The organism is Serratia liquefaciens (genome assembly GCF_027594825.1).
Classification (GTDB): domain Bacteria; phylum Pseudomonadota; class Gammaproteobacteria; order Enterobacterales; family Enterobacteriaceae; genus Serratia; species Serratia liquefaciens_A.
Window position 1 is genome coordinate 2,889,087 of sequence record NZ_CP088930.1, and the last position, 57,671, is coordinate 2,946,757.

A 57,671-nucleotide genomic window follows, 5' to 3' on the forward strand; every position below is an offset into this window, starting at 1 on the left:
GACTGGGGCGGCTAAATATTCAGCCAAATCCGATTACGTGAAGTAAAAGGTCTGAAAGATAGAACATCTTACCTCTGTACCCTACGCCAGTAACTCTACATGATTTTTTCGCAGTGCAAAAGAATTTTTTGTAGTTTACTTACACAGTTTGGCGCGTAATAACGGCGAGGTTGGGGAAACAATCGCCGTATCCTGTAGCTTAATTACAAAAACTGCTTAGGTTATCGCCAGTTAGCCCATCCTTTAAGAACGAGGCCGGTGAACGACCGCACAATCAGTGAGCTTCGTCCCAGTTGGCCCCCACGCCAACATCCACTTTCAGTGGGACAGCCAGAGTCATGCTGTTTTCCATCAGCTCGCGAATGCGTTGGTTAGAGGCTTCCAGCACCGACTCATGTACCTCGAACACCAATTCATCGTGCACCTGCATGATCATACGCACCAAGGGTTCTTCCTGAGCTTGCAGCCAGGCGTCCACTTCGATCATCGCACGCTTGATGATATCGGCAGCCGTTCCTTGCATAGGGGCGTTAATCGCCGCGCGTTCGGCAGCCTTACGTCGCATACCGTTACTGGAGCTGACATCCGGCAGATAGAGACGGCGGCCGTCCAACGTGCTGACGTAGCCCTGGCTGGCAGCCTGCTGGCGGGTGCGCTCCATATATTCCAATACGCCCGGATAACGCTCGAAGTAGAGATCCATGTAGCGCTGTGCTTCACCACGCGGAATACCCAATTGCCGCGCCAGACCAAACGCGCTCATGCCATAAATCAGGCCAAAGTTAATCGCCTTGGCGCTGCGGCGCTGTTCGTGGGTCACTTTATCGAGCGGCAGGCCAAACACTTCGGCCGCGGTGGCGCGGTGGATATCTTCACCGGCGGCAAAGGCCTTCAGTAACCCTTCATCCTGTGACAGATGGGCCATGATGCGCAGTTCGATTTGCGAATAGTCGGCCGCAACGATGCGGTAACCCTCAGGAGCAATAAAGGCCTGGCGGATCCGGCGCCCTTCGTCGTTGCGCACCGGGATATTCTGCAGGTTAGGATCGCTGGAAGAGAGACGCCCGGTAGCCGTCACCGCCTGATGATAAGAGGTATGCACCCGACCGCTGACCGGATTGATCATCAGCGGCAGCTTGTCGGTGTAGGTGGTCTTCAGCTTCGCCAAGCCACGGTATTCCAGGATCACCTTAGGCAACGGGTAATCCAACGCCAGTTCGGCCAACACTTCTTCGTTAGTCGATGGAGCACCACCCGGCGTTTTCTTCAGTATCGGCAGCTTTTGCTTTTCGTACAGGATCGCCTGCAGCTGTTTGGTCGACGCCAGATTAAAAGGCTCTTCCGCCAGTTCATGGGCCTGAATTTCCAGCTCGGCCAGGCGTTTGGTCAATTCGATGGAGTGCGTGGCCAGAATGCTTTGATCAATCAGCACCCCGGTGCGTTCGATGTGCGACAACACCGGCAACAGTGGCATTTCAATCTCATTGAATACTTTCAGCAGCTCGGCGCTTTCCTTCAATTGCGGCCACATCGCCAAATGCAATTGCAAGGTAACGTCGGCATCTTCGGCAGCGTAAGGGGCCGCCTGCTCCAGCGCAATCTGGTTGAAAGTGAGCTGCTTTTTCCCCTTGCCGGCTATCTCTTCGAAGGTCACTGTTTTATGGCCAAGGTAACGATCGGACAAGCTGTCCATATCGTGACGACCACCGACGCTATCCAGCACATAAGATTCCAGCATAGTGTCGAAGGCAATGCCGCGCAGGGTGATGTCGTAACGCGCCAGCAGGCCCATATCGAACTTCAGATTTTGCCCGACCTTGAGCGCTTTCTCGTCTTCCAGCAGCGGCTTCAACGTGGCCAGCACATAATCGCGGTCCAGCTGCGCTGGGGCATCGAGATAGTCATGCGCTACCGGTAAATAGGCGGCTTCGCCCGGTGCAATGGCAAACGACAGGCCGATCAGATTGGCGGTCAGGGTGTCCAAGCCGTCAGTTTCGGTATCAAACGCAAATACTTCGGCTTTTTTCAGCTTTTCCAGCCACTGTGCGAAAGTCTCTTCATCCAGGATGGTGACGTAACCTTCTTGCGACAGCGTCGCTTCGGCAGGCGCTTTGTCAGCTACTGCCATAGCCTTTGGCGCACTGGCGGCTTTCACGCCGGCACCCTTTTTGCCTTCCAGCCAAATGCCGGCTTCAACATCCGCCAGCCAGCGTTTAAATTCGTATTGTTTAAACAACTGCTGCAGCACATCGACATCCAGCGCTGATACTTCGAGATCGGCGCAGGTAAGATCCAGTTCGACGTCGGTTTTGATGGTTGCCAGCTTGTAGGAGAGGTAAGCCACCTCTTTGTTCTGTTCCAGCTTGGCCGCCATGGTCTTGGCGCCGCGGAAGCTGAGCGTGGCGATACTGTCGAGGTTGGCATAGAGCGCATCCAGCCCGCCAAGCCCCTGTAACAGCGCCTGCGCGGTTTTCTCGCCCACACCAGGTACGCCTGGGATGTTATCCGAGGAATCGCCCATCAGCGCCAGGAAGTCGATAATCAGCTCTGGCGGAATGCCGTACTTGTCGCACACTTCCTGTGGACCAAGGATGGTGTTGTTCATGGTGTTGATCAGGGTGACGTTTGGTGTGACCAACTGCGCCATGTCTTTATCACCGGTGCTGATCAGCACCGCATGGCCGGCTTTCTCTGCCTCCAGTGCCAAAGTACCTATCACATCGTCGGCTTCTACGCCGGGCGTGACCAGCAGCGGCAATCCCATCGCCTTGACCATTTTGTGCAACGGTTCGATTTGCGCGCGCAGGTCGTCCGGCATCGGCGGCCGGTGCGATTTGTATTCTGCGAACAGCTCATCGCGGAAGGTTTTTCCTTTGGCATCAAACACCACCGCAACATGGCTTGGCTGGTACTGCAGCAACAGGCTGCGCAGCATATTCAGCACGCCATACATTGCCCCGGTAGGTTCGCCCGCAGAGTTGGTCAGCGGAGGGAAGGCGTGATAAGCGCGGTAGAGGTACGAGGAACCGTCAACCAGGATTAATGGGTTTTCTGCAATCTGGGCCATAGCGTTTCTTTATCGTGATCGGACATGACGGTAAGCATGCCATAGCTGGCCGCCTGAGACGAACCTTAGCGTGCATTAAGGGCGAAAATCACGTGATTCTGCAAAGCGATCCGCAAGATCCTGCCTGTGGATAACTTTGTGCATAGAAAAGACAACAAATTATAACGATGCGTTTATCGTTATAATGAGAAATAAAAATCCTATTTAAATCACTGCGTTAAACAGTGCTATTTTAACTGAAGGTTATTATCGACTTTTACACAATTTGTGGATATAACTTGCGCCGGATTTTAATCGCACTATTAATCAAAATTGGCGCCTCAATTACCATAGCACAAGATGAGCAAGTTGCACGAAAACGCAGCAAATGCCCATTTTTTCCGCTTTAAAACAGCTACTGCTGGCGGGCATTTTCCCCCTATAATGTCGCTAAAATATTTTTTGTTCATGCATACTGGCATGTAACGCTGTTCTCACCAACCGTCAGCCTATAACCATGCCAAGATTGCTATCCCCCGTTATTTTTATCATTTCCAGCCTGCTCGCCATTTTGGTCACCGTACTGTGTTCAATCCCCATTACGATCGCCGGCGTCATTAAGTTACTGGTACCCTTTCCTGCCGTATGGCGACGTATCTCCGCCTTCGCCGACTTTATGATGTGGTGCTGGTGCCTGGGGTTATCGCTGCTATTACGTATTAACGGCCAACTGCGCTGGGATATAGAAGGGTTGGAAGGTCTGGATCGAAAAAACTGGTATCTGCTGATCAGTAATCACGAAAGCTGGTCGGATATTGTGGTGCTGTGCGTATTGTTCCGTAACCATATTCCAATGAATAAGTACTTTCTTAAACAGCAATTGGCCTGGGTCCCCTTTGTCGGCCTGGCCTGCTGGGCGCTGGATATGCCCTTCATGAAACGCTATTCGCGTGCCTATTTGCTCAAACACCCGGACAAGCGCGGTAACGATATCGAGACCACACGCCGATCCTGCGAGAAGTTTCGTAAACGCCCGACCACCATCGTTAATTTTGTAGAGGGTTCGCGTTTTACCGAAGCCAAGAAAATTAAAACTCGCTCGCCCTATCGCAATTTATTAGCGCCTAAAGCCGCCGGTATTGCTTTTACACTCAGTGCATTAGGTAAGCAGTTCGATAAGGTGTTAAACGTCACCCTGCTTTACCCAGATAATACTGAACGGCCTTTTATGGATATGCTGTGCGGCCGGTTAAAACGCATTGTAGTAAGGGTTGAATTGCTGCCAATCGACGAAAGCATGCATGGCGATTACTTTAACGACAAGCAGTTTAAGCGACGTTTCCAGCTTTGGCTGAACACACTGTGGCAGGATAAAGACAGATTGCTGGATGGATTGAAACGGCAATAAAAGTTAAAAAAAAGCCGGCTGAGCCGGCTTTTTTACTTTAAATATCGGTTACTTCTGCTCGCTGAGGAATTTAACCACGTCGGCGAATTGCTTCACGTAAGCATCCATCGAACTGGTGTCCAGACCGTCGTTTTTAACCATGTATTTGCCGTTAACAAATACCGCCGGCACGCCGCGCAGTTGCAGATCTTCTGCGGCTTTCTCCTGTTGTACCACCAGGGATTTCACCACGAAGCTGTTCAGAGCCCCATCATAATCCGCCGCGCTTACGCCAGCTTTCACAAACACGTTGCGAATATCATCAGGCGTTTGCACAGTCTGAGTTTTCTGCACCGCTTCAAACATCAACGGGCTGACTTTATCTTCCACACCCAGCGCCATTGCAACAGCCCATGCCTGAGTCAGTTGTTTACCCAACGGCCCCAGGAACTCAACGTGGTACTTGGTCATTTTAGTGCCCGCAGGCAGCGCTTTTTTCACATTTTCGGAAACGTGATAAACCTGCTCGAACTGGTAGCAGTGTGGGCAATAGAAGGAGAAGAACTCCAGTACCTGAGGTTCACCCGTCACTGGCTTGTCCAGGGTGACGTACTGAGTCCCATCGCTAAACTGCGCAGCCGAGGCACTGAATGCCATTACCATGCCAACGAGCGCCAACCAAATTTTCTTCATAAGACTAAACTCTCCATTGTGTTAAAGCTTCAATACATTGGCATCAGCTGCAGAGGGGGCTCCTGCAACAGCTTAACCTGTTCGGTGAATGCCGCCGTCTGAGATAACCAAAAATCAGACTCCGCCATCCACGGAAAACTTTTAGGGAACGCAGGATCTTGCCAACGGCGAGCGACCCATGCCAGGTAGTAAACCATACGCATAGCACGCAGCGGCTCGATCAGCGCCAACTCACTTTGATCAAACTCGGCAAACTCTGAGTACGCTTCCAACAAAATATCTAACTGCATCAAACGATCGCGACGCTCGCCGTGCAACAACATCCACAGATCCTGTATCGCCGGCCCGTTACGCGCGTCATCAAGATCAACAAACAGTGGGCCATCACGCCACAGGATATTGCCCGGATGGCAGTCACCGTGCAAACGCCGCGGTTGCCAATCCTGATGCCAATGCTGTTTGATCGCCTCAATCAGCTTGTCAGTCGCTGCAAGAAAGCTGTCTCGCTGCGCTTTGGGCAACAGCTCACTGCCCGCCAAAACCTGACGCGGTATAGTGAGGTACTCCTCGATGCCCATCGTCGGACGTTCAACAAACAGGCTTTCGCTACCCACCTGATGAATGCGCCCCAGGAAACGGCCAACCCACTCCAGTTGATCGAGATTGTCGATCTCATACTGCCGCCCGCCAACGCTGGGAAAAACCGTAAAAAAGAAACCGTTGTGCGTATGCAGCGTATTGCCCTGCAGGACTAATGGCGCAACTGCAGGGATCTCCGCCAGAGCAAGATCGTGGGAGAACTGATGTTCTTCACCAATTTGTTTCGCGCTCCAACGTTCGGGCCGATAAAACTTCACCACATAACGCTTACGATCCTCGTCCATAAACTGATAAACGCGGTTTTCGTAACTGTTAAGCGCCGTTAGCCCGGAGTCTACACGCAGGCCAACCCCTTCCAACGCATCCATAATCAGGTCGGGCGACAGGGTCTGAAAATTAAAAGCTGAGTTGTTCATAACAACATTCGGTTTCGTTTGGGTGACATCACAATGCCGGGATTGAGAAATAGTAGCATTAATGACGGGCTGCACGAGCAACGGCTTCACCCTGGCGCACGAATGCTAATCCTTGATCACGCCACGGGCGCGTAGCAATGCCGTTTTGAAGTCTTCCTCATAATCCTTTTTCAGACCAGGGATCTGTTCGCTGCCGGCGCTGCCGCGCATTTTCAAATGGTAGATCAGGATATCATCGCTCAGTTCAGCCAGATTGCCCTGAAAGCCAGCTTCTTGCGCCAACTTCTGCAAAAACTGGATCAGATTAAGATCCGGATCTTCCTGCCAGGCCGGGTGCAGAAGCTCAATCAGCTCGTTTACGCGGTGCGTTTTCATCGCAATATTGTCCAATAGAATCAATAAACACACAAAGTAACAGGCTTGCCAACGCAGTGAAAGAAGCAGCTTGTCAATAAAGGTAAATCCTGATGCCATACCGGCTTTAGCGCTACAATCATGGCGTTAGTCACAATGCGGAATTTGAAATATGCATGAAGAGATTACCGGCATTATTCTGGCCGGAGGGCGTGCCACTCGCATGGGCGGGGAAGATAAAGGTCTGGTTTCGGTTGCCGGCATCCCCCTGTATCAGTACGTGCTTGCCCGACTACGGCCGCAGGTCGGGCCGATAGCCATCAACGCCAATCGCAATCAAGCACGGTATAGGGAAAGTGGCCTGCCGATAATCAGCGATCTGACCCCTGACTTTTCAGGCCCGCTCGCCGGTATGCTGGCCGGCCTGAAACACGCGACGACCGAATGGGTGGCCTTTGTGCCCTGTGATGTTCCTGACTTTCCTGCAACGCTCATCGAGAAACTCTGGCAACACAAAGGAAGTGCGATAGCCGCCTATGCCAGTGATGGGGAACGGGCGCACCCAACGCTGGCGCTATTGCACACCAGTCTGGCGACTCCGTTGGAGGATTATCTGGCCCGCGGTGAACGCAAGCTGATGCTGTTCCTGGAGGCAGCAGGTGCTCAACAGGTAGCGTTTGAAGGGCAACAGATGGCATTCCATAATCTTAATACACAAGAAGACTGCCAAAATTGGCTGCTGGAGAAAGAAACTCCCCATGGATAGTACTCTGCAACCTCCTCTGCTCGCCATTGCTGCCTATAGCGGTACGGGCAAAACCACCCTGCTTAAACAATTGATTCCTTTATTAAAGCAGCGGCAAATCCGCGTAGGGCTGATCAAACATACCCATCATGATATGGATGTCGATACCCCCGGCAAAGACAGTTATGAACTGCGCAAAGCCGGTGCCGACCAAACGTTGGTCGCCAGCGATCGTCGCTGGGCACTAATGACAGAAACGCCGGAACAACCCCCGCTGGATCTTCAGTATTTGGCGAGTCGTTTTGATACTGGCAAGGTGGATATCATTTTAGTCGAAGGGTTCAAGCATGAGCCCATCAGTAAAATCATTCTCTATCGTGAAGAGATAGGCAGACCGCTTGAGGATATGCTGGACGAGTGCGTTATCGCCGTTGCCAGCGATCGGCTAATCCCTGGAAAGGCCAGACTGTTGGACCTTAATGACCCAGAGTGCATCGCTGACTTTATCGCGGACTGGTTAAAAAGCGCAGCCTAGCTGCGCCATTTTTTCTTTTCCGCATAGCAAAAAGGCCATCCTTGCGGATGGCCTCTTGGCTTGATTGATGCCTGGCAGTGTCCTACTCTCGCATGGGGAGACCCCACACTACCATCGGCGCTACGGCGTTTCACTTCTGAGTTCGGCATGGGGTCAGGTGGGACCACCGCGCTATTGCCGCCAGGCAAATTCTGTTTCATTCTAACCGCTACTCACGTAGCCATCAGAACCAATCTCGGAACTTCGCTGAAAATCTGTCTCTCTAAAACACCTTTGGTGTTGTAAGGTTAAGCCTCACGGATCATTAGTACTGGTTAGCTCAATGCATCGCTGCACTTACACACCCAGCCTATCAACGTCTTAGTCTTAAACGTTCCTTCAGGGGCCTTAAAGGCCCAGGGAAGACTCATCTCGAGGCAAGTTTCGCGCTTAGATGCTTTCAGCGCTTATCTTTTCCGCACTTAGCTACCGGGCAGTGCCATTGGCATGACAACCCGAACACCAGTGGTGCGTTCACTCCGGTCCTCTCGTACTAGGAGCAACCCCTCTCAATCTTCCAACGCCCACGGCAGATAGGGACCGAACTGTCTCACGACGTTCTAAACCCAGCTCGCGTACCACTTTAAATGGCGAACAGCCATACCCTTGGGACCTACTTCAGCCCCAGGATGTGATGAGCCGACATCGAGGTGCCAAACACCGCCGTCGATATGAACTCTTGGGCGGTATCAGCCTGTTATCCCCGGAGTACCTTTTATCCGTTGAGCGATGGCCCTTCCATTCAGAACCACCGGATCACTAAGACCTACTTTCGTACCTGCTCGAGCCGTCACTCTCGCAGTCAAGCTAGCTTATGCCTTTGCACTAACCTCACGATGTCCGACCGTGATTAGCTAACCTTCGTGCTCCTCCGTTACTCTTTGGGAGGAGACCGCCCCAGTCAAACTACCCACCAGACACTGTCCTCACCCCGGATTACGGGGCCGAGTTAGAACATCAAACATTAAAGGGTGGTATTTCAAGGTTGGCTCCACGCAGACTGGCGTCCACGCTTCAAAGCCTCCCACCTATCCTACACATCAAGGCTCAATGTTCAGTGTCAAGCTATAGTAAAGGTTCACGGGGTCTTTCCGTCTTGCCGCGGGTACACTGCATCTTCACAGCGAGTTCAATTTCACTGAGTCTCGGGTGGAGACAGCCTGGCCATCATTACGCCATTCGTGCAGGTCGGAACTTACCCGACAAGGAATTTCGCTACCTTAGGACCGTTATAGTTACGGCCGCCGTTTACTGGGGCTTCGATCAAGAGCTTCGCCTTGCGGCTGACCCCATCAATTAACCTTCCAGCACCGGGCAGGCGTCACACCGTATACGTCCACTTTCGTGTTTGCACAGTGCTGTGTTTTTATTAAACAGTTGCAGCCAGCTGGTATCTGCGACTGGCTTCAGCTCCGAGAGCAAGTCTCTTCACCTACGCGCCAGCGTGCCTTCTCCCGAAGTTACGGCACCATTTTGCCTAGTTCCTTCACCCGAGTTCTCTCAAGCGCCTTGGTATTCTCTACCTGACCACCTGTGTCGGTTTGGGGTACGATTCTGTGTTACCTGATGCTTAGAGGCTTTTCCTGGAAGCTTGGCATCAACTACTTCTGCACCGTAGTGCATCGTCATCACGCCTCAGGGTTGAATAAGCGACCGGATTTACCAGGTCACTCCCCCTACACGCTTAAACCGGGACAACCGTCGCCCGGCTAGCCTAGCCTTCTCCGTCCCCCCTTCGCAGTAACACCGAGTACAGGAATATTAACCTGTTTCCCATCGACTACGCCTTTCGGCCTCGCCTTAGGGGTCGACTCACCCTGCCCCGATTAACGTTGGACAGGAACCCTTGGTCTTCCGGCGAGCGGGTTTTTCACCCGCTTTATCGTTACTTATGTCAGCATTCGCACTTCTGATACCTCCAGCAACCCTCACAGGTCACCTTCAACGGCTTACAGAACGCTCCCCTACCCAACAACGCCTAAGCGTCGCTGCCGCAGCTTCGGTGCATGGTTTAGCCCCGTTACATCTTCCGCGCAGGCCGACTCGACCAGTGAGCTATTACGCTTTCTTTAAATGATGGCTGCTTCTAAGCCAACATCCTGGCTGTCTATGCCTTCCCACATCGTTTCCCACTTAACCATGACTTTGGGACCTTAGCTGGCGGTCTGGGTTGTTTCCCTCTTCACGACGGACGTTAGCACCCGCCGTGTGTCTCCCGTGATAACATTCTTCGGTATTCGGAGTTTGCATCGGTTTGGTAAGCCGGGATGGCCCCCTAGCCGAAACAGTGCTCTACCCCCGAAGATGAGTTCACGAGGCGCTACCTAAATAGCTTTCGGGGAGAACCAGCTATCTCCCGGTTTGATTGGCCTTTCACCCCCAGCCACAAGTCATCCGCTAATTTTTCAACATTAGTCGGTTCGGTCCTCCAGTTAGTGTTACCCAACCTTCAACCTGCCCATGGCTAGATCACCGGGTTTCGGGTCTATACCTTGCAACTATTCGCCCAGTTAAGACTCGGTTTCCCTACGGCTCCCCTATACGGTTAACCTTGCTACAAAATATAAGTCGCTGACCCATTATACAAAAGGTACGCAGTCACCCAACAAAGTAGGCTCCCACTGCTTGTACGTACACGGTTTCAGGTTCTATTTCACTCCCCTCGCCGGGGTTCTTTTCGCCTTTCCCTCACGGTACTGGTTCACTATCGGTCAGTCAGGAGTATTTAGCCTTGGAGGATGGTCCCCCCATATTCAGACAGGATGTCACGTGTCCCGCCCTACTCATCGAACTCACAATTAATGCATTTTAGTGTACGGGACTATCACCCTTTACTGTGCGACTTTCCAGACGCTTCCACTAACACAAGAACTGATTCAGGTTCTGGGCTCCTCCCCGTTCGCTCGCCGCTACTGGGGGAATCTCGGTTGATTTCTTTTCCTCGGGGTACTTAGATGTTTCAGTTCCCCCGGTTCGCCTCATACGACTATGTATTCATCGTATGATAGTGCAACGAATTGCACTGGGTTTCCCCATTCGGGTATCGCCGGTTATAACGGTTCATATCACCTTACCGACGCTTATCGCAGATTAGCACGCCCTTCATCGCCTCTGACTGCCTAGGCATCCACCGTGTACGCTTAGTCACTTAACCTCACAACCCGAAGGTGTTTCTGTAAACAGAGAACACTGTCGTGCTGTTTATTTGAGAGACTCTATGACAGGTTAATCCTTACCCCAATAGTTCTACGGAGGGATAAGTTTCAGCTGTCATGTTTCAATTTTCAGCTTGTTCCAGATTGTTAAAGAGCAATATCTTAAACACGACTCGCAAGAGTCATCTTTAAGATGTTTTCGGTTATTGCTAACCGGTGATAATGTCTTTCACTCATTATCGGATGGCGTCCCCAAGGGGATTCGAACCCCTGTTACAGCCGTGAAAGGGCAGTGTCCTAGGCCTCTAGACGATGGGGACACAAAATCCGATTAAACCAGGGTTTAACCGTTTCTCGTATCAGCATGAGTCAGTGACTCATTACATCAACAGGTAGCGCTTTGCTCGTTACTTTTCATCAGACAATCTGTGTGAGCACTACACGCAATCAATATCATTAGGTAAGGAGGTGATCCAACCGCAGGTTCCCCTACGGTTACCTTGTTACGACTTCACCCCAGTCATGAATCACAAAGTGGTAAGCGCCCTCCCGAAGGTTAAGCTACCTACTTCTTTTGCAACCCACTCCCATGGTGTGACGGGCGGTGTGTACAAGGCCCGGGAACGTATTCACCGTAGCATTCTGATCTACGATTACTAGCGATTCCGACTTCACGGAGTCGAGTTGCAGACTCCGATCCGGACTACGACGTACTTTATGAGGTCCGCTTGCTCTCGCGAGTTCGCTTCTCTTTGTATACGCCATTGTAGCACGTGTGTAGCCCTACTCGTAAGGGCCATGATGACTTGACGTCATCCCCACCTTCCTCCGGTTTATCACCGGCAGTCTCCTTTGAGTTCCCGCCATGACGCGCTGGCAACAAAGGATAAGGGTTGCGCTCGTTGCGGGACTTAACCCAACATTTCACAACACGAGCTGACGACAGCCATGCAGCACCTGTCTCAGAGTTCCCGAAGGCACTAAGCTATCTCTAGCGAATTCTCTGGATGTCAAGAGTAGGTAAGGTTCTTCGCGTTGCATCGAATTAAACCACATGCTCCACCGCTTGTGCGGGCCCCCGTCAATTCATTTGAGTTTTAACCTTGCGGCCGTACTCCCCAGGCGGTCGACTTAACGCGTTAGCTCCGGAAGCCACGCCTCAAGGGCACAACCTCCAAGTCGACATCGTTTACAGCGTGGACTACCAGGGTATCTAATCCTGTTTGCTCCCCACGCTTTCGCACCTGAGCGTCAGTCTTTGTCCAGGGGGCCGCCTTCGCCACCGGTATTCCTCCAGATCTCTACGCATTTCACCGCTACACCTGGAATTCTACCCCCCTCTACAAGACTCTAGCTTGCCAGTTTCAAATGCAGTTCCCACGTTAAGCGCGGGGATTTCACATCTGACTTAACAAACCGCCTGCGTGCGCTTTACGCCCAGTAATTCCGATTAACGCTTGCACCCTCCGTATTACCGCGGCTGCTGGCACGGAGTTAGCCGGTGCTTCTTCTGCGAGTAACGTCAATGCACAGTGCTATTAACACTGAACCCTTCCTCCTCGCTGAAAGTGCTTTACAACCCGAAGGCCTTCTTCACACACGCGGCATGGCTGCATCAGGCTTGCGCCCATTGTGCAATATTCCCCACTGCTGCCTCCCGTAGGAGTCTGGACCGTGTCTCAGTTCCAGTGTGGCTGGTCATCCTCTCAGACCAGCTAGGGATCGTCGCCTAGGTGAGCCATTACCCCACCTACTAGCTAATCCCATCTGGGCACATCTGATGGCATGAGGCCCGAAGGTCCCCCACTTTGGTCCGAAGACGTTATGCGGTATTAGCTACCGTTTCCAGTAGTTATCCCCCTCCATCAGGCAGTTTCCCAGACATTACTCACCCGTCCGCCGCTCGTCACCCGGAGAGCAAGCTCTCCTGTGCTACCGCTCGACTTGCATGTGTTAGGCCTGCCGCCAGCGTTCAATCTGAGCCATGATCAAACTCTTCAATTAAAAGCTTGATTTGCTTCAACTCGTGAAGCGATGCTCGAAAATTAACTTTCGTAATAATCAGACCGTTGACGAATCAACCGACTGACTTATTGCTTGGTCACTCTTCAAGACTTGATATTTTTTCGAACCCGAAGGTTCTGGATATCGTCTTGTGGAGTGCCCACACAGATTGTCTGATAAATTGTTAAAGAGCAGTGAGTTAGGTTGCTAACTCGAGGTGGCGTATATTACGCTTTTCACCTGAAGAGTCAAGCTTTTTTCTTATTAAGAAACGGTGTTTTCACCGGCTTGAATCTTTCTGGCTGGGCGACTGGTTCTCGTTAGAGGAGTCGTTGTTCCCGGTCAGTGGAGGCGCATTATAGGGAGTTCTCAGAAGGCCGCAACCCCTAAATGCAAAAAACTTTTCAAGCGCGGTATTTTTCGACAAAACGCTGCACAAGCCAGCGTTTTCGTCACTTTTTCCGGAAATCAGCGACAAAAGCTGGCGATCCGTAGAGTAAAATAAGAGTAACAATGTCAGTAAGGACTCGCAGCCATGCAATTTAATGCTCAACAACAGGCCGCCCAACGCAATCTTTCTTATCTACTTGCAGAAAAACTCGGCCAACAAATTCTGGCAGGCGATTATCAGGCCGGCAGTATCCTGCCCGGGGAGATGGAACTAGGGGAACAATTTGGCGTGAGCCGCACCGCGGTACGTGAAGCGGTGAAGATGCTGGCCGCCAAAGGCATGCTGCTCCCCCGTCCGCGCATCGGCACCCGGGTCATGCCGCAAAGCCAGTGGAACTTTCTCGATCAGGATTTACTGACCTGGTGGATGACCAAAGAGAACTTCGATCAGGTGATGCAGCATTTCCTTATCCTGCGAACCTCGCTGGAACCTCAGGCCTGCTCATTGGCGGCTGCCAACGCCAGCACGCAGCAAACTGCGCGGTTGGCTGAACTGATGGCTGAAATGCGGGCACTGCATGTTCAGTTTGACCGCGAGCACTGGATCCAGGTCGATACCCAGTTCCACCAGCTTATCTATGAGGCCAGCGGTAATCCGTTTCTAACCTCATTCGCCAACCTGTTTAGTTCGGTGTATCAAAGTTACTTCCGCGCCATCACCGGTAACGAAGTGATTAAGCTCCAGAACCATCAGGCCATTGTCGATGCGATACTCGCCGGCGACGGTGCAGGGGCACTAGCTGCCTGCCAGGTGTTGCTCAGAGAGAAAGACTAACTCATGCCCTACTTATATATAGAAGAACAATGAAGGGACGAATACGACAGTTAACCGGGAATCAAAATGACTAAATCCGCGCGCAGTATGGCAGGGCTCCCCTGGATCGCCGCAATGGCGTTCTTTATGCAGGCGTTGGACGCCACTATCCTCAACACTGCGTTGCCTGCAATAGCGCAAAGTCTGGAGCGTTCGCCACTGGCGATGCAATCAGCCGTGATCAGCTATACCTTGACGGTTGCCATGCTGATCCCGGTCAGTGGCTGGCTGGCAGACCGTTTCGGTACCCGGCGGGTGTTTATCTTTGCGGTTTCGCTATTTACTCTCGGTTCGCTGCTGTGCGCGCTCTCCCCAACGCTAAGCGTGCTGGTAACCTCACGTGTCATTCAGGGCGTCGGGGGTGCGATGATGATGCCGGTGGCACGTTTGGCCCTGCTGCGCGCCTACCCGCGCAGCGAGCTGTTGCCGGTACTGAACTTCGTGACCATGCCAGGATTGGTTGGGCCGATCATGGGGCCGATGCTGGGGGGATGGCTGGTCACCTACGCCACCTGGCACTGGATTTTTCTGATCAACATCCCGATTGGCCTGCTCGGCATCTTTTATGCACGTAAATACATGCCAGACTTCACCACCCCCAAGCGTCGCTTCGATTTCCTCGGCTTTATGCTGTTTGGCCTGAGCCTGGTGCTGGTTTCTACCGGGCTTGAGCTGTTCGGGGAACAGGTGCTGGCCAGCTATATCTCACTGGGTATTCTGCTCAGCGGCGTGGTGATGCTGTTCGGCTATATCGCTCACGCCCGCAGACACCCTCAGCCGCTGATTGGTTTGGATTTATTCCAGACCCGAACCTTCTCTGTGGGCATTGCCGGCAATGTAGCCTCGCGTCTGGGCACCGGCTGCGTGCCGTTTCTGATGCCGCTGATGCTGCAGGTCGGTTTCGGTTATTCGGCGATTATTGCGGGCTGCATGATGGCACCGACGGCCATCGGCTCACTGATGGCGAAATCCACCGTGACTCAAGTGCTGCGCTGGTTCGGCTATCGCAAAACGCTGGTTGGCATCACGTTGATTATCGGCGTGCTGATCGCCCAGTTTGCATTACAAAGCCCGGGAATGCCGCTATGGTTGATGATCCTGCCGCTGTTCGTGCTGGGGATGGCGATGTCTACGCAATTCACCGCCATGAATACCATCAGCCTGGCGGACTTAAACGATGCCAATGCCAGCTCCGGCAACAGCGTGCTGGCGGTCACTCAGCAGCTTTCCATCAGCTTCGGCGTGGCGATCAGCGCGGCGGTGCTGCGTTTCTATGAGTCTATGTCGCTCGGCACCATGGTCGATCACTTCCACTACACCTTTATTACCATGGGGATTGTCACCCTGGCGTCGGCGTTTGTGTTCATGCTGTTAAAAAGGAAGGATGGTCGCAACCTGATCAGCGGCCGTGACAGCAAGAAAGAAGCCAAGGCCAGCAGCTAGCGGCGACCGACCGAGGCACGTTCCACCAGCTCAGGGGTCAGTACCAGAACCTGAGCTTCACGCTCCGGGTTCTGCAGGCGATTGATCAGCGCATCGATCGCCAACTCGCCCAGCGAATCTTTCGGTTGATGGATAGTGCTTAGCGGTGGAGCAAGGTATTTGGCCAGTTCGATATCGTCGTAACCCATCACCGCCATGTCCTGCGGTACCGATAGCCCTGCCTGATACAACGCCTGGTAAGCCCCCACCGCGACCGCGTCGTTGCCGGCGAACACCGCGTGGGGTGGCTCAGCCAAGGCCAACAGCTGTTTCATGGCGATGACACCGCCTTCAAATTCAAAATCGCAGTGCACCTCATACCCCGGCAGGATCGCCAGCCCAGCACGCTGCATGGCGCTGCGGTAGCCTTCCAGTCGATGGCGTGCAGTGGTTTTATCCTGTGGGCCAGCGATGCAGGCGATTTTGCGATACCCGCGAGCGATCAGATGATCGGTCGCCATCTCACCACCCAACAAAGAGTTGTCCTGGATGATGTCGTTAGCCCCTTCGAACGGCGCCCAGTCCATCATCACTATTGGTAGAGACGGATAGCGGCTCAGCGCATCCTGCGATGGCCGATGGTTTTCGGTACACATTAACAGCAGGCCATCGACACGCTTTTGCAGCAGCGTTTCCATGTTGCGATTCATGCGCGCGGCATCTTCTTCGGTATTGCACAGGATCAAGCTGTAGCCGCGCTCATAGCAACTGCGCTCGACGCCGCGCACCACCTCGGCATAGAAGGGGTTGTTGCTGGAGGTAACCAGCATGCCGATGGTTCTGGTCTGATTCAGTTTGAGGCTGCGCGCTAGGGCGGAGGGCGCATAGTTCAGTTGTTCTACGGCCGCCATGATTTTGGCTCGCACGCTGTCGCTGACAAAGCGATTGTTATTAATGACGTGCGAAACCGTCGAGGTTGAAACGCCCGCCAGGCGGGCGACATCTTTCATGGTGGCCAAGGGGGTTACTCCTGCTGCTGCAAGAAGGCGTCAATCTCTTCGCGCCAGGGCACAGAAGGTTGGGCGCCAGGACGGGTCACCGCAATTGCCGCCGCCGCATGAGCAAAGCGCACCGCATCCGCCATGATTTTACCTTCCAGCAACGCCGTGACCAGCGCCCCGTTGAAGGTATCACCGGCGGCGATGGTATCGACCGCTTTAACCTTGAACCCCGGCACCAACTTTCCGTTGCCGTTCTCACTCAGCCACACGCCACGGCTGCCAAGGGTGATGATCACCGTTGCGATACCTTTATCGTGCAACGCCTGAGAGGCGCGCGCGGCGTCATTATCGTCATTGACCGCAATACCGGTCAGGCGCTGAGCTTCGGTTTCGTTTGGCGTAATCATATCGACAGTCGCCAGTAGCTCGTCCGGCAGCTCGCGGGCCGGCGCCGGGTTGAGGATCACCTGAGTCTGGTGCTGTTTCGCCAGTTGGGCTGCGGCAATAACGGTATCCAACGGAGATTCGAGCTGCATCAGCAGCGCCTCGGCGTCGATAATCTTTTGTTGATAACGGGCCAGATAGTCGGGGGTTACGGCAGCATTGGCACCGGCATCGATGCCGATTACGTTCTCGCCTTCCGCATTAACGAAAATCAGCGCAACGCCCGTGGTGCTGTCGGCAATGGCTTCTATCGGTTGAGTATCAATGCGATCGCTCGCCAGTTGCTGACGCACACGTTCGCCGATGTCATCGGCACCCACGCAGGCGATAAAAGCGATATCTGCACCGCTGCGCCCGGCCGCCACCGCCTGGTTTGCGCCTTTGCCGCCAAACGCCACTTTATACTGCTTCCCGATCACCGTTTCGCCCGGACGGGGAAACTGCTCGATATTAAGGATATGGTCGGCATTGATGCTGCCCAGAACCACCAGCTTACCTGTTGCCATCGCATTGATTCCTGAATTGCGCGCCATCATAAACGCCCCGTTTTGATGGCGCTGATATGACTTATTGGGTGACCAGTTTCAAATCCACCGGAATGGTAGCCGACACTTTCTCGCCTTTCAGCACTTTATCGGCCGTTTCTACGCCGATCACGCCGATCTGATCCGGACGCTGCGCGACGGTTGCCGCCAGCTTGCCGCCTTCGACCGCTTTCACGCCGTCGGCGGTGCCGTCGAAGCCTACCACGACCACGTCGGTTTTACCGGCGGTTTGCAGCGCACGCAGGGCACCCAGCGCCATTTCATCGTTCTGGGCAAACACCGCCTGCACATCCGGGTGAGCGGTCAGCAGGTTCTGCATCACGTTCAGGCCTTTGGTACGATCGAAATCCGCCGGCTGGCTGGCCAACAGTTTGAATTTATTCTGATCCAGCGACTGTTTAAACCCTTCGCCACGCTCGCGGGCCGCGGAGGTGCCGGCAATCCCTTCCAACTGGATCACTTTAGCGTCTGAACCCACTTTTTTGGCAATGAAATCGCCGGCCATTTTGCCGCCAACGCGGTTATCCGAAGCGATATGGCTGACCACTTCGCCCTTGCTTGCCACGCGGTCCAACGTGATGACCGGGATCTTGGCCTGATTGGCCATCTTGATGGCGTTGCCGACCGCATCAGAATCGGTTGGGTTAATCAGCAGCAGTTTAGGCGCCTGCACCATCAGATCCTGCACGTTAGCCAGCTCTTTCGCCGGGTTATTCTGCGAATCCAACACCACCAGGTTGTAACCCAGCTTGTTGGCTTCCTGCTGAGCCCCCTCTTTCATCGAGACAAAGAACGGGTTGTTCAGCGTGGAAACTACCAGCGCAATGGTGTCTTTCGCCAGCGCGTTAGCGCTCAGGGTGGCGCTCAGTGCGAAGGCTGAAGCCAAAATTGCCAGTTTTTTCATTTTCATCATCGTGATTCCTGTAGGGGGAGGTTATTTGTTGCTTTTGTTCTCTACCAGAACCGCCAGCAGTATCACCACTGCCTTCACGATCATTTGGTAGTAAGAAGAAACACCCAGTAAATTCAATCCGTTGTTCAGGAAGCCAAGGATCAGCGCCCCGATCAAGGTGCCAACGATGCGGCCCTTGCCACCGGCCAGGCTGGTACCGCCCAGCACGACGGCGGCAATGGCGTCCAACTCATAACCGGTCCCGGCGGTCGGCTGTGCGGAAGACAGGCGTGCCACTTCGATCACGCCCGCCAACGCCGCCAACAAACCGCAAAGCGAATAAACGATAATCTTCACTTTATCGACGCTGATGCCGGACAGGCGGGTCGCCGCCTCGTTGCCGCCCAGGGCATAAATATAGCGGCCCAGGCGGGTATGATGCAGCATGTACCAAGCGGCGATAAAGACGATCGCCATGATCCAGATAGGGGTTGGTACGCCCAGCGGGCGGCCGATGCCGAACCAGCCGAAAGTATCGGCCACGTCGGTAAAGCCGGTGTTCACCGGACTGCCGTTGGTGTACACCATGGTAACGCCGCGCAACAGCAGCATCATCACCAGCGTCGCGATAAATGCCTGCACCTTGCCCTTGGCAACGATCACCCCGGTACAGGCGCCGACCGCGGCCCCCAATGCCAGTGCCGCCGCCACGGCCACCACCGCGTTGACTTCAAAGCCCACGATCGATGCCGCTACCGCACCGGTCAACGCCAGTAGCGATCCCACCGACAAATCGATACCGGAAGTGAGGATCACCAGCGTCATCCCCACCGCCATAATGGCGTTAACCGAGGTTTGCTGCAGAATATTGAACAGGTTATTTAGGGTGAAGAAATTCGGGCTCATTGAAGAGACCACGGCGATCAGCACCAGCAGAGCAATCAGTGATTTTTGCTCTAACAGCCACTCTTTACTGAACCAGCGCTTTGCCACACTCTGGGAACTCATATCTGATTACTCCTGCTTTACGCCGTATTGCTTGCCAACGGCCGCAGCCATCAACGCTTCCTGGGTGGCCTGTTCAATAGGGAACTCGCCGCTGGGGTGTCCTTCGTGCATCACCAGAATGCGGTCGCTCATGCCCATCACCTCAGGCATTTCCGACGACACCAGAATGATGCTCAGACCTTCCTGCTTGAACTGGTTAATTAACTGATAGATCTCTTTTTTAGCGCCGACGTCGACACCGCGAGTCGGCTCATCGAGGATCAACACCTTTGGCCGCGTCATCAAACCGCGGGCGATTGCCACTTTTTGCTGATTGCCGCCGGAAAGCAGGCCTATCGGCTGCTCCATCGACGGCGTTTTGATATTGAACAAGCGGATAAAATCGCCCACGGCCTGCTGTTCTTCGGCCTGTTTCAGGCTGCCGCCGGCACGGCTGAAATAACGCAGTGCGGTCAACGACATGTTTTCCTTCACCGACATCCCCAACACCAGACCATCGCGCTTGCGGTCTTCGGAGATATACACAATGCCGTTCGCTAGGCCATCCTGTGGCGAATGAGTGACCACCTGACGCCCATCAAGGCTGACCGTACCGGCCTTGCGTGGTGCGGCCCCGTAGAGAATTTTCATCAGCTCGGTTCGCCCGGCGCCCATCAGCCCGGCGACGCCAAGAATTTCGCCACGGTACAGCGTAAAGCTGACGTCATGCACGCCCGGGCCGGAAACCTGGCTGACCTCCAGACGTTTTTCACCGCGCGGCTGATTGAGGCGCGGGTATTGTTCTTCCAGCTTGCGGCCGACCATCATTTCTATCAGTGAATCTTCCTGCAGCTCGCTGACCGGACGCTCGGCGATAAACTGCCCGTCACGAAACACCGTGACGTCATCGCAAACTTCAAAAATCTCTTTCAGCCGGTGGGAGATGTAAACAATCCCTCGCCCTTCGGCCTTCAATTCATTGATCACTTTAAATAAAGAGGCGGTCTCGGTATCGGTCAACGCATCCGTCGGCTCATCCATAATGATGACTTTCGATTCGAAGCTCAGCACCTTGGCGATTTCCACCATTTGCTGATCGCCGATCGACAGCTCCCCCACCAGCCGGTGGCTGCTGTAACTCAGGTTCAGTCGTGCGAGCAGTTTGTCTGCTTCGGCATACATGCGCTTCCAGTCGATGCGGCCGATACGGTTAACGAACTCACGCCCGAGGAAGATGTTCTCCGCAATCGTCAATTGCGGGATCAGGTTCAGTTCCTGATGGATGATGCCGATGCCCGCTTCCTGCGAATCCTTTGGGCCGTTAAACGCCACCTCTTTACCGAGAAAGTACTGACTGCCGGCGTCTTTGTTATAAATGCCGGTCAGCACCTTCATCATGGTGGATTTTCCGGCGCCGTTTTCCCCCACCAGCGCCATCACCTTGCCCGGGTACACGCTGAGCGCAGCGCCGGAAAGCGCCTTCACGCCGGGAAAGGCTTTATCGATCCCTTTCAGTTGCAGTAAAGGTTGCATAGATGCCTCAGAAAGTTACGCCGGCGCAAAGGATCACGTTCGCGTAGGGCGAACATTCCCCGCTGCGGATCACCGCACGGCAGTGTTCCGTTTGTGCTTTAAAAGCCTGGTGGCTGATATAGCTCAGGCTGATGCTCTTCCCCTGGCGTTGGCCAAGTTCGGTCAGCTGAGCCAATAACGCGCTATGAAGCTGTGGATTTTGCTTAACGATCTCTTCCGCCAGAATGGCGCTTTCGACCTGCATCTCCTGCGTCACTACCTCTAGTACCTGTAGAAAAGTCGGCACCCCCTGGGTCAGCGCCAAATCGATACGCTGTGTGGCCGCCGGAATAGGCAGCCCGGCATCGCCGATAGCTATCTGATCGGTATGGCCGAGACGGGAAACCACGGCAGAGACATCAGCATTCAGCAACACGCCTTTTTTCATCTTGTTCTTCTCATTCCGCCAGCGAAACGTTTCGCTTGTGTCTGGAGTTTAAAAAAACGTCAGTAGAAGGCAACCGGGATAATGCAGAAGTGTGATCGTCATCGAAACGTTTCGCTCGTGTTACCGAGAACATAAACAGAAAGGGCCCAGCGGTTGCTGAGCCCTTGATGGGCGTTAAATCTCGACCTGGGTTCCCAGCTCGATCACCCTATTGGGCGGGATCTCAAACTGGTCCGGCGCACGTAGCGCATTGCGACTCAATGCTATAAACAGCTTGCCGCGCAGGAACAGGTACCACGGCCGTTTCGTCAGGATCAACGATTCGTGCGACATAAAGAATGAGGTTTCCGTCATCCGGCACGGCAGCCCTTCCAGCCCGCAGCGGTGGAACACTTCTTCAACGTTCGGCGTTTCGCGCCAGCCATAGCTGGCCACCACCCGCCAGAAGGTCGGTGACAGCTGTTCGATGGTGACTCGCCGCACGTTGTGAACGTAAGGTGCATCCTCAGTACGCAACGTCAACAACACCACGCGTTCGTGCAGCACCTTGTTGTGCTTTAGGTTATGCAGCAACGCAAAAGGGATCACGTTGATGGCGCGTGACATAAAGACGGCGGTGCCAGGCACCCGCACCGGCGGCGATTTTTCCAGCGAGGCGATCATCGCCTCCAGAGAATTGCCGTGCTCGTGCATGCGGCGCAGCAGGCGGAAACGTTCGCTCTTCCAGGTGGTCATGATGATGAACATCACCAGCGCCAACATCAGCGGCAGCCAACCGCCCGAGAACAGCTTCAGGGCGTTGGCGGAGAACATCGGGATGTCGATAATCAGCAGGACAACCAGAATGCCGACGGCGAAGAAGCGATTCCAGTGCCAGTTTTTAATCGCCACCGACGTCACCAGAATACTGGTCAGCACCATGGTGCCGGTCACGGCGATGCCGTAGGCCGCCGCCAGATTACTGGAGTGTTCGAAACCGACAATCACCAGCACCACCGCGATATACAGCGTCCAGTTGATCACCGGAATGTAGATTTGGCCGGATTCCATTTCAGAAGTGTGGATGATGCGCATCGGCGACAGATACCCCAGGCGCACCGCCTGACGGGTCAGGGAGAACACGCCGGAGATCACCGCCTGTGAGGCGATAACCGTGGCCAGCGTCGCCAGAATTAATAACGGGATCAGCGCCCAGTCCGGTGCCAACAGGAAGAACGGGTTCTTGATCGCCTCCGGGTTTTTCAGCAGCAGAGCGCCCTGGCCAAAATAGTTCAGCACCAGCGAAGGCAGTACCACGGTGAACCAGGCCAGGCGAATAGGGAATTTGCCGAAGTGGCCCATGTCGGCGTACAACGCCTCAACGCCGGTAATCGACAGCACCACCGCACCCAGCGCAAAGAACGAAACCTTCTTATATTCAATAAAGAAGTTCAGCGCCCATTTCGGGTTCAACGCCTGCAACACTTCCGGGTTAGCCATAATGCTGCGCCCCCCCAGCACCGCCAGAACGATAAACCACAGCAGCATCACCGGGGCAAAGAGCTTACCGACGCTGCCGGTACCGTGTTTCTGGATGGCGAACAGCAGCGTCAGCACCAGAATCGACAGGGGAACGATATAGCCATCGAGCGACGGGGCCGCGATTTCCAACCCTTCTATCGCGGACATCACCGATATCGCCGGGGTGATCACCACCTCGCCATAGAAGAAGCTGCCGCCAATCAGGCCCAGGATCACCAACACTGCGGTAGTGCGCGCTGAGGTATTACGTCCGGCCAACGACATCAGCGTCAGGATCCCGCCTTCGCCGGCGTTATCTGCCCGCATGACATAGGTGAGGTATTTGAGGGAAACAATGATGATCAGCATCCAGAAAATCAGCGACAGGAAGCCGAAAACCACATCTGGACGAACATCGAAGCCGTAATGGCCGGAGAAACACTCTCTGAGAGTATAGAGAGGGCTGGTGCCGATATCACCGTAAACCACCCCAATTGCCGCCAGGGTTACCGCCGATAAGGACTGTTTATGCTCTGTGCTCATAATTCGTTTCTTTATTAGAACATCCGTTAGCGATGCATCCGCATCAGCCAGAGATACGGGCTCTAAGATCCGTTACGCCCACTAAAAGGCGCACAGTATGCACGATTTATACTGCTTGCCTACTCTTATATCAGACCCAAAAAATAAACAAAATGTGAACCGGCCGCTCTTTTGATAATAGAAAGATTTTACTAATCAACAAGCTATACCATTAAAAATAATGGTGGTTTATCATCGGATTATCCACCAAGATTGGCTAACTCTCGGACAACACGACAATAATATGGCGCCATCATCACTTCTTGCAGAACGGATTTCCCGCCTCAGCAGCGCGCTGGAGAGCGGTCTTTATGAACGGCAGGACGCCATTCGCCTGTGCCTGCTGGCGGCGCTCAGCGGTGAAAGCGTGTTCCTGCTCGGTCCGCCGGGCATTGCCAAAAGCCTGATTGCACGCCGGTTAAAATTCGCCTTTCGCCATGCGCGCTCCTTTGAATACCTGATGACGCGCTTCTCGACGCCAGAAGAGGTGTTCGGCCCATTATCCATCCAGGCGTTAAAAGACGAAGGCCGCTATCAGCGCCTGACCGCCGGCTATCTGCCTGAAGCGGAAATCGTGTTTCTGGATGAAATCTGGAAAGCCGGCCCGGCAATCCTCAACACCCTGCTGACTGCGATCAACGAACGTCGCTTCCGCAACGGCAACGCGGAGGAGCCGATCCCCCTGCGGCTGTTGGTCACGGCCTCCAACGAATTGCCGGAAGCCGACAGCAGCCTGGAAGCGCTGTACGACCGCATGCTGATACGCCTGTGGCTGGACAAAGTGCAGGACAAACAGAACTTTCGCTCGTTGCTGGTCAGCCGCCAGAACGAGAATGAAAACCCGGTGCCTGAAGCCCTGAGCATCACCGACGAGGAGTATCATCAGTGGCAATCGCAGATCGACAAAATCAAGCTGCCTGAAAGCTGCTTCGAACTGATATTCCAACTGCGTCAGCGGCTGGATGCGCTGGATCATGCCCCTTACGTTTCCGATCGCCGATGGAAAAAGGCATTGCGTCTGTTGCAGGCCTGCGCCTTTTTCAGTGGTCGCGACGCCGTGGCCCCGATCGACCTGCTGCTGCTGAAAGACTGCCTGTGGCACGATCTTACCTCGCTGAAACTGCTGCAGCAGCAAGTAGAACAGTTGCTGAACGAGTCAGCCTACCAACAGCAAACTCTGCTGATCCAGCTGCAACAGATCCACACCCGCTGGCTGCAGCACCAACAACAGCAGAGCGACAGCCAGGCGATCACTCTGGTAAAAAAAGGCGGCATGTTCAGCCGAAAGCCGCAGTTTGCCCTGGCCACGCAGCTCGGCACAGGCTCCCTGACGCTGTTGCTGCAAAAGCCGCTGCAGCTGCATGATATTCAGGTCAATCATCTGAGTATCGAAAACAGCGTGCTGGAAAACTGGCTGCAAAAAGGCGGCGACGTGCGCGCCAAACTGAACGGCATCGGTTTTGCCCAGCAGATCGATCTGGAAGTGGACGAAAAGCTGCATCTGACGGTACTGGACGTCAGTCGTCAGCCTTCGTTGCTGGCCCTGCCAGGGATAAAGACCGGGGGAACGCCTCAGGCGATGCTTGACGAAATGGACCAGTTGGCTCAGCGTCTGGCGGAACAGCGCCGGTTGTTCAGTCAGCATCAGCCCTGCCTGTTTACCCCGGCCGCCAGGCTGGCAAAAATTGAGGCCAGCCTGTTGCAGGTGGCGGAACAAATCAAACAGCAGCACCAGCAGATGCGCGGTCAGTAAGCATGCTCAGCCTGGAAACGCTCGATCTGCTGTTGGCGATCACCGAAGGTGAACTGATCGAGGAGATGATCATCGGCATGCTGGCTGCTCCGCAGCTGTCGATTTTCTTCAAGAAGTTTCCGGCGATCCGCCGGGCGCTGGATCGCGACCTGCCGCGCTGGAAGCTGCAGCTGAAACAGCGTCTGCATGAAGCCATGGTGCCGCCTGCGCTGGCGCAAGAATTTTACCGCTATCAACAGTGCCAGTTAGAGAACAATACCCAGTTCTTCCATAACCTCAATGACACTCTGGACCTGCTGCGCCAGCTGGTTTCTCCTTTCTATGAGCAGGCCCGTTCGCTGGTGGACGCCGCCGATCTGCCCAATCATCCACTGGACGACAGTTTCCAGACCCTGTTTTTGCAACGCTGGCGCATCAGCCTGACGCTGCAGGCCACCATGATGCATCACCAGTTGCTCGAACAGGAACGCGAACAGCTGATGGCGGAGCTGCAGGAGCGGCTGGCACTGAGTGGAGCGCTGGAGCCGGTGCTGTCGGAAAACGACACCGCCGCCGGGCGGCTGTGGGACATGAGCAAAGGCCATCTTCAGCGCGGCGATTATCAGCGGCTGGTGGAATACGGCAACTTTCTGCAGCAACAGCCGGAGCTGAAAAAGCTGGCGCAGCAGCTTGGGCGCAGCTATCAGGCCAAAGCGGTACAGCAACAGGATGCTTTACCGGAACCCTTTCGCGTCATGGTGCAGGTGCCCGCCACGCTGCCGGAAGAGGTCAGCGGCATTCATCAGAGCGACGATATTCTGCGCCTGCTGCCGCCTGAGTTGGTCACGCTGGGTATCGAAGAATTGGAATTTGAGTTTTACCGGCGCCTGCTGGAAAAACAGTTATTGAGCTACCGCCTGCAGGGCGACGTCTGGCAGGAACAGATAGCGATCCGGCAGGTCACCCACCAGCAGCAGGATCAGCAGCCGCGTGGTCCGTTTATCGTCTGTGTCGATACTTCAGGCTCCATGGGCGGTTTCAATGAGCAGTGCGCCAAGGCGTTTTGTCTTGCGCTGTTGCGCATTGCGCTGGCGGATAACCGCCGCTGCTACATCATGCTGTTCGCCAACCAGATAGTGCATTACGAGCTTACTGCCGCCAGCGGTATTGAACAGGCCGTGCGTTTTCTCGGCCAGCAGTTTCGCGGCGGCACCGATCTGGCAGCCTGCCTGAACGCCACGGTGAGTAAAATGGCGGAGAGCGGCTGGTTTGATGCCGATGCGGTGATCATTTCTGACTTTATTGCCCAGCGGTTGCCGGAAGAGGTCATAAAGAAGGTCAAACAGCAGCAGCAGAATCACCAGCAGCGCTTTCACGCGGTGGCGATGTCCAGCTATGGTAAACCCGGCATCATGCGCATCTTCGATCATATCTGGCGCTTTGATACCGGGTTAAAAAGCCGCTTGATGCGCCGCTGGCGGCGCTGATTGTTACAGAAGCCCTTCGACCGCGTCACGCACTTGCGGTGACCACACGCCGCACTGCACCTGACCAATGTGCGACAGTTGCAGCAACAGCATCACCAGGCGCGACTGGCCGATACCACCACCGATGGTTTGCGGCATATCGCCACGCAGCAGTGACTGATGCCACTCCAGCGCCAGACGATCTTCATCGCCGGTTTGTGCCAACTGGCGCTTCAGCGCACTGGCGTCAACGCGAATACCCATGGAAGAAAGCTCGAAGGCATCCTGCAATACCGGGTTCCAGACCAGAATATCGCCGTTCAAACCGGCCAGTCCTTCTGCCGCCGGTGTCGTCCAGTCATCATAATCCGGTGCACGAACATCGTGTGATTTGCCGTGCGACAGCATACCGCCGATCCCGATCAGAAATACCGCGCCCAGCTCTTTGGCGATCGCCCGCTCACGGCCTTTGGCATCCAGTTCTGGGTAGCGTTGCAGCAGGGTTTCGCTGTGCACAAAATGAATCTGCTCCGGCAGGAACGGCGTTAAATCATATTCGCGGCTCACTTCAATTTCGGTGGCCTTAATCGCCGCATAAATGCTGCTCACGGTGCTTTTAAGGTAATCCAGGCTGCGCTCGCCATCGCCCATCACCCGCTCCCAGTCCCATTGATCGACGTAGACTGAATGGATCGCGCTCAGACGATCTTCATCAGGACGCAGCGCTTTCATATGGGTATACAGGCCTTCACCGGCGCCAAAATCGTAGCTACCCAACGTTTTACGTTTCCATTTCGCCAGTGAGTGCACCACTTCGAAGGTGGCTTCCGGCAGGGTTTTGACCTTTACCTGTACCGCTTTCTCACTGCCTGACAGGTTATCCTGGGTACCGTCCCCCAGACGGCTGAGGATCGGCGCCTGCACTTCAATCAGGCCAAGCTGCTGTTCCAGCTGGCGTGAGAAGAAGGATTTAACCAGGCTGATTTGTTGTTGTTTTTGAATAAACTGTTTTTTCATTGCCGTATCTCTTATAAACCTGTCTCTGTTGCCAACGATTAAGCAACAGAACGGCATCGTAATTCAATATCCGTTAATCAATATTGCCTTTTCACTTTTAATCGTTCATTTTTATGCGGTAATAATTCAACAATCAGCAATTAGTGGGAGATTAAATGGCTGAAAATTATCAGATCGATAATCTCGATCGCGGCATTCTTAACGCTTTGATGGAGAATGCGCGCACGCCTTACGCCGAACTGGCCAAGAACTTCGCGGTCAGCCCCGGTACCATTCATGTGCGGGTAGAGAAGATGAAGCAGGCCGGCATCATTACCGGAGCGCGGGTAGACGTGAACCCTAAACGCCTGGGCTACGACGTCTGCTGTTTTATCGGCATTATATTAAAGAGTGCTAAAGACTACCCTTCTGCGCTGAAAAAGCTCGAAAGCCTGGAGGAAGTGGTCGAGGCTTACTACACTACCGGCCACTACAGCGTGTTTATCAAAGTGATGTGCCGCTCAATAGATGCGTTGCAACAGGTACTTATCAACAAGATCCAGACCATTGACGAGATCCAGTCCACCGAAACGCTGATCTCGCTGCAGAACCCCATTATGCGTACCATCACGCCCTAGCCAATTAATTACTATACCCATATTATCCACAGGTAGATCCCAGCCGATTCACAGCGTACAATGCTGCCACTTTGAGAAGGCTGGGATCATTCATTTCATGGCAGACATTACTCTGATCAGTGGCAGTACGCTTGGCAGCGCCGAGTACGTAGCCGAGCACTTGGCTGAAAAACTGGAAGCGGCGGGTTTTACGACCGAAACCCTGCACGGCCCTGAATTGGATGAACTGACCCTGTCCGGGCGCTGGCTGGTGGTGTCTTCTACCCACGGCGCCGGCGATTTACCGGATAACCTGCAACCGCTGCTGGAACAAATAGAAGAACAGCTTCCTGACTTATCCCAGGTGCAGTTCGGCGCAGTCGGTTTGGGCAGCTCTGAATACGACACTTTCTGTGGTGCGATCCAACGGATCGACGATCTTCTGGTCGCTCGCGGGGCGAAAAGGATCGGCGATCGGCTCGAGATCGACGTGACTGAACACGAAATTCCTGAGGATCCGGCAGAGGAATGGGTGAAAAATTGGATTAATTTACTCTAATTTGTTCAAAGATCACCCGAACGATTGTGGATAACTATGCTTAAAAGCAGGGTAAAAGCAGTAGTTATCCCAATAACAACCTTAGGTCGCTTTTTGTCCTGTGCATAACATGCCATTTAGATCCCAGCTTATAAGCCATAGGATCACCGATCATTCACAGCTAATGATCCTCCTTAATCCGCTGATCTCAATCACGAATAATCACTTATCCACAGAAGATCGCGATCCTAATAAGAGATCTAATAAAGAGATCTTTAAATAAAAAAGATCTTCTTTTAATTACCGACGATCCTGACCACTTGGTCGATCGACTAAACTTGAGTAGAATCGCCCTCCCCAGGGCAAACAACGATCGTTCGCAATACGGCGAGGTGCAGTTCCATGTTTTATCCAGAGCAATTTGACGTCATCATCATCGGTGGTGGCCATGCCGGTACCGAAGCCGCAATGGCTGCGGCACGCATGGGGCGTCAGACTTTATTATTGACACACAATATCGATACGCTGGGGCAGATGTCTTGCAACCCGGCGATTGGCGGTATTGGTAAAGGGCATCTGGTTAAGGAAATTGATGCACTTGGCGGCCTGATGGCCACGGCGATTGACCATGCCGGCATCCAGTTTAGGATACTAAACGCCAGCAAAGGCCCGGCGGTGCGAGCCACTCGTGCCCAGGCTGACCGCGTGCTGTATCGCCAGGCTGTGCGCACCGCCCTGGAGAACCAGCCGAACCTGATGATCTTCCAGCAGCCGGTCGAAGATCTGATTGTGGAAAACGATCGCGTAGTCGGTGCCGTAACCCAAATGGGACTGAAATTCCGCGCCAAAGCGGTGGTACTGACCGTAGGCACCTTCCTGGATGGCAAGATCCATATCGGCCTGGAAAACTACAGTGGCGGCCGTGCCGGGGATCCTCCGTCGATCTCGTTGTCACAGCGCCTGCGTGAATTGCCTCTGCGCGTTAATCGCTTGAAAACCGGTACGCCACCTCGTATCGATGCACGCACTATCGATTTCAGCGTTCTGGCGCCGCAACACGGTGATACACCGATCCCGGTGTTCTCGTTTATGGGCAATGCCGGGCAACACCCGGAACAAATGGCGTGCTACATCACCCATACCAACGAAAAAACCCATGACGTGATCCGCAATAACCTCGATCGCAGCCCGATGTATGCCGGGATCATCGAAGGGATCGGACCACGCTATTGCCCATCGATCGAAGACAAAGTCATGCGCTTTGCCGATCGTAACGCTCACCAGATCTTCCTTGAACCAGAGGGCCTGACCAGCAACGAAATTTATCCTAACGGCATTTCCACCAGCCTGCCGTTTGACGTACAGATGCAGATCGTTCGTTCGATGGAAGGGATGCAGAATGCCCGTATCGTTCGTCCGGGTTATGCCATCGAGTATGATTTCTTCGATCCGCGCGATTTAAAACCGACGCTGGAAAGCAAATTTATTCAGGGCTTGTTCTTCGCCGGTCAGATCAACGGCACCACCGGCTACGAAGAAGCCGCTGCACAGGGCCTGTTGGCCGGTCTGAATGCCGGACGTTACGCCAACGAAGACGAAGGCTGGTCACCACGTCGCGATCAGGCTTACCTCGGCGTGCTGGTGGACGATCTCAGTACCCTGGGCACCAAAGAACCGTACCGCATGTTCACTTCACGTGCCGAATACCGCCTGATGCTGCGCGAAGACAATGCCGATCTGCGCCTGACCGAAAAAGGCCGCGAACTGGGTCTGGTGGACGACGCCCGCTGGGCGCGCTTCAGCGAAAAGCTGGAACACATCGAACAAGAACGCCAGCGCCTGCGCGACATCTGGATGCATCCGCATGCGGAGAACGTAGATCAGGTCAACGTACTGCTGAAAGCGCCGCTGTCGCGTGAAGCAAACGGCGAAGAGTTGCTGCGTCGACCTGAAATGGATTACCAACAGCTGACCTCCGTGGCTGCATTTGCACCGCCGTTGGCCGATACCCAAGCCGCAGAGCAGGTTGAGATCCAGGTAAAATACGAAGGCTATATCGCTCGTCAGCAGGAAGAGATCGAAAAACAACAGCGTAACGAAAACACCGTACTGCCGTTGGATCTCGATTATCAGCAAGTTTCCGGCTTGTCGAATGAAGTGATCGCCAAACTGAATGACCACAAGCCGAATTCGATCGGTCAGGCTTCACGAATCTCCGGCATCACACCGGCGGCGATCTCAATTTTGCTGATCTGGTTGAAAAAACAGGGCTTGCTGCGCCGCAGCGCATAAATCTTGCTTTTGGGTGACCGTTTGCCTACTTGATAGGCAAACGGCCGCTGACATCATCCCGTGCCTGAATTATCATGCTTGGCTTCTTGGCCAGCCCCAATTTGGCTAGTCGTTCCGCGCCAGTCAGAGGACACGTTGTGCAGAAAAAATTAGACTCGCTGCTGTTTGCAGCAGGCATTACGCTCCCCGATCAGCAAAAACAGCAATTGCTGGGGTATGTCGGCATGCTGGACAAGTGGAACAAGGCTTATAACCTCACCTCGGTGCGCGATCCGCAGCAAATGCTGGTACGCCATATTCTCGACAGCATCGTGGTAAACCCGCATTTGCAGGGCTCCCGTTTTATCGACGTTGGCACCGGCCCCGGACTGCCGGGTATTCCGTTGGCGATCGTCCGTCCTGATTCCCATTTCACCCTGCTGGACAGCCTGGGCAAGCGCGTGCGCTTTCTTCGCCAGGTGCAGCACGAGCTGGGCCTGACCAACGTTGAGCCGGTACAGAGCCGCGTTGAAGAATTCCCGGGCGAACCGCCGTTTGACGGCGTCATCAGCCGTGCTTTTGCTTCGCTGCAGGACATGCTGTCCTGGTGCCATCACTTGCCGGCGAAAGGGCAGGGGCGTTTCTACGCGCTGAAAGGGGTTCGTCCTGATGAGGAGCTGGCGCAGCTGCCGGAAGGTATTGAGCTTGAGTCGGTGGTGCGTTTGCAGGTGCCGGAACTCGAAGGTGAACGTCATTTGGTGATACTTAAAGCAAACTGAGTTTGTTTTTGATCAAATAAGCGTGAATTAAAAGGTAGTGCTCAGCGTAAATGTAAGCAGGCTAATCAAATGGCGGTTTTTTTAGTTAATTTACTTTTTATTAACACAAAAATAGCCGCCAATTAGCGACAATAGAGTAATTGCAATTCGAAATAGTCACGTTAGCAACGATAAGTTAACGATTCTGCTTTGGCGCTAATGTTAATTTGCTGTTGTAATATTACACTCGAAGCTGTCAATAAAAGGTTTTTGCGGCGTAGATGGATTGTTTTTGAACGGTTAACTTGTAATATTTTGATTTATAATGTTTTTTGATCACTCAATTTGCTAAAGACGGTTTACACGTCGGTGAGTTATAAATCAGAAAGAGGCATTATTGTGAGCGGCTCCACGTTTCGTACTGTAACGCTGGAATAATCAGACAATTTAATGCGCCCTATTATTCCGACCGTTTTCTTGTGAAAATAGCCTGAAATGGGGGAATTTAAATAATTGTTCACCTTTTCGCTACTTATCGATTGAATTCGTTGGTATGCCCCGTATAATTTGCTCGTTTTTTGCTGCTTGACTCAGATCAGTAAAAACAGTTTTATACGTCACTCAGCATACCCCCTCTGGGGTACGGAGAGAACAAACGTCATGTCTGTGTCCCTTTACAGCGGAAAAGTTGCTCGTAAATTGCTGTTTCTGCAGTTAATGACTTTTGTTTTGATCAGCGCTGCCTTCGGTCTGAAAAGCCTGGAATGGAGCGGTTCGGCATTGGCGGGCGGTCTCGCTGCCTGGTTGCCGAGTACCATGTTTATGCTGTTTGCCTTGCGTCATCAGACGCAGACGCAGGCCCCCGGTCGGGTTGCCTGGTCGTTCGCCATCGGCGAGGGGTTAAAGGTCTTGATCACCATAGTTTTGTTGATCGTGGCGCTTGGGGTGTTCAAAGCGGAGTTTATACCGCTTGGCCTGACCTATTTAGCGGTGTTAGCGGTGCAGATTATCGCACCCGCCGTGATTAACAGTTACCGAAATTAACTAAATAAGGGTAGAGGCATCATGTCTGCAGAGGGATACAACAGTCCACAGGAGTATATCGGTCACCACCTGACGCAACTTCAGGTCGGGACTGGTTTTTGGTCGATTAACCTCGACTCGATGTTTTTCTCCGTTGTCCTCGGGGTTCTGTTCCTGGTGATTTTCCGCCGGGTTGCCAAAAACGCCACCAGCGGCGTGCCGGGTAAACTGCAAACCGCAGTGGAACTGGTCGTCGGGTTTGTCGACAGCAGCGTACGCGATATGTACCACGGCAAGAGCAAGGTGATTGCACCGCTGGCGCTGACGGTGTTTGTCTGGGTGTTCCTGATGAACATGATGGACCTGATCCCGGTCGACTTCCTGCCGTTCATCGGTGCTCAGCTCGGTCTGCCGGCACTGCGTGTGGTACCTACGGCTGACGTGAACGTGACCCTGTCGATGGCGTTGGGCGTATTTATCCTGATTCTGTTCTATAGCATTAAAATGAAAGGCGTTGGTGGGTTCGTTAAAGAGTTAACCATGCAGCCGTTCAACCACCCTGTATTCATTCCTATCAACCTGATCCTTGAAGGTGTCAGCCTGCTGTCCAAGCCTGTTTCACTGGGCCTGCGACTGTTCGGCAACATGTATGCGGGTGAGTTGATCTTCATCCTGATTGCCGGCCTGTTGCCGTGGTGGTCACAGTGGGTCCTGAGCTTGCCTTGGGCTATTTTCCACATCCTGATCATTACGCTTCAAGCCTTTATTTTCATGGTTCTGACGATTGTCTATCTCTCGATGGCATCTGAAGAGCACTGATTTTCTTAAAACACTTGCACTTTTAAACTGAAACAAACTGGAGACTGTCATGGAAAACCTGAGTATGGATCTGCTGTACATGGCTGCCGCTGTGATGATGGGTTTAGCGGCAATCGGTGCTGCGATCGGTATCGGCATCCTGGGTGGTAAATTCTTGGAAGGCGCTGCACGTCAGCCTGACCTGATTCCTCTGCTGCGTACACAGTTCTTTATCGTTATGGGTCTGGTTGACGCCATCCCGATGATCGCTGTTGGTCTGGGTCTGTACGTGATGTTCGCTGTCGCGTAAGTAGAGAATTTCTCTACACTGAAACCACACTATTAACTTTTAAAGAGGCATTGTGCTGTGAATCTTAACGCAACAATCCTCGGCCAGGCCATCGCGTTCGTTCTGTTTGTCTGGTTCTGCATGAAGTATGTATGGCCGCCGATTATGGCAGCCATCGAGAAGCGTCAGGGAGAAATTGCTGACGGTCTCGCTTCTGCAGAACGTGCCAAAAAAGATTTGGACTTAGCGCAAGCCAATGCGACCGACCAGCTGAAAACTGCTAAAGCAGAAGCTCAGGTGATCATCGAGCAAGCAAACAAACGCAAAGCTCAGATCATGGATGAAGCGAAAGCCGAAGCCGAGCAGGAACGTAACAAAATCGTGGCGCAGGCTCAGGCTGAGATCGAAGCCGAACGTAAGCGCGCTCGTGAAGAGTTGCGTAAGCAAGTCGCGATGCTGGCAATTGCCGGCGCCGAGAAGATCATCGAACGTTCCGTGGATGAAGCTGCTAACAGCGACATCGTTGATAAACTGGTCGCTGAACTGTAAGGAGGGAGGGGCTGATGTCTGAATTTGTAACTGTAGCTCGCCCCTACGCCAAAGCAGCTTTTGACTTTGCCGTTGAGCATCAAAGCGTAGAGCGCTGGCAAGATATGCTGGCGTTTGCTGCTGATGTCACTCGCAATGAACAGATTTCTGAACTGCTGTCTGGCGCTATGGCGCCAGAGACGCTGTCCAAGACGTTCATCGCGGTATGTGGCGATCAACTCGACGAACATGGCCAGAACTTTATCCGTGTAATGGCCGAAAATGGACGTTTACTGGTTCTTCCTGCCGTGCTGCAGCAGTTCAACGAACTGCGCGCCTTGCTGGAATCCACCGTCGAAGTCGACGTGCTCTCTGCGAGCGCACTGAGCGACAAACAGCAGGCTAATATTGCCGCTGCGATGGAAAAACGTCTGTCACGCAAAGTTAAGCTGAATTGCAAAATTGACAAGTCTGTACTGGCCGGCGTAATTATCCGTGCTGGCGATATGGTGATTGATGGCAGCGTTCGCGGTCGTCTTGAACGCCTGACAGACGTCTTGCAGTCTTAAGGGGACTGGAGCATGCAACTGAATTCCACCGAAATCAGCGAACTGATCAAGCAGCGCATTGCTCAGTTCAATGTGGTGAGCGAAGCTCACAATGAAGGTACTATTGTTTCCGTCAGCGACGGGATCATCCGCGTACACGGTCTGGCCGAAGTTATGCAGGGCGAAATGATCGCACTGCCAGGCAACCGTTACGCAATCGCATTGAACCTGGAGCGCGACTCCGTAGGTGCCGTGGTTATGGGTCCGTACTCGGATCTGGCCGAAGGCATGAAGGTTAAATGTACCGGCCGTATTCTGGAAGTTCCGGTTGGCCGTGGCCTGCTGGGCCGTGTAGTTAACACCCTGGGCGCACCTATCGACGGTAAAGGCCCGGTTGATAACGACGGTTTCTCCCCGGTTGAAGCTATTGCCCCTGGTGTTATCGAGCGTCAGTCCGTAGATCAGCCGGTTCAAACTGGCTACAAATCTGTCGACGCCATGATCCCAATCGGCCGTGGCCAGCGTGAGCTGGTGATCGGCGACCGTCAGACCGGTAAAACCGCGCTGGCGATCGATGCGATCATCAACCAACGCGATTCCGGCATCAAATGTGTTTACGTGGCTATCGGCCAGAAAGCGTCTACCATCGCTAACGTGGTGCGCAAGCTGGAAGAGCACGGCGCACTGGCTAACACCATCGTTGTGGTGGCTACCGCGTCTGAATCCGCTGCACTGCAATATCTGGCACCATATGCCGGTTGTGCGATGGGCGAATACTTCCGTGACCGCGGTGAAGATGCGCTGATCGTTTATGATGACCTGTCCAAACAGGCCGTTGCTTACCGTCAGATTTCCCTGCTGCTTCGTCGTCCACCAGGTCGTGAAGCTTACCCAGGCGACGTATTCTACCTCCACTCCCGTTTGCTGGAGCGTGCTGCGCGTGTTAACGCCGACTACGTTGAAGCCTTCACCAAAGGTGAAGTCAAAGGCCAAACCGGTTCACTGACCGCTCTGCCGATCATTGAAACCCAGGCGGGTGACGTTTCCGCGTTCGTTCCGACCAACGTAATCTCGATTACCGATGGTCAGATCTTCCTGGAATCCAACCTGTTTAACTCCGGTATTCGTCCGGCGGTTAACCCGGGTATCTCCGTATCCCGTGTGGGCGGTGCAGCGCAAACCAAGATCATGAAAAAACTGTCCGGTGGTATTCGTACCGCGCTGGCACAGTACCGTGAACTGGCTGCGTTCTCTCAGTTCGCTTCCGATCTGGATGATGCGACCCGCAAACAGCTGAGCCACGGTCAGAAAGTGACCGAGCTGCTGAAACAGAAACAGTATGCGCCGATGTCCGTCGCACAACAGTCTCTGGTGCTGTTTGCCGCAGAACGTGGCTACCTGAACGACGTTGAAGTCGCGAAAGTCGTGAGCTTCGAAGCCGCGCTGGTTGCTTACGCAGACCGCGAGCATGCCGAGTTGCTGAACCACATCAACCAAACTGGCAATTTCAACGATGAGATCGAGGGCAAACTGAAAGCCGTCCTCGAGACCTTCAAGAAAACCCAGTCCTGGTAACGCTCAGCGGCCTGCAGTTGAAAGACAGCAGGCCGTCTGGCAATGAGGAGAAGCAGAGATGGCCGGCGCAAAAGAGATACGTAGTAAGATCGCGAGCGTGCAAAACACGCAAAAGATCACTAAAGCGATGGAAATGGTCGCCGCCTCCAAAATGCGTAAATCGCAGGAACGCATGGCGGCCAGCCGTCCTTATGCAGAGACCATGCGCAAAGTGATTGGTCACCTTGCGTTGGGTAATCTGGAATATAAGCACCCGTACCTGGATGAGCGTGACGTTAAGCGCGTCGGGTATCTGGTGGTGTCTACTGACCGTGGTCTCTGTGGCGGCTTGAACATCAACCTGTTCAAGCGTCTGTTGGCAGAGATGAAAGGCTGGTCCGAAAAAGGCGTTGAAGTTGATTTGGCGCTGATTGGCTCTAAAGCGGCCTCTTTCTTTGGCTCCGTGGGCGGCAACGTGGTTGCCCAGGTGACCGGCATGGGGGATAAACCTTCCCTGTCGGAACTGATCGGTCCGGTGAAAGTGATGCTGCAAGCCTACGACGAAGGTCGTTTGGACAAGCTGTACATTGTCAGCAACAAATTTATCAATACGATGTCCCAGGAACCACAGATCGTTCAGCTGCTGCCGTTGCCGCCTTCCGATGACGGTGAGCTGAAGAAAAAATCTTGGGATTACCTGTATGAACCCGATCCAAAAGTGCTGCTTGATACCTTGCTGCGCCGCTATGTGGAATCGCAAGTTTATCAGGGCGTCGTGGAAAACCTGGCCAGCGAGCAGGCCGCACGAATGGTAGCGATGAAAGCCGCAACCGATAACGGCGGTAGCCTGATCAAAGAGCTGCAGTTGGTATACAACAAGGCTCGTCAGGCCAGCATCACTCAGGAACTCACCGAGATCGTTTCGGGAGCCTCCGCGGTTTAAGCTAGGTTTACGAATTACGTAGAGGATTCAAGATGGCTACTGGAAAGATTATCCAGGTAATCGGCGCCGTAGTGGACGTCGAGTTCCCTCAGGATGCCGTACCAAAAGTGTACAATGCTCTTGAGGTAGAAAACGGTACCGAGAAGCTGGTGCTGGAAGTTCAGCAGCAGTTGGGCGGTGGCGTAGTTCGCTGTATCGCGATGGGGACCTCAGATGGTCTGCGCCGCGGTCTGAAAGTGAACGATCTGGAACACCCAATTGAAGTACCGGTAGGTAAAGCTACCCTGGGCCGTATCATGAACGTATTGGGTGAACCAATCGACATGAAAGGCGACATCGGCGAAGAAGAACGTTGGGCGATTCACCGTCCGGCGCCAAGCTACGAAGATTTGTCCAACTCTCAGGATCTGCTGGAAACCGGTATCAAGGTTATGGACCTGATTTGTCCGTTCGCTAAGGGCGGTAAAGTTGGTCTGTTCGGTGGTGCTGGTGTTGGTAAAACCGTAAACATGATGGAGCTGATCCGTAACATCGCGATCGAGCACTCCGGTTATTCCGTGTTTGCAGGCGTGGGTGAGCGTACTCGTGAGGGTAACGACTTCTACCACGAAATGAACGACTCCAACGTACTGGACAAAGTATCCCTGGTTTACGGCCAGATGAACGAGCCACCGGGTAACCGTCTGCGCGTTGCTCTGACCGGTCTGACCATGGCGGAGAAATTCCGTGACGAAGGCCGCGACGTTCTGCTGTTCGTTGATAACATTTACCGTTATACCCTGGCCGGTACCGAAGTGTCCGCACTTCTGGGCCGTATGCCATCTGCGGTAGGTTATCAGCCAACGCTGGCGGAAGAGATGGGCGTTCTGCAAGAACGTATCACCTCTACCAAGACCGGTTCTATCACTTCCGTACAGGCCGTTTACGTTCCTGCGGATGACTTGACTGACCCGTCACCAGCCACCACCTTTGCTCACTTGGATGCAACCGTGGTACTGAGCCGTAATATCGCTTCTCTGGGTATCTACCCGGCCGTTGACCCGCTGGATTCCACCAGCCGTCAGCTGGATCCGCTGGTAGTTGGCCAGGAGCACTACGATGTAGCGCGTGGCGTGCAGTCTATTCTGCAACGCTACCAGGAACTGAAAGATATCATCGCCATCCTGGGTATGGACGAGCTGTCAGAAGATGACAAACTGGTCGTATCCCGTGCGCGTAAAATCCAACGCTTCCTGTCTCAGCCGTTCTTCGTGGCAGAAGTCTTCACCGGTTCTCCGGGCAAGTTCGTATCGCTGAAAGACACCATTCGTGGTTTCAAAGGCATTATGGACGGCGACTATGACCACCTGCCTGAACAAGCGTTCTACATGGTTGGCGCCATTGAAGAAGCAGTGGAAAAAGCCAAGAAACTGTAACGCCTTGAGAGGAGGGTGATATGGCTATGACTTACCATCTGGATGTAGTCAGCGCGGAAAAACATATGTTTTCCGGCCTGGTGCAAAAGATCCAGGTGACAGGTAGCGAAGGCGAACTGGGGATTTTCCCTGGCCATGCGCCGCTGCTGACTGCCATCAAGCCTGGCATGGTGCGTATTGTTAAACAGCACGGTGAAGAAGAGTTCATCTACCTGTCCGGCGGTATCCTTGAGGTACAGCCGAGCGTGGTCACCGTGTTGGCGGACACTGCCATCCGTGGAACGGACCTCGACGAAGCGAGAGCGCTGGAAGCTAAGCGTAAAGCTGAAGAGCACATCCGTAGCTCTCATGGCGATGTCGACTATGCTCAGGCATCTGCGGAACTGGCGAAAGCGATCGCAAAACTGCGCGTTATCGAGCTCACCAGAAGAGCGATGTAACATTTTGGCGCGTGCATAACGCAACCAGAATTAAGAAAGCGGCCTATTTGGTCGCTTTTTTTTTGCTTTAAAATAAGGGTTTCAACCCGGTGGGCATTGTGATGTATAACCCTTGCAAGAGGCTAAAAATGTCTCCGATCGCCGACAGTTCCACCCTGGCTGAGGTTGCCTGAGTGTTAACTGCGGCGCGCCTAGTGCCCCATGGCCTGCGCCGGGTTCGTGAAGAGAAATATGTAGTAATATCGTCACTAAAGAGTTCTACTTTCGTCTATCAAAATGGAGTTATCAGGTTGCTTATGTCGAACAGCGCAATGAGTGTGGTGATCCTCGCCGCGGGCAAGGGAACACGCATGTATTCCGATCTTCCCAAGGTGTTACATCCGTTGGCTGGTAAGCCGATGGTGCAGCACGTCATTGATGCCGCGATGAAACTGGGCGCGAAAAACGTCCATTTGGTCTATGGTCACGGCGGTGATCTACTGAAAAAGACCCTGACCGACAGTGCGCTGAACTGGGTGCTGCAGGCCGAGCAGTTGGGAACCGGCCACGCCATGCAGCAGGCTGCACAGCATTTTGCCGATGATGAAGACGTGTTGATGCTGTACGGCGACGTTCCGCTGATCTCTGTCGATACCTTGCAGCGCCTGCTGGCGGCGAAGCCACAGGGCGGCATTGGTCTGCTGACCGTAAAACTGGCTGACCCGAGCGGCTACGGTCGTATCGTGCGCGAGCAGGAGACAGTGGTGGGGATTGTTGAGCACAAGGATGCCAGCGAAGCCCAGCGCCAGATCAATGAAATCAATACCGGTATCCTGGTGGCCAACGGGCGCGATCTGAAGCGCTGGCTGGGGATGCTGAACAACGACAACGCGCAGGGTGAGTTCTACATCACCGATATCATTGCGTTGGCGCATGCGGACGGCAAGAAAATTGAGGCGGTGCATCCGTCACGTCTGAGCGAAGTGGAAGGCGTGAATAACCGCCTGCAGCTGTCGCGGCTTGAGCGCATCTATCAGGCAGAACAGTCTGAAAAGTTGCTGCTGGCTGGCGTAATGCTGCTGGATCCGGCGCGTTTTGATCTGCGCGGGGAACTTGTGCACGGTCGCGACATCTCTATTGATGCCAACGTGATTATTGAAGGTTCGGTCAAGCTGGGCGATCGCGTGAAAATCGGTGCCGGCTGCGTGCTGAAAAACTGCGTGATTGGCGACGACTGCGAGATCAGCCCGTATAGCGTATTGGAAGACGCGGTACTGGCAGCAGAATGCACCGTGGGGCCATTTGCCCGTCTTCGCCCGGGCGCGGAGCTGGCGGTGGGCGCCCATGTCGGCAACTTCGTCGAAATGAAAAAAGCGCGCTTGGGTAAAGGCTCCAAAGCGGGCCATCTGAGCTACCTGGGCGATGCCGAGATTGGTGACGATGTGAATATCGGCGCCGGTACCATCACCTGTAACTATGATGGTGCCAACAAGCATAAAACCATTATCGGCGACGGTGTATTTGTCGGCTCCGATACCCAGCTGGTGGCACCGGTCTCCGTCGGCAAAGGTTCTACCATCGCCGCTGGCACTACGGTTACCCGTGATATCGGCGAGGACGAACTGGTGCTGAGCCGCGTTAAGCAGGTGCATATCCAGGGCTGGCAGCGTCCGGTGAAAAAGAAATAAGCATTGTGTTTTGCGTTGGGCTCCGCGGGCGAGCCCAATACAAAACATAATAATCCCCATTCTCTACAGGCTCGGGGACGCACGGTAAAAACCGGCAAAATCAGGTCAAGACATCGAAAGCGCCCCGAAAGGCGTTTAATTAGGAATACAACTGATGTGTGGAATTGTAGGCGCAGTAGCGCAACGTGATATTGCAGAGATCCTGTTGGAAGGTTTACGCCGCCTTGAGTACCGTGGCTATGACTCAGCCGGTTTGGCAGTGGTGGATGCGGAAGGCAACGTTAACCGTTTACGCCGCGTGGGCAAGGTCAATAAATTGGCTGAAGCTGCGGAACAACACCCTTTGCACGGCGGCACCGGTATTGCTCACACCCGCTGGGCAACGCACGGTGAACCTACCGAAGCGAATGCGCACCCGCATGTTTCTGATTACATCACCGTGGTGCATAACGGCATCATCGAAAACCACGAACCGCTGCGTGAATTGCTGATCGAACGGGGCTATCACTTCAGCTCCGAGACCGATACCGAGGTGATTGCTCACCTGGTGCATTGGGAACAGCTCCAGGGCGGTAGCTTGCTGGAAGTGGTACAGCGCGTGATCCCACAGCTGCGTGGCGCCTACGGCACCGTAGTAATGGATAGCCGTGACCCGAGTGTGCTGGTGGCTGCACGTTCCGGCAGTCCGCTGGTGATCGGCCGCGGCGTGGGTGAAAACTTCCTGGCATCCGACCAACTGGCGCTGCTGCCGGTGACCCGTCGCTTTATCTTCCTGGAAGAAGGCGACGTGGTGGAAATGACCCGCCGCACCGTCAACATTTTCGACAAACAGGGCAACGCCGTTGAACGTCCTGAGATTGAATCCCAGGTGCAGTACGACGCCGGTGATAAAGGTGCTTACCGCCATTACATGCAAAAAGAGATTTACGAACAGCCGCTGGCGCTGAAAAACACCCTGGAAGGGCGTTTCAGCCATGGGCAAATCAACCTGAGCGAGCTGGGCCCGCGCGCCGATGAGTTGCTGGCGAAGGTACAGCATGTGCAGATCATTGCCTGCGGTACGTCATACCACTCTGGCATGGTTGCCCGCTATTGGTTCGAATCCCTGGCCGGTGTGCCATGCGACGTCGAGATCGCGTCTGAATTCCGTTACCGCAAATCTGCCGTACGTCCGGGCAGCCTGATCATCACGCTGTCGCAGTCCGGTGAAACCGCCGATACCCTGGCGGCGCTGCGCCTGTCGAAGGAGTTGGGTTACCTCGGTTCGTTGGCGGTGTGCAATGTGGCCGGTTCTTCGCTGGTGCGTGAATCCGATTTGGCGCTGATGACCAAGGCCGGGACTGAAATCGGCGTGGCTTCCACCAAGGCCTTTACCACCCAGCTGGCGGTGTTGCTGATGCTGGTGGCGCGTTTGGGCCGTCTGAAAGGCATGGCGGAAAGCGTTGAGCATGAAATCGTACATGGCCTGCAGGCGTTGCCGGCGCGTATCGAACAGATGCTGTCGATGGATAAAGAGATTGAAGCGCTGGCGGAAGGTTTCTCCGACAAGCACCATGCGCTGTTCCTCGGCCGTGGCGATCAGTACCCGATCGCCATGGAAGGTGCGCTGAAGCTCAAAGAGATCTCCTACATTCACGCGGAAGCCTATGCGGCCGGTGAATTGAAGCATGGCCCGTTGGCGTTGATCGATGCCGATATGCCGGTGATCGTGGTGGCGCCAAACAACGAACTGTTGGAAAAACTGAAGTCCAATATCGAAGAAGTTCGTGCGCGTGGCGGCCAGCTGTACGTGTTCGCCGATCATGACGCCGGTTTCGTCAGCAGCGAAGGCATGACCATCATTCCATTGCCACACGTAGAAGAGATCGTGGCACCTATCTTCTACACCGTGCCGCTGCAGCTGCTGTCTTACCATGTGGCACTGATCAAAGGCACCGACGTTGACCAGCCGCGTAACCTGGCGAAGTCTGTCACCGTAGAGTAATCCGCATCTGTTAGTCTCTTAAAGCCGGCCGTTGAGCCGGCTTTTTTCATGGCGAAATAAAATATGACAAACGTGCGACAGCTGGGATAAAAGTTGTCATATTCAAGCGGATAGCGGCGATGGAAAGGGTTTTTTTATTGATTAATTACTGAGTGGTTTTATCTGTAACTATTTGATTTTAAGTTGATAATGGCCCTGGGCTTGTCGTTGTAATATAACTGTCATATTTCGTACATTTTACTGTCACCAAACTGTCCTATTTTCCCTCCTGCAGCAATACTTACTCTGATGAAAACGACTCGAAGTCGATTTTTGAATATCCCATTAGGAGGGATTATGAAACTGATGCGTACCACCGTCGCCAGTATTGTGGCAGCGACTTTCTCCCTGACCGCCGTGTCCGCGTTCGCTGCTGCTAGCCTGACCGGTGCAGGTGCGACATTCCCCGCTCCGGTTTATGCCAAGTGGGCAGATTCTTATCAGAAAGAAACCGGCAACAAAGTTAACTATCAGGGCATCGGCTCTTCCGGCGGCGTGAAGCAAATCATCGCCAATACCGTTGACTTTGGTGCTTCCGATGCGCCTTTGACTGACGAAAAACTGGCGGCCGATGGCCTGTTCCAGTTCCCTACCGTGATCGGTGGCGTGGTGCTGGCCGTTAACATCCCGGGCATCAAGTCCGGTGAGCTGACCCTGGACGGAAAAACCCTGGGCGATATCTACCTGGGCAACGTGAAGAAATGGAACGACCCGGCGATCACCAAACTGAACCCAGGCGTCAAGCTGCCGGATCAGAACATCGCGGTGGTACGTCGCGCTGACGGTTCCGGCACCTCTTTTGTGTTCACCAGCTACTTGTCTAAAGCCAACGCGCAGTGGAAAGAGAAAATCGGCGCAGGCTCAACCGTTAACTGGCCAACCGGTCTGGGCGGCAAGGGCAACGACGGCATCGCCGCATTCGTACAGCGTCTGCCAGGCTCCATCGGCTACGTTGAATACGCTTACGCCAAACAGAACAACCTGGCTTACACCAAGTTGATCTCTGCCGACGGCAAAGCGGTTAGCCCGACAGAAGAGAGCTTCAGCGCCGCCGCTAAAGGCGTGGACTGGAGCAAAACCTTCGCGCAGGATCTGACTGACCAGAAAGGCGACAACGCCTGGCCAATCACCTCCACCACCTTCATCCTGGTGCACAAAGAGCAGAAAAACCCGGCTCAGGGTACCGAAGTGCTGAAATTCTTTGACTGGGCGTACAAAACGGGCGCCAAACAGGCTAACGATCTGGATTACGCCACTCTGCCGAACGAAGTTATCGAGCAGGTGCGTGCAGCATGGAAAACCAACGTAAAAGACAGTTCCGGTAAAGCGCTGTACTAACAACGCAGGGGCGCGTGATCTGCGCGCCCCACTCAGTTTTTCAGGGCTCAATCCAGGTTGGGCCTGCCAGGGTTAACACAGAGAGTGATCTATGGCTGAGTACAAGCCGACCATTAAAGCACCGAGTAAAAATGGTGACGTCATCTTCAGCGCGCTGGTTAAACTGGCGGCGCTGATTACCCTATTGTTGCTGGGCGGCATTATTGTTTCGCTGATCTTTGCCTCCTGGCCGAGCATACAGAAATTCGGTTTCTCCTTCCTGTGGACCAAAGAGTGGGATGCCCCTGCCGAGCAGTTCGGTGCACTGGTACCGATCTACGGCACCGTCGTCACCTCGCTGATCGCATTGATTATCGCCGTCCCCGTCAGCTTCGGTATCGCGCTGTTTCTGACCGAGCTGGCGCCAAACTGGCTGAGACGCCCGCTGGGTATCGCCATTGAGCTGCTGGCGGCGATCCCGAGTATTGTTTACGGCATGTGGGGCCTGTTCGTGTTCGCCCCGCTGTTTGCCGAATATTTCCAGACCCCGGTCGGCGACGTGCTGTCCGGCATTCCGATTGTCGGTGAGCTGTTCTCAGGCCCGGCGTTCGGTATCGGTATTCTGGCTGCCGGGGTGATCCTGGCGATTATGATTATTCCTTATATTGCCGCCGTAATGCGCGACGTGTTCGAACAAACCCCGGTGATGATGAAAGAGTCGGCCTACGGCATCGGCTGCACCACCTGGGAAGTGATCTGGCGTATCGTGTTGCCGTTTACCAAGAATGGCGTGATTGGCGGTGTGATGCTCGGCCTGGGCCGTGCGTTGGGGGAAACCATGGCGGTGACCTTCATCATCGGTAACACCTACCAGCTCGACAGCGCTTCACTGTATATGCCGGGCAACAGTATCACCTCTGCGCTGGCCAACGAATTCGCCGAAGCCGAGTCGGGCGTGCATACCGCCGCGTTGATGGAGCTGGGGCTGATCCTGTTTGTTATCACCTTTATCGTGCTGGCGCTGTCGAAGTTGATGGTGATGCGCCTGGCTAAGAATGAGGGACGCTAACGTGACGACTATGGATATGCAAAATAGCGTAGAGCTGCTGGAAAGCCGCCGCAAGATGCAGGCCTGGCGTCGCCAGAAAAACCGACTGGCCCTGTTCCTGTCGATGGCGACCATGGTGTTTGGCCTGTTCTGGCTGGTGTGGATCCTGTTCTCTACCGTGACCAAGGGCATCGACGGCATGTCGCTGGCGCTGTTCACCGAAATGACCCCTCCGCCCAATACCGCAGGCGGCGGCCTGGCTAACGCCATCGCCGGTAGCGGCCTGTTGATCCTGTGGGCTACCGTGTTCGGTACGCCGCTGGGCATCATGGCCGGCATTTACCTGGCGGAATATGGCCGTAAATCCTGGTTGGCGGAAGTTATCCGCTTTATTAACGACATTCTGTTATCGGCACCGTCGATTGTAGTGGGCCTGTTCGTGTACACCATCGTGGTGGCGAAGATGGAGCACTTCTCCGGTTGGGCCGGCATCATCGCGTTGGCATTGTTGCAGGTACCGATCGTGATCCGTACCACTGAAAATATGCTGAAGCTGGTACCGGATACGCTGCGCGAAGCCGCTTATGCGCTGGGCACGCCGAAATGGCGCATGATTTCCGCCATCACGCTGAAAGCCTCGGTTTCCGGCATCATCACCGGCGTGCTGCTGGCGATTGCGCGTATCGCCGGGGAAACCGCACCGCTGCTGTTTACCTCGCTGTCGAATCAGTTCTGGAGCACCGATCTGATGCAGCCGATTGCCAACCTGCCGGTGACCATTTTCAAATTTGCCATGAGCCCGTTCGCCGAATGGCAAGAGCTGGCCTGGGCCGGGGTGCTGTTGATTACCCTGTGCGTACTGCTACTGAATATCCTGGCGCGTGTGGTTTTCGCCAAGAAAAAGCATTCATAAAATTTTGAGCGCTGCCGTGGCGGCGCTGATGAAAAGAGAGAAGTCTTGATGAGTATGGTTACTGACGCTTCCAGCAGCAAAATTCAGGTACGCGATCTGAACTTCTACTATGGCAAATTCCATGCGCTGAAAAACATCACGCTGGATATCGCCAAGAACAAGGTCACCGCGTTTATTGGCCCGTCCGGCTGCGGCAAATCTACCCTGCTGCGCACCTTCAACAAAATGTATCAGCTGTACCCCGAGCAGCGTGCCGAAGGCGGCATCCTGCTGGATGGGCAGAACATTCTGACCGACAACTCGGATATCGCCCTGCTGCGCGCCAAGGTCGGCATGGTGTTCCAGAAGCCGACGCCGTTCCCGATGTCGATTTACGACAATATCGCCTTCGGCGTGCGCCTGTTTGAAAAGCTGTCACGTGCCGACATGGATGAGCGCGTGCAGTGGGCCCTGACCAAGGCGGCACTGTGGAACGAGACCAAGGACAAGCTGCACCAGAGCGGTTACAGCCTGTCGGGTGGCCAACAGCAACGTCTGTGCATCGCCCGCGGCATCGCCATTCGTCCGGACGTGTTATTGCTGGACGAGCCTTGCTCGGCGCTGGATCCGATTTCCACCGGTAAGATTGAAGAGCTGATCAGCGAGCTGAAGTCTGACTACACCGTGGTGATCGTAACCCACAACATGCAGCAGGCCGCGCGTTGTTCTGACTCCACGGCATTTATGTATCTGGGCGAACTGATCGAGTTCAGTGATACTGATAATCTGTTCACCGCGCCACAGAAAAAACAGACCGAAGACTACATCACCGGCCGTTATGGTTGATAGGATGCATCATGGATAACCTGAATTTAAATAAGCACATTTCCGGCCAGTTCAACGCAGAACTGGAGCATATCCGCACCCAGGTATTGACCATGGGCGGGCTGGTGGAACAGCAACTGACCGACGCTATCACCGCGATGCACAATCAGGACGGTGAATTGGCCAAGCGCGTGATCGAAGGCGACGCCAAGGTCAATATGATGGAAGTGGCGATTGACGAAGCCTGCGTGCGGATCATTGCCAAACGCCAGCCAACCGCCAGCGACCTGCGTCTGGTGATGGCGATCATCAAAACCATTTCCGAGCTGGAACGCATCGGCGACGTGGCGGACAAGATTTGCCGCACCGCGCTGGAGAAGTTCTCGCATCAGCATCAGCCCCTGTTGGTCAGCCTGGAGTCGCTTGGCCGCCATACCGTGCAGATGCTGCATGACGTGCTGGACGCCTTCGCGCGCATGGATTTGGATGAAGCGATCCGGATTTACCGTGAAGACCGAAAGGTCGATCAGGAATATGAAGGCATCGTGCGCCAGTTGATGACCTACATGATGGAAGATACGCGTACCATCCCAAGCGTGCTGACCGCGTTATTCTGTGCCCGTTCGATCGAGCGTATCGGTGACCGCTGCCAGAACATTTGCGAATTTATCTTCTATTTCGTTAAAGGTCAGGACTTCCGTCATATCGGCGGCGACGCGCTGGAAAAGCTGCTGTCATCCGACGGAAAAGACGATAAAAAAGAGTAATTTCCCCCGAGAGTTACCCCTGAAGGCGCAGAAAACTGCGCCTTTATGCTGTTTAAAACCCTTAAAGACAAAAAGGTTATAAATATAGCTTTTTATATTATTTCCTGACCTAAGTGGGTCTTGCTAGCTTAGCAGCCAGCAGGACATCAACCCTTAGGAGCTCTCCATGAAACATCGCGCTTTGGCCTTAACCTTATTAGCCAGCCTGACCAGCCTCGCCACCGGTGCCGCGCATGCGGACAAACTCGACGACATCAAGAAAGCCGGCGTAGTGCGTATCGCGGTGTTCGACAGCAATCCGCCGTTTGGTTATATCGACCCGCAGAGCAAAAAGCTGGTGGGTTACGATGTGGATGTCGCCGATGCGATCGGCAAAGCGCTGGGCGTGAAGGTTGAGCTGCGAGCCACCAACCCGGCCAACCGCATTCCTTTGCTAGTATCGAAAAAGGTCGATCTGATTGCCGCTAACTTCACCATTACCGACGAGCGCGCCAAGGAAGTGAACTTCAGCGTGCCGTATTTCGCCACCGGCCAGAAATTCATCGCCCATAAAGGCGTGCTGAAAACCCCGGAAGATATCAAAAAGCTGCGTATTGGCGCGGACAAAGGCACGGTGCAGGAAATTACCCTGCGCGAACATTATCCGACGGCGAAAGTGATCTCTTACGACGACACCCCGCTGGCGTTCGTGGCGCTGCGTAACGGTAACGTGCAGGCGATCACCCAGGATGACGCCAAGCTGGTGGGCCTGCTCGGCAACCTGCCGGCTGCCCAGAAAGCGGACTTCGAGATCTCGCCGTTCAGCATTACCAAAGAGTACCAGGGGGTTGGCATTCCCAAAGGCGAAGATCGCCTGACCGCCAGCGTTAACGACACGCTGATCAAACTGGAAAAAGACGGTGAAGCGGTGAAAATCTACAATCGCTGGTTCGGGCCGGAAACCAAAACCGCTCAACCGCGCGGCGACTTCACTATCGCTCCTCTGGATCAGCAGCCTAAGGCCTGATTCTGGGGATCGTGAAGTCAGAACGGAGGGGCGCAGCTTGCTGCGCCCTTGGCGCATGGTGCAAAACAAGGATTAGGCATGAATCTGCAACAACTCTCAGACTGGCTGCTGGCGCCGCAGTATCTGAGCTGGTTATGGGATGGCTTCCTGCTGACGCTGTGGCTTTCCGCCTGTGCGAGCCTGGCAGCCACGCTGCTGGGCTTTTTACTGACGGCGATGCGTGACAGCCGCCTGAGGGTGCTGCGCTGGCTGGCGGTCGGTTACAGCTCACTGTTTCGCAATACGCCGCTGCTGGTGCAGCTGTTCTTCTGGTATTTCGCCGCCGGGCAGATTTTGCCGTCCGCCGCCATGCAGTGGCTGAATACGCCACACCATATCGGCCCGCTTGAGTGGCCCTCGTTTGAATTTCTGGCCGGTTTCTTCGGCCTGACGCTTTACTCCACCGCTTTTATCGTCGAAGAGATCCGCTCAGGCATCCGTGGCGTCGCCAGCGGACAAAAGTACGCCGCCAACGCGCTGGGGCTGACCGGATGGCAGGCCATGCGCTATGTGGTCCTGCCGCAGGCGCTGAAAATTGCCATGCCGCCGCTGCTGGGCCAATACATGAACGTAATAAAAAACTCCTCGCTGACCATGGCGATCGGCGTGGCCGAACTTTCCTATGCTTCTCGTCAGGTAGAAACCGAGACGCTACGCACCTTCCAGGCCTTTGGCGTGGCGACGGTGTTGTATATCGCCATCATTGCGCTATTGGAAGGCTGGGGCATGTGGCGGCAGCAGCGTAAACCGCTGGGAGGACATTAAGATGGATTTCAGCATCATTTACGACAACCTGGGATATCTGCTGTGGGGCACCTGGCCGGATGGGCCGCTGGGGGGCGCGGCGCTGACACTGGCTATCAGCCTGATGGCTGGGGTGGCTTCGGCTATTCTCGGCACGCTGCTGGGAGTGGCATTGGCGATGTCACGCGGCGTGGTGGCCGGGCTGTTGGCGGCGGTTTTGGGCTTTTTCCGCGCAATTCCGGTGATCATGCTGATTTTCTGGACCTATTTCCTGCTGCCCATCGTTTTTGGCGTAGATATTCCGGAAATTACCACGGTGGTTTGCGCTCTGGCGTTGATCGCCTCCGCTTATCTGGCGCATGCGGTGAAAGCCGGCATTGCCGCCATCGGGCCGGGGCAGTGGCAGGCCGGGTTATCGTTGGGCCTGACCCGCTGGCAAACGCTGTGGCTGATCGTCCTGCCGCAGGCGCTGCGCATGATGGTGCCGTCGTTTATCAACCAGTGGATTTCGCTGATTAAGGACACCTCCTTGGCCTATATCGTCGGCGTCGGCGAACTGACCTTTCTGGCGACCCAGGTCAACAACCGCAGCATGGTGTATCCGATGGAGGTATTCCTGTTTATCGCGTTAGTGTACTTCGTGTTCTGCCTGGCGTTGGATCTGCTGGCCAATGCGGTCAATCGCCGCTACAGCCCGCAGACCCGGGCTGTAAAACGGTCATGGCGTTGGTGGCGCAATAAACCGCCGTTGCCGGCTAGTTAGTCAGCTGCCAGCCGCGTTCACGCCAGAGCGCCGGTAACTGCGCCAGGTCGTCGAATGCGGTGACCAAAGGGTGATCGATCGGCTGGTTATGCGGATCGGCGCAGAAGTAAAACACCGGGATCCCGGCGGCGATCCCGGCCTGCGCGCCGGCGGCGGAATCATCCACCAGGATGCAGCGTTCCACCGGCACCTGCATTTTTTCGGCGGCATGGAACACAATGGCCGGATCCGGCTTCCAGCGTTGGATGTCATAGCCGCTGAACAACCGGTCATCAAAATAGTGCAGCATATCGGTCAGGCCGAGTGAGTGTTGCATCTTGCTGACCGGGCCGTTGGAAACGGTGCACATCGGCACCTTCACCTGCGCCAGCAGTTCACGCGCCCCGGCGATTTGTTGCAATTCGCTATCGAACAGACGGGCCACTTCCTGACGGTACAGCGGCTCTAGCTCCTCTTTTGCCAGCGTGGTGCCCTGTTGTGCATTAACCTGTTCGATAATCTCGTACAGCTTCACCCCTTTGAATCTTCTGAACACTTCGTCCAGCGACAGGTGGATGCCGTAGTGGGCAAACATGTGCACATAGGCTTTGCTGCACAGCACTTCGCTGTCCACCAGCGTGCCGTCGCAATCAAACAAAATACAGTCAATCTGGTTCATCAGGGTCAGTGTCCTTCGAGTCAACAGCGATAATGCCACTTTAACCGCATCAGGCAGGATTGCGACTGCTGAATCCTGATTTTCCGATGAATATCAGCAAATACAACCTGTTGGGATTTATAGCCGTAAAGACGGCGAAAAAAACCTGTGAGCGGCGTCAAAACCCTGACTTTTTGTTATAGGATAGCCGGCGACTGTCCATTCCCCTCTTCGGAATTCTGATAATGAGCAAACCAGTATCTGGCCTTGACGTCGAGCAAGGCTTGCTTGGGCGCGTGTTTAAACTCAAGCAACATGGCACAACGGCGCGTACGGAAACGATTGCCGGTATTACTACCTTCTTGACCATGGTGTATATCGTGTTCGTTAACCCCCAAATCCTGGGCGCGGCGGGCATGGATACGCAGGCAGTATTCGTGACAACCTGTCTGATTGCCGCTTTCGGCAGCATTTTCATGGGCCTGCTGGCGAACCTGCCGGTAGCGCTGGCACCGGCGATGGGCCTCAATGCGTTCTTCGCGTTTGTGGTGGTCGGCGCGATGGGCATCTCATGGCAGATCGGCATGGGCGCCATTTTCTGGGGGGCAGTCGGCTTATTGCTGCTGACCATTTTCCGCATCCGCTACTGGATGATTGCCAATATTCCGATGAGCCTGCGGGTGGGCATTACCAGCGGTATCGGTCTGTTTATCGGCATGATGGGGCTGAAAAACGCCGGTATTGTGGTGGCTAACCCGGACACGCTGGTGACCATCGGCAGCCTGACTTCGCACAACGTGCTGCTCGGCGCGCTGGGCTTCTTTATCATCGCGGTATTGTCTTCACGCAATTTCCATGCGGCAGTGCTGATTTCTATTGTGGTCACTACGCTGATCGGTTGGGCGCTGGGGGATGTGAAATACGGCGGTGTCTTCTCGATGCCCCCGAACATTACCTCGGTAGTGGGTCAGGTTGATCTGGCTGGGGCGTTGAATATTGGCCTGGCCGGGGTGATTTTCTCCTTTATGCTGGTCAACCTGTTCGACTCCTCAGGCACCCTGATTGGCGTGACCGACAAGGCCGGGCTGACGGATGACAAGGGCAAGTTCCCGCGCATGAAGCAGGCGCTGTATGTCGACAGCATCAGTTCGGTAGCCGGTTCCTTTGTGGGCACTTCTTCGGTTACCGCCTATATTGAAAGTTCCGCCGGGGTGTCCGTCGGTGGCCGTACCGGCCTGACCGCCGTGGTAACCGGCATCCTGTTCCTGCTGGTGATTTTCCTGTCGCCGCTGGCGGGTATGGTGCCGGCTTATGCCGCAGCCGGCGCGCTGATCTACGTTGGCGTGTTGATGACCTCCAGCCTGGCGCGGGTGAAGTGGGATGACCTGACCGAAGCCGTTCCGGCGTTCGTCACGGCAGTCATGATGCCGTTCAGCTTCTCGATCACCGAAGGTATTGCGCTTGGCTTTATTTCCTACTGCGTGATGAAGCTCGGGACCGGTCGCTGGCGCGAAATCAGCCCATGCGTGGTGGTAGTGGCGCTGTTGTTTGTACTGAAAATTGTGTTTGTAGACGGCCATTAATACGGCAAGGGCCGACGCTGGTCGGCCCTGTTATCTTTTAGGCACCCGGCGTCGCATCGGGAGCCTGCTGCAACATCCACTGTAAAGGCCGTTTAAAACGGGCCCGCCAGCCGCCGTCAGGATCCTCTCCCTGAGAAAAATGCAGCGTTTCAACCTGGTTATTCTCACTGAACAAATTGGCGAAATGCATCGCCAGCGCCTGATCGCTGAAGTTTTGCCGATCGTAATATGCCACCACCAACCGCTTATTGGCCGCCAGCGATTGCTGAGCCTGCTTGATCTCACCATTGGGGGCGATCAGCATCGCGCCTGCATAAAGCTGCGGGTATTTGGCCAGCAGATTGGCGGCGTGCAGCGCTCCTTGCCCACGAGCGGTCAGGTAGATCCGTTGCGGATTGAGCTTTAACTCCGCGGCCGGCTGCAAAGCCCGCTGGATCGCGCTTTGAGTGCTTTCGTCACTGTAATTTGACCAGCGGAAGCTGTTCTCCGACAGCATCTGGGTACCGTTGATCTCGACATAGGCCACGCCCATCTCGCTAAACAACAAACGCTCTTCGGGCGTGATACCGGCGCTCTTGCCGTAGGTATGCAGGTACACCACCGTTGGCCAGCCACCGGCAGGCGGTGTGCCTTCAGGAATGGCATAGCTGGCTTTGCCTTCGTACCAATGCGCATGTTGCAGGTAACGGGCTTTGGTGACCGCCAAAATTGATTGATAGGTCCTGCTGTGCTGAATGCTATTGAAGGCGTCGTCCTCCAACAGGTTGTAGTAATACCACAACCCGCGATCGGCACTCAGTTGCAGATAGCGTTCAGCCAATTCGGTTTGGCCCTTTTCCGCCGAAGAGGCCGCCAGTTGATAGGGGGCCCATATGTTCCGCCCGTCTTCACGCATCAGCGTCAGGTACAGCGACATGGCCGCAATCCTTTTGTCTTCCTGGCCCTGTGCGGTACGTGGATATTGGGCATTCAACGGGCTATGTACCGGCAGCTCGATCGGCTCTTCTCCGGCGGGATAACGCATTTCTGTGGCTAATAGTGGTCTGGTGATGAAAGCCAGTAATATGGCTAATATGAAAAAATACATAATTTAATGACTTTATTTTTAATGGGTTATAGGTAGATCTCTCGTTGGTGTGACGCCTTCAGTTAATTTTTCTCCGAAGGCGTCTGTAAAAGGCGTTTATTTCAGACGACGAATATAATCGTTGAATGCGGACAGCTGTCCGGTCAGGAAGTCCAGCGTGCCCTGGTCAATCAACTCCCCAGCCTGAGCATCCACTTTATTCTGGATCACGCCGCCCATAAATTCCGGCTTGTTCATCACCATGGCATCGAGAAACACCAGGATCTGGCGCAGGTGATACTGGCAGCGCGCGCCACCAATCGGCCCCATAGAGCTGGTCTGAATGGCTACGGGCTTACCGGCTAACGGCTGGTTCGGCAGGCGGGACAGCCAGTCGATGGCGTTTTTTAACCCGCCCGGCACCGAGTAGTTATATTCCGGGGTAACGATGATAACGCCGTCCGCCTGACGGATTTGCTCTGCGATCGCTTCCACTGCAGCAGGGAAACCTTCTTCCTGTTGCACATCGGCATCGTACAGCGGGATATCACGGATTGAAGGAAGCGCTTCGATGGTGACGCCTTGTGGCGCAAGGCCCGGCAGGGCATTGGCGACCATGGCGTTGTACGAGCCTTTACGCAGGCTGCCGAGCAGGGTAACGATTTTTAATGCTTGGTCTGACATGGTGATTCTCCCTTTCGAATGAACAGATTCAGCTTAGAACATCAGGAGATAGTAGGGCAAAGCTGCAGGAGAGAATAGATGATTGCTGAATATTTAGCTGACTTTACAGTTTTATGCAGAAATTTATGCGTTAAAGAAAGTTTTATCTCAGGGTTTCGCCGCAGGGTAAGCGGTTGATGTCAGCGGTTAAGTGACAGGCTGGTCAGTTTGATAAAGCGGGTGGAACTGGCCGGTGCGCGTGGAGAGATCTCGCCGTTTTTCTGCAGGCCTTTATGGGTTTCATACTGCCAACATACCAAGCGTTCGAGAACAGGTTCGCGCGCGCAAGCCCAGCTCAGATATTCGTCGGCATCGCTCATCACCTGAACCTGGGGGGTGATGCTGGATCGCAGGTGACCGGAAAAAGGGTGCAGCAGCAGCGTCGATTGCCCGCTGTTACCCAGGCCGGAAATTTTCAACACGCTTTGACGGATGCTCCACAGCTGCGTTTCCGCCTCCAGCCGATCGTATTGCGCACTGATCCAGGCACTTTCCGCCGGCGTTTGAAATTGGTCTTGCAGTCTTTTCTGTTGCCCGCCCCGGGCGCGCATGACTTCAATATCCAGCCCCACCTTGCCTTCATCGCTTAACAAAACCCCGACCGTATCGCTGGCGTAGGCCAGGCTGAAATCAGGCAGGTGGTTATCGACAAAACAGGGACGACCGGTCGGGGTGGTAGCGATGGGGGGCAATGTCGGCAGGCCGTAGAGATAAAACATCATTTCGGCGAGCAGGATGCGCCCCTGCAGAAAGCGTTGGCGGCGTTTAACGGAAAAAGCAGCGGTAGCAGCGACGATCTCGGCGGAGAGTCTCCGGGTATCCAGTGCGGTGGACGTGGGGATCCATCGGGCAAAATGACACGCCATTACTCACTCCATACCAGAGGGGTTGCTGAAAACGCAGGGGAGTTAGATTAAGCATAAGTCGAGGATTTATCATCAAAAAACAGTATGCGTTTTATCCTATTTATCTGTTTGAGTAATATCATTGTCCGGGGCAGCGTCACTCCACCATTGGATCAGCGAGGCGTTTGGCGCCAGATCAAAATGGGGTTTACCGAGCAGATGATTGAGAATGCGTGCTGAGCGCCAGGCCATCAGGCTGAGCCCGCCTTCCGCGCTGCCGTGGCTGTGGATACCGGCATTCACCGCATAAATGCGATTCTGCTCAGGCCCCTGCCATTCGAGGTTAAAATCGGGCAGTAACGGCAAGTGTTGTTGGTCGTCGAAAGGAATGCGTGGCAACAGGGGTTTCAAATAGGCAGGGAGTGAAGGGCGATAACCGGTGGCTAAAATGACGACATCGGCATTAAATCCTTCCTGGCGATTTTCAAGACCGTGTCGGGTTCGCAATTGGAACCCTTTGCCCGTCGGCTCGATCGCCAGCAGCGTGCGATGCGGCAAAAGACGCACGTTGCGCGGCTGGTGCATCACATCGAAACGCATATAAAGCTCCCGGTACAAAGTACGTAACGTATGGTTGCTAATACCGTCGGCCGGCAGTTTCTGAGTCTTGAGTTCGCGCTCGCGGATGTCCTGCGGCAGCGTATAAAAATAATCGACGTACTCCGGAGTGAAATATTCATTGGTGAAGGCTGACTCATCCAGCGGCTGAAAATTGGGCCGACGGGAAATCCAGTCGAGCTGGGCCGGTTCGCCCCAGTGACCCCGCAGCGCATTCAGAAAAATATCGGCACCGCTTTGGCCGCCGCCAATTACCGCCACCCGCTTACCGGTCAGATCCGGATTACGAAGGGCGATTTCGGCGGCATGCAGGCAGTTTTCGCCCAGCGCCGGATAAAATTCGGCCGGCAGCCAGGGATCGTGGCCGGTGCCCAGACAGATATTCTTCGCCCACAGGGTTTGGTCGAGGGTGCGTACTTCGAACAGCTGTTTGTCATCGTCAAAATCAATGCTTTCAACCGACTGGGAAAACTGTAACCCTTCTAATCTATTACAGGCCCAGCTCAAATAATCAGAGAACTCTTCGCGACTGATGATTTGCTGTTCGGTGATCAAAAAACGATAAATTTTTTTCTGCTCGACCAGGTAATTGATAAAGGAGAATTGGCTGCGAGGCGTTACCGCGGTGACCAGGTCCTGCAGGACATAGGTCTGCATATAAGCGGAAGGTAACAGCATACCGGGATGCCAGCGGAAGCTGGCGTTGCGATCGAGAAAGGCATAATTAAGGGCACCACTTTCATAGGCCAGCGCCGCCAGGCTGAGGTTGAACGGGCCCAGGCCAACGCCGAGTAAATCCAGTGGTTCATTCATTTTTTCTTATCTCTTTGATGGAAATCGCTGAGATTAAGCTTAGGTGAATTTTGGTAAGGGGGGAGAGATAGAGGTCGCTTGTCGGTTACCTCTCCTGCCATGCTACGTGGCAGGAGGCGAAAACCAGCTGGCTTGTCAGCGTCTTATTCCAGCACGAAAGTGTCTCCGGTCGCGGGTGACACCATCTCCGGTAACCACAGGCGTCCCCAGGTTCCGGTGCAATGGCAGCCCATTAATTTCTCTGGTTTTTGCTGATGAAGAAAATGCCTTACCCGCCATAGCGTACGCGGCGACGCGCAGCGCAGATGAAAACCGCCGATCAACGCGTGGATCCGATCGATCCCAGTGATTTTCTGGCAGTGACGCACGATGTGAATGATCCCACGATGCCCACAACCGGTAATAATCACCAGTCCGCGATCGGATTTATAAATCAGCACGCCTTCGTCGATGACATAATCCACCCCTGCATTTTCCCCGGCAATCACCCCATAAGCGCGCGGTGCGGGTACTGCGATTTCGCCTGACCACATAAAGCGATCGCTGATAGGCAGCGGCTGGCGGCTGTACTCCATGCGGTGGCGTGAGTAATCGATATCCAAAGAGAGCTTTTTGATTTTTCGGCTGTGGCCCAGCACCTTCAGCGCCGCATAGCGCTCGTCGCCGATCTGCGGATGGCAGATGATGCGGCTGTCGTCAGGCAGCCAGGGGACGCCGCCGCAGTGGTCATAGTGGCCATGAGAGAGCACGGTTGCGGTTATTGTGGAGAGATCGACGCCCATCAGCCGTGCATTGTGCAGGAAGCTGC

49 protein-coding genes, 1 tRNA gene and 3 rRNA genes (1 of these 53 only partly in view) are annotated in these 57,671 nt (G+C 54.3%); 31 read left to right on the forward strand and 22 right to left on the reverse strand.

Going from position 1 to position 57,671, the window contains the following annotated elements; translation table 11 throughout:
* Nucleotides 1–274 precede the first annotated feature (274 nt).
* Nucleotides 275–3,067, reverse strand: a complete 2,793-nt coding sequence (polA, locus tag LQ945_RS13130; protein WP_270100929.1) for a DNA polymerase I — start codon at nt 3,065–3,067, stop codon at nt 275–277.
* Nucleotides 3,068–3,563: 496 nt separating this feature from the next.
* Here polA and LQ945_RS13135 point away from each other — a divergent pair, with 496 nt between their 5' ends.
* Nucleotides 3,564–4,454 carry an acyltransferase gene (locus tag LQ945_RS13135; protein WP_044554867.1) on the forward strand — a complete coding sequence of 297 codons (891 nt, stop codon included), beginning with the start codon at nt 3,564–3,566 and terminating at the stop codon, nt 4,452–4,454.
* Between the two features lie 48 nt (nt 4,455–4,502).
* Here LQ945_RS13135 and dsbA read toward each other — a convergent pair whose 3' ends face one another.
* From dsbA to LQ945_RS13150, 3 genes are all read right to left on the reverse strand, one after another.
* Nucleotides 4,503–5,126, reverse strand: a complete 624-nt coding sequence (gene dsbA / locus LQ945_RS13140) for a thiol:disulfide interchange protein DsbA (protein ID WP_020837681.1) — start codon at nt 5,124–5,126, stop codon at nt 4,503–4,505.
* 29 nt (nt 5,127–5,155) lie between these two features.
* On the reverse strand, nt 5,156–6,142 hold the full coding sequence (locus LQ945_RS13145; RefSeq protein ID WP_270100930.1) for a serine/threonine protein kinase: 987 nt from the start codon (nt 6,140–6,142) through the stop codon (nt 5,156–5,158).
* Nucleotides 6,143–6,247: 105 nt separating this feature from the next.
* Nucleotides 6,248–6,517, reverse strand: coding sequence for a YihD family protein (locus tag LQ945_RS13150; protein ID WP_044554937.1), 270 nt, complete (start codon nt 6,515–6,517; stop codon nt 6,248–6,250).
* 151 nt (nt 6,518–6,668) lie between these two features.
* On the opposite strand from LQ945_RS13150, the gene mobA reads away from it, so the two are divergent.
* Entirely contained in the window at nt 6,669–7,262 is a 594-nt protein-coding gene (gene mobA, locus LQ945_RS13155) for a molybdenum cofactor guanylyltransferase MobA (protein WP_269936057.1), read from the forward strand.
* Entirely contained in the window at nt 7,255–7,776 is a 522-nt protein-coding gene (gene mobB, locus LQ945_RS13160; protein WP_270100931.1) for a molybdopterin-guanine dinucleotide biosynthesis protein MobB, read from the forward strand. The genes mobA and mobB overlap by 8 nt, the downstream gene beginning before the upstream one ends.
* Before the next feature lie 69 nt (nt 7,777–7,845).
* Here mobB and rrf read toward each other — a convergent pair.
* The 4 genes from rrf to LQ945_RS13180 form a co-directional block, all read right to left on the reverse strand.
* Nucleotides 7,846–7,961, reverse strand: a 5S ribosomal RNA gene (gene rrf / locus LQ945_RS13165).
* Nucleotides 7,962–8,059: 98 nt separating this feature from the next.
* Nucleotides 8,060–10,969: ribosomal RNA gene (locus LQ945_RS13170) — 23S ribosomal RNA — on the reverse strand.
* A gap of 245 nt (nt 10,970–11,214) precedes the next feature.
* Nucleotides 11,215–11,290: transfer RNA gene (locus LQ945_RS13175), tRNA-Glu, on the reverse strand.
* A gap of 141 nt (nt 11,291–11,431) precedes the next feature.
* Nucleotides 11,432–12,974, reverse strand: a 16S ribosomal RNA gene (locus LQ945_RS13180).
* The 16S, 23S and 5S rRNA genes sit together here with 1 tRNA gene alongside, the layout of an rRNA operon.
* Nucleotides 12,975–13,509: 535 nt before the next feature.
* On the opposite strand from LQ945_RS13180, the gene LQ945_RS13185 reads away from it, so the two are divergent.
* Together LQ945_RS13185 and mdtD are read left to right on the forward strand one after the other, a co-directional pair.
* Nucleotides 13,510–14,199: a FadR/GntR family transcriptional regulator gene (locus LQ945_RS13185; protein ID WP_046374852.1), complete on the forward strand. Its 690-nt coding sequence runs from the start codon at nt 13,510–13,512 to the stop codon at nt 14,197–14,199.
* A 66-nt stretch (nt 14,200–14,265) separates the two neighbouring features.
* Nucleotides 14,266–15,681: a multidrug transporter subunit MdtD gene (mdtD, locus tag LQ945_RS13190; RefSeq protein ID WP_044554271.1), complete on the forward strand. Its 1,416-nt coding sequence runs from the start codon at nt 14,266–14,268 to the stop codon at nt 15,679–15,681.
* Here the strand turns inward: mdtD and rbsR are convergent.
* The 7 genes from rbsR to kup all read right to left on the reverse strand — a co-directional run bounded on the left by rbsR (nt 15,678) and on the right by kup (nt 23,532).
* Nucleotides 15,678–16,679 (reverse strand): ribose operon transcriptional repressor RbsR, encoded by a 1,002-nt coding sequence (rbsR, locus tag LQ945_RS13195; RefSeq protein ID WP_044554272.1) that lies wholly within the window; start codon nt 16,677–16,679, stop codon nt 15,678–15,680. The two genes, mdtD and rbsR, sit on opposite strands and share 4 nt — an antisense overlap.
* A gap of 5 nt (nt 16,680–16,684) precedes the next feature.
* On the reverse strand, nt 16,685–17,611 hold the full coding sequence (gene rbsK, locus LQ945_RS13200) for a ribokinase (RefSeq protein ID WP_044554273.1): 927 nt from the start codon (nt 17,609–17,611) through the stop codon (nt 16,685–16,687).
* A gap of 61 nt (nt 17,612–17,672) precedes the next feature.
* Complete coding sequence (gene rbsB / locus LQ945_RS13205) at nt 17,673–18,560, reverse strand: ribose ABC transporter substrate-binding protein RbsB (RefSeq protein WP_044554474.1); 888 nt, start codon at nt 18,558–18,560, stop codon at nt 17,673–17,675.
* Between the two features lie 24 nt (nt 18,561–18,584).
* Nucleotides 18,585–19,550, reverse strand: coding sequence for a ribose ABC transporter permease (rbsC, locus tag LQ945_RS13210; RefSeq protein WP_020837695.1), 966 nt, complete (start codon nt 19,548–19,550; stop codon nt 18,585–18,587).
* 6 nt (nt 19,551–19,556) lie between these two features.
* Nucleotides 19,557–21,062 (reverse strand): ribose ABC transporter ATP-binding protein RbsA, encoded by a 1,506-nt coding sequence (gene rbsA / locus LQ945_RS13215; protein WP_270100932.1) that lies wholly within the window; start codon nt 21,060–21,062, stop codon nt 19,557–19,559.
* Between the two features lie 7 nt (nt 21,063–21,069).
* Nucleotides 21,070–21,489 (reverse strand): D-ribose pyranase, encoded by a 420-nt coding sequence (gene rbsD / locus LQ945_RS13220; RefSeq protein WP_020837697.1) that lies wholly within the window; start codon nt 21,487–21,489, stop codon nt 21,070–21,072.
* 174 nt (nt 21,490–21,663) lie between these two features.
* Nucleotides 21,664–23,532, reverse strand: a complete 1,869-nt coding sequence (kup, locus tag LQ945_RS13225; protein ID WP_270100933.1) for a low affinity potassium transporter Kup — start codon at nt 23,530–23,532, stop codon at nt 21,664–21,666.
* Between the two features lie 283 nt (nt 23,533–23,815).
* On the opposite strand from kup, the gene ravA reads away from it, so the two are divergent.
* Nucleotides 23,816–25,324, forward strand: a complete 1,509-nt coding sequence (gene ravA / locus LQ945_RS13230; protein WP_270100934.1) for an ATPase RavA — start codon at nt 23,816–23,818, stop codon at nt 25,322–25,324.
* Nucleotides 25,325–25,326: 2 nt separating this feature from the next.
* Nucleotides 25,327–26,790: an ATPase RavA stimulator ViaA gene (viaA, locus tag LQ945_RS13235; RefSeq protein ID WP_270100935.1), complete on the forward strand. Its 1,464-nt coding sequence runs from the start codon at nt 25,327–25,329 to the stop codon at nt 26,788–26,790.
* A 3-nt stretch (nt 26,791–26,793) separates the two neighbouring features.
* Here viaA and asnA read toward each other — a convergent pair whose 3' ends face one another.
* Nucleotides 26,794–27,786: an aspartate--ammonia ligase gene (gene asnA / locus LQ945_RS13240; protein WP_270100936.1), complete on the reverse strand. Its 993-nt coding sequence runs from the start codon at nt 27,784–27,786 to the stop codon at nt 26,794–26,796.
* Between the two features lie 155 nt (nt 27,787–27,941).
* Here asnA and asnC point away from each other — a divergent pair, with 155 nt between their 5' ends.
* The 23 genes from asnC (at nt 27,942) to LQ945_RS13355 (ending at nt 50,578) form a co-directional block, all read left to right on the forward strand.
* Complete coding sequence (gene asnC / locus LQ945_RS13245; RefSeq protein ID WP_004950461.1) at nt 27,942–28,403, forward strand: transcriptional regulator AsnC; 462 nt, start codon at nt 27,942–27,944, stop codon at nt 28,401–28,403.
* A gap of 97 nt (nt 28,404–28,500) precedes the next feature.
* The gene (mioC, locus tag LQ945_RS13250) at nt 28,501–28,941 is read left to right on the forward strand and encodes an FMN-binding protein MioC (RefSeq protein WP_270100937.1); all 441 of its coding nucleotides are present in this window, start codon (nt 28,501–28,503) and stop codon (nt 28,939–28,941) included.
* 381 nt (nt 28,942–29,322) lie between these two features.
* Nucleotides 29,323–31,212 (forward strand): tRNA uridine-5-carboxymethylaminomethyl(34) synthesis enzyme MnmG, encoded by a 1,890-nt coding sequence (gene mnmG / locus LQ945_RS13255; protein ID WP_044554278.1) that lies wholly within the window; start codon nt 29,323–29,325, stop codon nt 31,210–31,212.
* A gap of 137 nt (nt 31,213–31,349) precedes the next feature.
* A complete protein-coding gene (rsmG, locus tag LQ945_RS13260; protein WP_270100938.1) occupies nt 31,350–31,970 on the forward strand; it encodes a 16S rRNA (guanine(527)-N(7))-methyltransferase RsmG in 621 nt (206 codons plus the stop codon).
* Between the two features lie 639 nt (nt 31,971–32,609).
* Nucleotides 32,610–32,993 carry a F0F1 ATP synthase subunit I gene (atpI, locus tag LQ945_RS13265; RefSeq protein WP_020837704.1) on the forward strand — a complete coding sequence of 128 codons (384 nt, stop codon included), beginning with the start codon at nt 32,610–32,612 and terminating at the stop codon, nt 32,991–32,993.
* Between the two features lie 21 nt (nt 32,994–33,014).
* The gene (atpB, locus tag LQ945_RS13270) at nt 33,015–33,791 is read left to right on the forward strand and encodes a F0F1 ATP synthase subunit A (protein WP_020837705.1); all 777 of its coding nucleotides are present in this window, start codon (nt 33,015–33,017) and stop codon (nt 33,789–33,791) included.
* A gap of 49 nt (nt 33,792–33,840) precedes the next feature.
* Nucleotides 33,841–34,080 (forward strand): F0F1 ATP synthase subunit C, encoded by a 240-nt coding sequence (gene atpE / locus LQ945_RS13275; protein WP_004093904.1) that lies wholly within the window; start codon nt 33,841–33,843, stop codon nt 34,078–34,080.
* 57 nt (nt 34,081–34,137) lie between these two features.
* A complete protein-coding gene (gene atpF, locus LQ945_RS13280; RefSeq protein WP_004950476.1) occupies nt 34,138–34,608 on the forward strand; it encodes a F0F1 ATP synthase subunit B in 471 nt (156 codons plus the stop codon).
* A gap of 14 nt (nt 34,609–34,622) precedes the next feature.
* Nucleotides 34,623–35,156, forward strand: a complete 534-nt coding sequence (gene atpH / locus LQ945_RS13285; protein ID WP_020837709.1) for a F0F1 ATP synthase subunit delta — start codon at nt 34,623–34,625, stop codon at nt 35,154–35,156.
* 12 nt (nt 35,157–35,168) lie between these two features.
* Nucleotides 35,169–36,710, forward strand: coding sequence for a F0F1 ATP synthase subunit alpha (atpA, locus tag LQ945_RS13290; protein WP_020837710.1), 1,542 nt, complete (start codon nt 35,169–35,171; stop codon nt 36,708–36,710).
* Nucleotides 36,711–36,768: 58 nt separating this feature from the next.
* Nucleotides 36,769–37,632 carry a F0F1 ATP synthase subunit gamma gene (gene atpG, locus LQ945_RS13295; RefSeq protein WP_262241697.1) on the forward strand — a complete coding sequence of 288 codons (864 nt, stop codon included), beginning with the start codon at nt 36,769–36,771 and terminating at the stop codon, nt 37,630–37,632.
* Between the two features lie 32 nt (nt 37,633–37,664).
* The gene (atpD, locus tag LQ945_RS13300) at nt 37,665–39,047 is read left to right on the forward strand and encodes a F0F1 ATP synthase subunit beta (protein ID WP_020837712.1); all 1,383 of its coding nucleotides are present in this window, start codon (nt 37,665–37,667) and stop codon (nt 39,045–39,047) included.
* 20 nt (nt 39,048–39,067) lie between these two features.
* Nucleotides 39,068–39,487: a F0F1 ATP synthase subunit epsilon gene (locus tag LQ945_RS13305; protein ID WP_020837715.1), complete on the forward strand. Its 420-nt coding sequence runs from the start codon at nt 39,068–39,070 to the stop codon at nt 39,485–39,487.
* Between the two features lie 296 nt (nt 39,488–39,783).
* The gene (gene glmU / locus LQ945_RS13310) at nt 39,784–41,154 is read left to right on the forward strand and encodes a bifunctional UDP-N-acetylglucosamine diphosphorylase/glucosamine-1-phosphate N-acetyltransferase GlmU (RefSeq protein WP_270100946.1); all 1,371 of its coding nucleotides are present in this window, start codon (nt 39,784–39,786) and stop codon (nt 41,152–41,154) included.
* Between the two features lie 154 nt (nt 41,155–41,308).
* On the forward strand, nt 41,309–43,138 hold the full coding sequence (glmS, locus tag LQ945_RS13315) for a glutamine--fructose-6-phosphate transaminase (isomerizing) (protein ID WP_270100947.1): 1,830 nt from the start codon (nt 41,309–41,311) through the stop codon (nt 43,136–43,138).
* Nucleotides 43,139–43,474: 336 nt separating this feature from the next.
* The gene (pstS, locus tag LQ945_RS13320; protein ID WP_153858585.1) at nt 43,475–44,515 is read left to right on the forward strand and encodes a phosphate ABC transporter substrate-binding protein PstS; all 1,041 of its coding nucleotides are present in this window, start codon (nt 43,475–43,477) and stop codon (nt 44,513–44,515) included.
* 91 nt (nt 44,516–44,606) lie between these two features.
* Entirely contained in the window at nt 44,607–45,563 is a 957-nt protein-coding gene (gene pstC, locus LQ945_RS13325; RefSeq protein WP_269935209.1) for a phosphate ABC transporter permease PstC, read from the forward strand.
* Nucleotide 45,564: 1 nt separating this feature from the next.
* Nucleotides 45,565–46,455, forward strand: a complete 891-nt coding sequence (gene pstA / locus LQ945_RS13330) for a phosphate ABC transporter permease PstA (protein ID WP_044554284.1) — start codon at nt 45,565–45,567, stop codon at nt 46,453–46,455.
* 54 nt (nt 46,456–46,509) lie between these two features.
* Nucleotides 46,510–47,280, forward strand: a complete 771-nt coding sequence (gene pstB / locus LQ945_RS13335) for a phosphate ABC transporter ATP-binding protein PstB (RefSeq protein ID WP_369982368.1) — start codon at nt 46,510–46,512, stop codon at nt 47,278–47,280.
* A gap of 11 nt (nt 47,281–47,291) precedes the next feature.
* Nucleotides 47,292–48,026 carry a phosphate signaling complex protein PhoU gene (phoU, locus tag LQ945_RS13340; RefSeq protein ID WP_020837725.1) on the forward strand — a complete coding sequence of 245 codons (735 nt, stop codon included), beginning with the start codon at nt 47,292–47,294 and terminating at the stop codon, nt 48,024–48,026.
* Nucleotides 48,027–48,192: 166 nt separating this feature from the next.
* The gene (locus LQ945_RS13345) at nt 48,193–49,032 is read left to right on the forward strand and encodes an ABC transporter substrate-binding protein (protein WP_044554285.1); all 840 of its coding nucleotides are present in this window, start codon (nt 48,193–48,195) and stop codon (nt 49,030–49,032) included.
* A gap of 78 nt (nt 49,033–49,110) precedes the next feature.
* Complete coding sequence (locus tag LQ945_RS13350; RefSeq protein ID WP_270100949.1) at nt 49,111–49,836, forward strand: amino acid ABC transporter permease; 726 nt, start codon at nt 49,111–49,113, stop codon at nt 49,834–49,836.
* A gap of 1 nt (nt 49,837) precedes the next feature.
* On the forward strand, nt 49,838–50,578 hold the full coding sequence (locus LQ945_RS13355; protein ID WP_270100950.1) for an amino acid ABC transporter permease: 741 nt from the start codon (nt 49,838–49,840) through the stop codon (nt 50,576–50,578).
* Here the strand turns inward: LQ945_RS13355 and yieH are convergent.
* The gene (gene yieH, locus LQ945_RS13360) at nt 50,571–51,236 is read right to left on the reverse strand and encodes a 6-phosphogluconate phosphatase (RefSeq protein ID WP_270100951.1); all 666 of its coding nucleotides are present in this window, start codon (nt 51,234–51,236) and stop codon (nt 50,571–50,573) included. The two genes, LQ945_RS13355 and yieH, sit on opposite strands and share 8 nt — an antisense overlap.
* A gap of 224 nt (nt 51,237–51,460) precedes the next feature.
* Between yieH and LQ945_RS13365 the strand changes: the two genes are divergently transcribed.
* A complete protein-coding gene (locus tag LQ945_RS13365; protein ID WP_270100952.1) occupies nt 51,461–52,798 on the forward strand; it encodes an NCS2 family permease in 1,338 nt (445 codons plus the stop codon).
* 37 nt (nt 52,799–52,835) lie between these two features.
* Here LQ945_RS13365 and LQ945_RS13370 read toward each other — a convergent pair whose 3' ends face one another.
* From LQ945_RS13370 to LQ945_RS13390, 5 genes are all read right to left on the reverse strand, one after another.
* Complete coding sequence (locus LQ945_RS13370) at nt 52,836–53,885, reverse strand: hypothetical protein (RefSeq protein ID WP_270100953.1); 1,050 nt, start codon at nt 53,883–53,885, stop codon at nt 52,836–52,838.
* A gap of 96 nt (nt 53,886–53,981) precedes the next feature.
* Nucleotides 53,982–54,548: an NADPH-dependent FMN reductase gene (locus LQ945_RS13375; protein ID WP_270100954.1), complete on the reverse strand. Its 567-nt coding sequence runs from the start codon at nt 54,546–54,548 to the stop codon at nt 53,982–53,984.
* 179 nt (nt 54,549–54,727) lie between these two features.
* Nucleotides 54,728–55,453, reverse strand: coding sequence for a 4'-phosphopantetheinyl transferase family protein (locus tag LQ945_RS13380; protein ID WP_044554290.1), 726 nt, complete (start codon nt 55,451–55,453; stop codon nt 54,728–54,730).
* A 96-nt stretch (nt 55,454–55,549) separates the two neighbouring features.
* Nucleotides 55,550–56,863: a lysine N(6)-hydroxylase/L-ornithine N(5)-oxygenase family protein gene (locus tag LQ945_RS13385; protein ID WP_044554291.1), complete on the reverse strand. Its 1,314-nt coding sequence runs from the start codon at nt 56,861–56,863 to the stop codon at nt 55,550–55,552.
* Nucleotides 56,864–57,006: 143 nt separating this feature from the next.
* Nucleotides 57,007–57,671, reverse strand: the 3' portion of a protein-coding gene (locus tag LQ945_RS13390) for an MBL fold metallo-hydrolase (RefSeq protein WP_044554292.1). It continues 136 nt past the right edge of the window; the window shows 665 of its 801 coding nt (coding positions 137–801); the start codon falls outside the window, past its right edge; the stop codon is at nt 57,007–57,009.

Bases quoted from the DNA above. Each gene is read 5' to 3' on its own strand.
- LQ945_RS13305 (WP_020837715.1), top strand. From the start codon at position 39,068: ATGGCTATGACTTACCATCTGGATGTAGTCAGCGCGGAAAAACATATG.
- phoU (WP_020837725.1), top strand. From the start codon at position 47,292: ATGGATAACCTGAATTTAAATAAGCACATTTCCGGCCAGTTCAACGCA.
- LQ945_RS13370 (WP_270100953.1), bottom strand. From the start codon at position 53,885: ATGTATTTTTTCATATTAGCCATATTACTGGCTTTCATCACCAGACCA.
- dsbA (WP_020837681.1), bottom strand. From the start codon at position 5,126: ATGAAGAAAATTTGGTTGGCGCTCGTTGGCATGGTAATGGCATTCAGT.
- glmU (WP_270100946.1), top strand. From the start codon at position 39,784: ATGTCGAACAGCGCAATGAGTGTGGTGATCCTCGCCGCGGGCAAGGGA.
- atpD (WP_020837712.1), top strand. From the start codon at position 37,665: ATGGCTACTGGAAAGATTATCCAGGTAATCGGCGCCGTAGTGGACGTC.
- LQ945_RS13150 (WP_044554937.1), bottom strand. From the start codon at position 6,517: ATGAAAACGCACCGCGTAAACGAGCTGATTGAGCTTCTGCACCCGGCC.
- atpB (WP_020837705.1), top strand. From the start codon at position 33,015: ATGTCTGCAGAGGGATACAACAGTCCACAGGAGTATATCGGTCACCAC.
- polA (WP_270100929.1), bottom strand. From the start codon at position 3,067: ATGGCCCAGATTGCAGAAAACCCATTAATCCTGGTTGACGGTTCCTCG.
- LQ945_RS13185 (WP_046374852.1), top strand. From the start codon at position 13,510: ATGCAATTTAATGCTCAACAACAGGCCGCCCAACGCAATCTTTCTTAT.
- viaA (WP_270100935.1), top strand. From the start codon at position 25,327: ATGCTCAGCCTGGAAACGCTCGATCTGCTGTTGGCGATCACCGAAGGT.
- pstC (WP_269935209.1), top strand. From the start codon at position 44,607: ATGGCTGAGTACAAGCCGACCATTAAAGCACCGAGTAAAAATGGTGAC.
- mnmG (WP_044554278.1), top strand. From the start codon at position 29,323: ATGTTTTATCCAGAGCAATTTGACGTCATCATCATCGGTGGTGGCCAT.
- LQ945_RS13350 (WP_270100949.1), top strand. From the start codon at position 49,111: ATGAATCTGCAACAACTCTCAGACTGGCTGCTGGCGCCGCAGTATCTG.
- yieH (WP_270100951.1), bottom strand. From the start codon at position 51,236: ATGAACCAGATTGACTGTATTTTGTTTGATTGCGACGGCACGCTGGTG.
- glmS (WP_270100947.1), top strand. From the start codon at position 41,309: ATGTGTGGAATTGTAGGCGCAGTAGCGCAACGTGATATTGCAGAGATC.
- kup (WP_270100933.1), bottom strand. From the start codon at position 23,532: ATGAGCACAGAGCATAAACAGTCCTTATCGGCGGTAACCCTGGCGGCA.
- LQ945_RS13355 (WP_270100950.1), top strand. From the start codon at position 49,838: ATGGATTTCAGCATCATTTACGACAACCTGGGATATCTGCTGTGGGGC.
- LQ945_RS13345 (WP_044554285.1), top strand. From the start codon at position 48,193: ATGAAACATCGCGCTTTGGCCTTAACCTTATTAGCCAGCCTGACCAGC.
- mdtD (WP_044554271.1), top strand. From the start codon at position 14,266: ATGACTAAATCCGCGCGCAGTATGGCAGGGCTCCCCTGGATCGCCGCA.
- rbsB (WP_044554474.1), bottom strand. From the start codon at position 18,560: ATGAAAATGAAAAAACTGGCAATTTTGGCTTCAGCCTTCGCACTGAGC.
- pstS (WP_153858585.1), top strand. From the start codon at position 43,475: ATGAAACTGATGCGTACCACCGTCGCCAGTATTGTGGCAGCGACTTTC.
- pstB (WP_369982368.1), top strand. From the start codon at position 46,510: ATGGTTACTGACGCTTCCAGCAGCAAAATTCAGGTACGCGATCTGAAC.
- LQ945_RS13365 (WP_270100952.1), top strand. From the start codon at position 51,461: ATGAGCAAACCAGTATCTGGCCTTGACGTCGAGCAAGGCTTGCTTGGG.
- rbsA (WP_270100932.1), bottom strand. From the start codon at position 21,062: ATGCAACCTTTACTGCAACTGAAAGGGATCGATAAAGCCTTTCCCGGC.
- LQ945_RS13385 (WP_044554291.1), bottom strand. From the start codon at position 56,863: ATGAATGAACCACTGGATTTACTCGGCGTTGGCCTGGGCCCGTTCAAC.
- LQ945_RS13145 (WP_270100930.1), bottom strand. From the start codon at position 6,142: ATGAACAACTCAGCTTTTAATTTTCAGACCCTGTCGCCCGACCTGATT.
- mobB (WP_270100931.1), top strand. From the start codon at position 7,255: ATGGATAGTACTCTGCAACCTCCTCTGCTCGCCATTGCTGCCTATAGC.
- ravA (WP_270100934.1), top strand. From the start codon at position 23,816: ATGGCGCCATCATCACTTCTTGCAGAACGGATTTCCCGCCTCAGCAGC.
- asnA (WP_270100936.1), bottom strand. From the start codon at position 27,786: ATGAAAAAACAGTTTATTCAAAAACAACAACAAATCAGCCTGGTTAAA.
- mioC (WP_270100937.1), top strand. From the start codon at position 28,501: ATGGCAGACATTACTCTGATCAGTGGCAGTACGCTTGGCAGCGCCGAG.
- mobA (WP_269936057.1), top strand. From the start codon at position 6,669: ATGCATGAAGAGATTACCGGCATTATTCTGGCCGGAGGGCGTGCCACT.
- LQ945_RS13135 (WP_044554867.1), top strand. From the start codon at position 3,564: ATGCCAAGATTGCTATCCCCCGTTATTTTTATCATTTCCAGCCTGCTC.
- atpH (WP_020837709.1), top strand. From the start codon at position 34,623: ATGTCTGAATTTGTAACTGTAGCTCGCCCCTACGCCAAAGCAGCTTTT.
- rbsK (WP_044554273.1), bottom strand. From the start codon at position 17,611: ATGGCAACAGGTAAGCTGGTGGTTCTGGGCAGCATCAATGCCGACCAT.
- atpG (WP_262241697.1), top strand. From the start codon at position 36,769: ATGGCCGGCGCAAAAGAGATACGTAGTAAGATCGCGAGCGTGCAAAAC.
- LQ945_RS13375 (WP_270100954.1), bottom strand. From the start codon at position 54,548: ATGTCAGACCAAGCATTAAAAATCGTTACCCTGCTCGGCAGCCTGCGT.
- rbsD (WP_020837697.1), bottom strand. From the start codon at position 21,489: ATGAAAAAAGGCGTGTTGCTGAATGCTGATGTCTCTGCCGTGGTTTCC.
- atpI (WP_020837704.1), top strand. From the start codon at position 32,610: ATGTCTGTGTCCCTTTACAGCGGAAAAGTTGCTCGTAAATTGCTGTTT.
- atpE (WP_004093904.1), top strand. From the start codon at position 33,841: ATGGAAAACCTGAGTATGGATCTGCTGTACATGGCTGCCGCTGTGATG.
- LQ945_RS13380 (WP_044554290.1), bottom strand. From the start codon at position 55,453: ATGGCGTGTCATTTTGCCCGATGGATCCCCACGTCCACCGCACTGGAT.
- atpA (WP_020837710.1), top strand. From the start codon at position 35,169: ATGCAACTGAATTCCACCGAAATCAGCGAACTGATCAAGCAGCGCATT.
- rbsC (WP_020837695.1), bottom strand. From the start codon at position 19,550: ATGAGTTCCCAGAGTGTGGCAAAGCGCTGGTTCAGTAAAGAGTGGCTG.
- asnC (WP_004950461.1), top strand. From the start codon at position 27,942: ATGGCTGAAAATTATCAGATCGATAATCTCGATCGCGGCATTCTTAAC.